Raw genomic sequence first — 57,671 nt, forward strand, 5'->3', positions numbered from 1 at the left:
GCAGGACATTGCTCGCGCTCTGGACACGGCCAAGGTCGACTCGATCGAAGTCGCCCACGGTGACGGTTTGCAAGGGTCGAGTTTCAACTATGGCTTTGCGGCGCACACCGATCTGGAATGGATCGAAGCGGCGGCCGATGTCATCAGCCACGCCAAAATCACAACGCTGTTGTTGCCTGGCATCGGCACGGTGCATGACCTCAAAGCCGCCTACAACGCCGGAGCGCGAGTGGTGCGCATCGCCACTCACTGCACCGAAGCGGACGTGTCGAAACAGCACATCGAGTACGCCCGTGAACTGGGCATGGACACCGTCGGTTTTCTGATGATGAGCCACATGATCCCGGCCGAGGAGCTGGCCGCTCAGGCCAAGCTGATGGAGAGCTACGGCGCGACGTGCGTGTACATGGCCGACTCGGGTGGCGCGATGAACATGCAGGATGTGCGCGAGCGCTTTCGTGCGTTCAAGGCGGTGCTCAAACCGGAAACCGAAACCGGCATGCACGCTCACCATAACCTGAGCCTGGGGGTGGCTAACTCGATCACCGCGGTCGAGGAAGGTTGCGACCGAATCGACGCCAGCCTCGCCGGCATGGGCGCTGGGGCTGGTAACGCGCCGCTGGAAGTGTTCATCGCCGCCGCTGAACGTCTGGGCTGGAACCACGGCACCGACCTTTACACGCTGATGGACGCGGCGGACGACATCGTGCGCCCACTGCAGGACCGGCCGGTGCGGGTCGATCGAGAGACCTTGGCATTGGGTTACGCCGGCGTCTATTCGAGCTTCCTGCTCCACGCTGAAATCGCCGCCGCCAAGTATGGCCTCAAGACCCTCGACATCCTCGTCGAACTGGGCAGGCGCCGGATGGTCGGCGGTCAGGAAGACATGATCGTCGACGTCGCGCTGGATCTGCTCAAACGCTGACCGAGCACCACACCGGCTGACCGCCCACGCAGCGGTCGGTCGTCCCTGTTTTGCCCATACAACAATAAAACGGGTACTGCCCATGACTGCGCTTAAACTGACAACACCGTTGCACATGACGCGGACCATCGGTCTGTGTTTCCTCGTGGCCCTGATGGAGGGCCTTGATCTGCAGGCCTCCGGGATCGCTGCCCAAGGCATGGCGGCCGCTTTCGAGCTGGATAAATTACACATGGGCTGGGTCTTCAGTGCCGGAATTTTCGGCCTGCTGCCCGGTGCTTTCCTGGGCGGCCTGCTGGCTGACCGCATCGGCCGCAAACGTGTACTGATGGCGTCGGTGGCCCTGTTCGGGCTGTTCTCGCTGGTCACGGCCATGGCCTGGGATTACAACAGCTTGCTGGTTGCCCGTTGCCTCACGGGCGTGGGTTTGGGCGCCGCCTTGCCCAACCTGATCGCACTGACCAGTGAAGTGGCTGGTCCGCGTCTGCGTGGCATGGCCGTGAGCCTGATGTATTGCGGCGTGCCGCTGGGTGCTGCGGTGGCGGCCAGCATTGGCATCGCTCAATTGGCCGGTGGCTGGCAGGTGGTGTTCTACGTCGGAGGCCTGGTACCGCTGTTGATCGTGCCTCTGCTGGGGCTTTATCTACCGGAGTCGGCGCAGTTTCGAAGCGTCCAGGACGCCGCGCCCATCGGCGTGGTCCGGGGCCTGTTCCGCGAGGGCGCGGCCCTGCCGACCGCAATGATCTGGGTGAGTTATTTCTTTACGCTCATGGTTGTGTACATCTTGATCAACTGGCTGCCCAGCTTGTTGGTCGGCCAGGGTTTCAGCGGCCGCCAGGCCAGTTGGGTTATGTTTGCTCTACAGCTTGGCGCTGCGGTCGGTACGTTGCTGCTGGGCTGGGTGATGGACCGCCTGCCAGCCTGGGCCCTGTCCGCACTGATCTATATCGGCATTCTCGCTTCGCTGACCGCTCTGGGTATGGCCAGCCACCTGGAGAGCATGCTGGCAGCCGGTTTCGTTGCGGGCTTTTTCGCCACCGGCGGGCAATGCGTGCTGTACGCCTTGGCACCGCATTTCTATCGCTCATCTGTGCGCGCCACGGGCGTGGGCAGCGCGGTGGCCATCGGCAGACTCGGCGCAATGAGCGGCCCGCTGGTGGCCGGCAAGATGCTCGCCTTGGGCACCGGCACGGCCGGGGTGATGCTGGCTTCGGCGCCGGGAATCGTCATCGCCGCAGTGGCAATGTTTTACCTGTCAGTGCGCCGCAACGGCGCTCGGCCTGACTGACAACTCCCGCGTAACACCCCGTGCCGGAAACGGTGCGGGTTTACCCCCAACAACAATAAAAGTGAACACCGGCATGCTCAAGATTTTTCTTCGGGCGTTCAGCGCCTGCACCTGCGTTCTATCGTTTGGCCAGGCTTGCGCCAGCGGTTTTGTCGATGACAGCCACGCCGACCTGACGATGCGCAACTATTACTTCGATCGTAACTATGTGAACGCCACACCCCAGGCCGCCGCCCGCGAGTGGGCCCAAGGCTTCATTCTCAACATGCGTTCAGGTTATACAGAAGGGCCAGTGGGCTTCGGCCTCGACGCCCAAGGCTTGCTTGGGTTGCGCCTGGACTCTTCACGCGCTCACACCGGTACAGGCCTGCTGCCGTACAGTGCCACCACGCGTGAGCCGGCCGATGAATATTCGGAGCTGGGTCTGACGGCCAAGGTCAGGGCATCGAAAAGCGAGCTGCAATTGGGCACCATCAGCACGTTTCTGCCGATCGCTTTTGCCAGCCCTACCCGTCTGCTGCCGCAGACCTTTCGCGGCGCGTACCTCAAGTCCAAGGAAATCGACAATCTGAGCCTGCACGTTGGCTGGCTGGATCGCATCAACCTGCGCGACTCCACTGATTACCAGAAAATGTCGGTCGGTTCACCCAACGGACGCTTCAATGGCGCCGCCGAGTCGGATCGTTTTTCTTTCGTCGGCGGCGACTATGCCTGGTCGCCGCAACTGACGCTGAAGTATTACCACGCAGAACTCGCTGACTTGTACCGCAAGGACTTCTACGGCTTTGTCGATAATCGCCCGATCGGCCCCGGCAGCCTGAAAAGCGACTTTCGTCTGTTCGTTACCGGTGAAGACGGCGCAGCCAAGGCCGGCGCAGTGGACAACCGCAATGCGGCACTGATGCTGACGTACGCCTTGGGGGCTCACAAATTCGGAGCCGGCTACATGCAACTAACCGGCAAGACCGCCATGCCCTACCTGTTCGGCACCGAACCACTCGTCATCACCGAAGGCACGCTGAGCTCCGAGTTTCTCAACCCCAAGGAGCGCAGTTGGCAGGTACGGTATGACTACAATTTCGTGGCCATGGGCTTGCCAGGGCTCAACGGCATGCTGCGCTACGTGAGCGGCGACAATATCGAACTGGCCAAGCTGGGAGGCTCCGACCTGAAAGAAAGCGAAAAGGATATCGAACTGTCCTACGTGCTGCAGGGCACTCTGTTGAAAGGCCTGGCCTTGCGCGTGCGCAACGCCTGGTACCGCAATGACTTCACCGCCCAGGCCAGCCACAGGGACGACAATGAGCTACGGCTGAATATCGATTACACCTGGAAGCTATGGTGAGTTTCAAATAAAACAATGGAAGTCCGCCTGACAAAAGATTCCGCCCAGAGCCAGTCATTTTGTAGGGGTAAAAACGACCAAACATAAAAAAGGGTCGCGAGATAAAATCTCGCAACCCTTTGAATTATATGGTCGGGACGGAGTGATTCGAACACTCGACCCCTAGCACCACATCTCCTTTTTCATACTTCTTGAAAGACTCCAAAATTTTACTCTGGATTTTTTAAGCTAGTATTTACTTGAGCTCCAGCGGTGTTCTGCTCTACGAGAGTCCAGTAACGTCCATCAAGAGCCGACTTTTTTGTGGGGGGAAAAGTAGGGGGAGTCTATTTTATGGCCAAAATCACCATCAAAGAACTCGAGTCGCTGACCGCCAATGATGCCGGCCGGATTCTCCGGGAGGATGGCAATCTCGCCGGTCGAATTTCCGTGCGTAAAGACGGCGTGTCGGTCAGCTTTTTCTATCGCTATCGCTGGGGCGACCAGAACAAAGAGTACGCCTGCGGAACCTGGCCGCGCAAATCCCTGACGGACATCCGCAAGGCGCGCAACCAGGCGAGAGCGCTCATCGATGAGCAGATCAATCCCAACGAACAAAAGAAAACGGCCAAGGCACTGGCATACGCCGCGGCTAACATAGAGGCCGAACAAGTAAAAACGACGAAGGTGCAAACGCTGACCGTCCAGGATCTGGTCAAGGCCTGGCTGCTGGATGGCGTCGCGCGTAAAGACGGCAATGCCGAGTTGCAACGACGCTTTAATAAGGACCTTTTGCCAGCACTCGGCAAGACCGCAGTGAGCAGCGTCTCCGAACACGATGTTCGGGCGCTGATCCGCAACGTGGTTAACCGCGGCGCTCACCGGCAAGCCATCAGTTTCTTCGCCGACCTCACTCAGATGTTCAGCTGGGCCAGAAAACGTCAGCCCTGGCGGGCCTTACTGGTTGAGGGCAATCCGACGGACCTGGTCGACATCACCCCACTGATCCCTGCCGACTACGAAGCCGAAAGAAGCCGCATCCTATCACCGGCTGAGCTGCTGGAACTGCACAACCGCTTCCAGCAAATGACCGCCGATTACAACGCCCTCCCCGCCGGCCAAAAATACGACGGTATTCGACCGCTAAAGAAGGAAACGCAGCTCGCGCTCTGGATCAGCTTGGGCACGCTATGCCGGATTGGTGAACTGCTGCAGGCCGAATGGAAGAATGTCGATCTGGACCGGCAGACCTGGTTCCTCCCCAGTGAAAACGTCAAAGGCACTCGCGGCAAGAAACAAGACCACCATGTCTTCCTCTCCCCCTTCGCCCTGCATTTCTTTCAGGACCTCAAGACCCTGACGGGAGACTCCCAGTGGTGCTTTCCGAACAAGCAGGATGATGGGCATGTGGACGTGAAAGTGGTGAGTAAACAGGTCGGCGATCGCCAGGCTCGGTTCAAAAACCGCAAGGCCCTCTCCAGACGGCGTCATGACGATACCCTGGTGCTGGCCGACGGCGAGAACGGCGACTGGACGCCGCATGACCTGCGCCGCACGGGCGCGACCATGATGCAGGCATTGGGGGTCAGTCTGGACGTCATTGATCGTTGCCAAAATCATGTGCTGGCCGGCTCGCGGGTAAGACGCCATTACCTGCATCACGACTATGCCGAAGAGAAGAAGCGCGCTTGGGACCTGTTGGGCGATCGACTCAGCGCCGTATTGTCGTCCACCTACGAGCATCCTCCGGTCGAGTCGATGCTGTCTTTTCCTGCGAATACCGCGACTGGCTCCTTACCGCCTTCTTAAGTCGGCGTCTTTAGTGGTGAGCAGAGGCTTCCGGGCTCAGATTTTGCGTAGCAACGCACAAAAAAGGCGTTTTCAGCGGTTAGTATGTCGGCAGTCTGGAAGAACCGATTTTTGCAACAGAATCGGCCGAATTCGATCACTCGTGGCTGGCAGGAACCCACAGCGGAGTACCTCGACTCTCGATTATCCCTCATGATCTCTAAGCCAATCGAAAATCAGGATCTTGAGCCGTTCACCTGAGAAACTCGGGAAGTGCCCTCCGTGTACTGTGCGCACTGGCAGCCTATGTAGGCGCTCAAGGCTTTGACGATATTGGTTCAAGTTCGAGTGGTATGCATCTACTATGAGTGGTCCGTCATAGATCACATCACCGCTGAAAAGAGTCTGGGTGGAGTGCTCCCACAAGCTGATTCCGCCTGGGGAGTGCCCGGGGGTATGTATCACTTCGAGCACCCGGTCCCCGAGGTCTATGACATCCCCGTCTTCAACGATTCGACTCGCCGGTGCAGACTTCACTCGATACTCGGCATAGCAAATCTCGCAGTCTGGGTGGGCGTCAAACATCTCGTCTGAGACGAACATCGTGGCCAATGTATTATCCCCATCGGGGTGGGCCAGGATATGTGCTTCGTCGGAATGAACCACACGCTCGCTAAACTCATAGTGACCCGCCATGTGATCGAAATGAGTGTGACTGGCTATTGCACAGACAGGTTTTTCCGTGAGCAAGGGAATCTGCTCACGCAGACTGACAAGGCCCGAGCCTGTATCGATCAACGCCCCCTTGTCGCGTCCATGAACGTACCAAAGGTTGCAGCGATAAAAGGGCCGTATGTAGGGCTCATGGATCAGGCTGATATTGTCAGCTTGATGCTGGACATCAAACCATTTGTCTTTGGTCACAATCTTCATGGTGATTCCAGATGTTCTTTTCCTATGAAATTGTACTTCTACTTGTACAGCTCTACTGCAACCCTAGCTCCAGACCCATCTCTCGCCCGCGTTCGGCAGCAGCATGAAGTGCGCGTATGAAAGCCGCTTGCACTCTGTCGGTGTCCATTGAGTTGATAGCTGCATGCGTCGTACCGCCCTTCGAAGTCACCCGTTCGCGCAGTGTGGCAAGAGACTCTGATGAATGGGCGACCAGCGCCGTTGCGCCGCGAAAGGTTTCCAGAGCTAGCGTTCGACCCTGCTCCGCGTTCAAGCCAAGCTCCAGGGCTGCGTACTCCATTGCCTCCATGAAATAAAAAATGTAGGCCGGGCCGCTGCCTGACAATGCCGTGACAGCGTCAATTTGGTCATCGCTCTCAACCCAAATGCACCGCCCCACAGCCTCCATCACGGCCGTTGCAATGTTTCGGTCCTGTTCACAGATCTCGGGGGTTGCTGCCATCCCCGTCATTCCCGATCGAACGAGTGCTGGCGTATTGGGCATGGCACGTACCAGAAGCATTTGCCCTAGCCAGCGTTGCAAGTCATGCAGACGCGCTCCTGCCACTATGCTGATGACCAGACTCTCAAGACCAGCACTGTTCAGAAAAGGTTTCAGCGAGGCGATTGCGTCGCGAAGCTGTTGGGGTTTAACGGCCAATACAATGACATCGCAGTTGGCAAATGTTGCGTCCGGAGTTTCGGTCGTATGTACACCCAGACGTGTTGCCAGGCGATTACGTGAGTTTTCAGACGGTACCGCGACACAAATAGATGTTGCCGGCACACCGCGTGAGATCAGGCCTTCCATCAAGGCGGAAGCCATGTTGCCTCCCCCAAGGAATCCAAAGGTAAGCGAGTCAAGAATGTTCTCGTTGTACGCCATCTACGTGAAACCTCTTTCGTGAACTTGATGCAGAAAGTCGAAGCGTTAGCGCTCAGGAGGAATCGGTTGCGCGCCTGATCTCATAGTTCCAATGCCGACCCATCGACAGACGAAGTCGTTCCACCACGTCGTTTCGCGATCAGCGTGTCCAACCAATCGCTGCGCATTTGCGGTACGGATTCGAGTAATTTTGAGGTGTATGGATGGCGCGTATTTGAGTCGAAAACCTCAGCGATAGGTCCACTGTCAACAGCTTTGCCTTTCTGCATCACGACAACCCTGTCACCCAATCGGCGGGCGGCATCAATATCGTGGGTAATAAATAGAATGGCGATCCCGGTTTCCCGTTGTACCTCACGCAGAAGCTCCAGCGTATGGGCCGCGACTATAGGATCTAGTGCAGCCGTCACCTCGTCGCAAATCAAAAGGTCAGGCTGGGCTGCAAGCGCGCGGGCAATGCAAACACGCTGTTTTTGCCCCCCCGACAATTGTGCTGGGAGTCGGTCTGCGCAATCGGCTGGCAAATACACGCGCTCCAGAAGCTGCATTACTTGCAGGCATGCTTGCTGATGAGAAACACCAAAATAGAAGCTCAGTGGCCGAGCAAGAATATCGCGTATTTTTTGCTGCGGATTGAGAGCCGTATCGGGAATCTGATGCACCATCTGGATGCGACGCAATTCATCACGGCTGCGCCGCAAGGCAAAGGGTGCAAGCGGTTCGTTACACAGATGGATAGAGCCCGCTGTCGGTGCCAGTTGGCCAACAATTGACTTGGCCAGTGTACTTTTACCACTGCCAGACTCGCCCACGACCACCAGGGTTTCTCCCGGCGCGATCGATAGGCTGACGTTATCCAACACTCGCATACGACCGTAGCTCACACTCAGATCGTTCACCACCAGCGTCACGTCATCCGCTCTGGGCGTACCGATAGTCGTCATGTGAGGTCTCATCTGTACGCTGACCAATTCGCGTGTGTACGGTGCCTGCGGTGCATGGAGGATTTTTTCCGCTGCTCCCGTCTCTTCTACGCGCCCCTTTCTCATGACCATGATGCGATCTGCGGTCTGCGCGACCACGGGCAAGTCATGAGTAATGTGAAGCGCCGCAGTACCACGCTCACGGATCAACTTGCGCAACGTTTCCAGAACTTCTACCTGAGTAGTAACGTCCAGTGCCGTTGTCGGTTCGTCCAGAACCAGGATATCCGGCTCTCCTGCCATCGTCATCGCTGCCATTGCTCGTTGAAGTTGGCCGCCAGACACCTCATGGGGATATCGGTCGCCGAATGTGTTCGGAGAAGGAAGATCAATGGTCCGGAACAGCTCAATGGCTCGGCGCCGTGCCTCTTGGCGGGAACATAGCCCGTGCCGAACCGGTACATCGCACACTTGATCCATGATTGGCCGTGATGGATTGAAAGCGGCCGTCGCACTCTGCGCGTAATAGGCAATCCGACGACCACGCAACTTCTGTCTTTGCTCGAGCGACAAGGCAAACAGATCCATGCCGTCGAAAAAAACATGTCCGCCAGCGATGTGACATCCGGGGCGCACGTAGCCCAAAGCGGTCAAGCCGAGCGTCGACTTACCAGCTCCGGACTCGCCAATAAGTCCGAGAACCTCACCAGGTCGTAGTTCCAGATTAATACCGTCGAGCAGCGTTACCTCTTCACCGCTATCTCGACGGGCAACGATGGACAGCTGTTCTATCCGCAGGATCGCGGGCTCTGAAAAACGGGAGCTCATTGTTCTTCTCCTACGGCAGGGCTGTTGCGAGAGATCAGCCAATCAGCAATCAAGTTGACGCCAATCGTCAGAAGCGCGATGGCAATTGCGGGAATTAACGGAGCTATCACGCCATAGGTAATGGCCTGCGCATTGTCACGCACCATACTGCCCCAATCCGCATTGGGTGGACGGATACCCAGCCCCAGGAAGCTCAATGCCGCGATGAACTGAAAGGCAAAACAAAAGCGCAGACCGAACTCCGCGATAATCGGCGGTAAAGAGTTGACCAACACTTCGCGCCGGATAATCCACCAAAGTCCCTCGCCTCGCAGCCTCGCTACCTGAACGAAATCCAGCGCGGCTACACCCATCGCGACAGAGCGTGTGATGCGAAACACGCGGGTTGATTCAAGAATGGCGATAGTGCCAATCAAAACCGGTATCGATGTGCCGAGCGCCGTCAGAATAATCAATGCGAGAACGAGTTGCGGCAACGACATGAGCAGATCAACCAAACGCGACAGAACCGCGTCGAGCCAGCCACCGGCAACGGCTGCCGCGATGCCAGAGGAAACACCAATCAGAAAGGAAATTGCAGTGATGGCAAGCGCTAATCCGATGGTTGTCCGTCCGCCATCGAGAAGGCGGGCCAACATATCTCGCCCAAGGTTATCGAGTCCGAGTGGATAAAACAGGCTGGGCGCATCCCACGTATCACCAACGATCTCATTGGGGCCATGACTCATGAACACTGGACCGAATGCGACGGCAAGGATGATGAATAGGGTGATGCCCATTCCCGCGAACGCGCGCGTTGGCACATATTGATTGGCAATGATCATTTGAGCGCTCCGCGCAAACGAGGGTTAGTGATAATGACAAGTAGGTCGGCTAACAAATTGATGAGCACGTAGGTCGCGCCGAAGATAAGCCCGCAGGCCTGGACGGTGGGGATGTCGCGCTTGCCGACTGCATCCACCATGTACTGGCCGATACCCGGATAGACGAAGATGGTTTCTACAACGATCACCCCTACGATCAGATAAGCCAGGTTAAGCGCCACAACGCTGATGAGCGGCGCCATCGCGTTGGGTAGTGCCTGTCGCAGCACAATGCTGCTGCGCGGTTCGCCCTTGAGAATGGCCATTTCTATATAGGGTTGCGACATGACGGACAGCACGGCGGTGCGGGTCATGCGCATCGTATAAGCCCAGACCATGGGTGCGAGCGTGAACGCCGGCAAGATGACGACCGACAACCGCTGCGTCAGATCCATGTCGGGCAAAACCATGGATATTGCGGAAAACCATCCCAGTTGCGTCGAGAAGACCAGAATCAGCAGATAACCGAACAGGAACTCTGGAATAGAGATCGCCGCAAGAGCGCCGATGTTGAGGAATGATCCGACACGCCCCTGGCTTTTTATCGCCGAAACGATGCCCAGAACAACCGCTAGGGGGATGGAAATAATCGCCGCCACCGCCGCCAATAGCAGTGTGTTCTCTAACCGGAAACGGATCTGGTCAATGATTGGCGCGCCGTTGGCCAGTGACAGGCCAAAGTCCCCATGCAACGCGTTGGACAGCCAGCTGAAATAGCGCAGTAACGCAGGTTGGTCGAGCCCTAATGTTTGCCGAAAGGCTCTGAGCGCCTCTTCGGTTGCGTCACGGCCCAACACTGCCGAGGCAACATCGCCGGGCAGGATCTGCGTGCTGGCAAAAACGACGGCCGAAAGAGCCAGCAGCGTGAGCAGACCGAGGCAGAACCTGCGTCCCAGCAAAGAGAGAAGCTGCGAATGAGCTCTTGGCTGTTTACTGTTCACTGAAAGCTTTTTCGTGCTGTGACACGCAGGCGGCAACGGGGCTTCGTCGGATCTTGTTTTTTTCACACCCGTGTTCCTCATTTGAAGATATTATTGGACTTGAAAACTTTAACGATATAAACATTGTTTCATTGCTCACGCAAGAACCTGATCGACCCAAGAACATCGGCCCATATGAAATCCAAGAACAAGAGGAACTGACGATGAACGACAAACGGCGCGTGGATGAGTATTTGGAAGGGATGACCCGGCGAGGCGTACTAAAAGGCGCCGCAGTGCTTGGCCTGGGCCTTGGCCTTAATCTCTCCCTGCCATTCGCCCGGGCTGCGGAGCCGAAAAAGGGCGGGACCTTCCGGCTAGGCATGATTGAAGGTGAAACCACCGATACCCTCGACCCGCGGCTGACAGGCACGACCTATGCTGCCCATGTGAGCCTGCAGCTTCGCAACTGTCTGGTGGAAATTGGGCCCGATATGACACTGGTGCCCGAGTTGGCCGAGAGTTTCGAGCCGCAGGACAAGGGCGCAAAATGGGCCTTCAAGCTGCGCAGTGGCGTGACGTTCCACAATGGCAAGGCGATGTCGCCTGTAGATGTTATCTATTCGATGAACCTGCACCGGGGGGAGACCTCAACGTCGGGTGCGAAATCGCTGTTAGCGCAAGTCAAAGAAATCGCCTCCGATGGCGATACCGTGACCTTCACATTGTTCGAGCCCAACGCCGATTTCCCATTCGTGCTGGCCGACTATCACCTCGTGATCGTTCCCGACAGTACGACCAACTTCAAGGACGGCATGGGTACCGGCGGCTATGTTCTGGAATCGTTCCAGCCCGGTGTGTTGACCCGCGTACGGCGCAATCCCGATTACTGGAAACCCAACCGGGCGCATTTCGAATTTGTGGAAACGATCTCTATTCCCGATTCGGTCGGTCGCAACAATGCCCTTCTGGGCGGAGCCGTGGATGCCATCATCCAGACCGATCCCAAGACGGCCAATCTGCTGGCCAGCCGACGCGGCTACCAACTCATCGAAACCAAAGGCACCCAGCATGTCACGCTGGCCATGCGAACGGATCTGGCGCCCTTTGACAATGTTGACCTACGTCTGGCACTCAAACACGGCATTGACCGCGAACAACTGGTCAAGACCCTGCTCAAGGGGCACGGTGTGGTTGGCAATGATCATCCGATAGCCTCAGTCAATCGCTACCATGCCGATCATCTGACCCAACGTAGCTACGACCCAGACAAGGCAAAGTTTCATCTCAAGCGCTCAGGCCTAAGCGATCTGAAACTGACACTCGACGCCTCCGATGCAATTTTGGCTTTTGGAGTCGACATGGCGGCCATCTTCCAGCAAAGCGCGGCAAAAGCGGGTATCAATTTCGACATCCACCGCAACCCCACCGATGGCTACTGGGACAGCGTCTGGCTCGCCAAACCTTGGTTCGAAGGCTTCTGGGCCGGGCGACCAACTGCTGACTGGATGTTCACGCAAGGCTACGCCGCCGATGCGCGCTGGAACGAAGCGAAATGGAAAAATCCACGCTTCAACCAATTGCTTGTGGCCGCACGTGGAGAACTGGATGAAGGCACGCGCGCGCAAATGTACGGGGAAATGCAGGCGCTCTGTTCCGATGACGGAGGTTCGATCATCCCATTTTTTACCAACACCCTTGATGCTGCCACCGACAAGGTGCAGTTCGGGCAATTGTCATCAAACCTCGCTGGCGACGGCGCTCGTTGCGCCGAACGCTGGTGGTTTGCCTGAAGAAACACTTGGCTCGCGCCAATGGCTGGAAAAAATAACAACAGTGAGGACGTAAAAAAATGACACACGCAACTCCGTTAGGGACTGCCATGCTGATCGATCTTGAACAATATCCGATCACTGACCTGAAAAGCCCTGCGGCCCAGGCGCTGATCGCTCGCTGTCGCGAAAGCCTGGCCGCCCGTGGTGCCGTTCGCCTGGACGGATTCGTTCGTGCGGAGGCGATTCAGGTAATGGCCGAAGAGGCCCGAAATTTAGCCGCGAACGCTCATCAGCAGAACGATGATTTCACAGCCTACATCGGCCAAACTCTTCCCGACAGTTTGCCGCCCCATCACCCCTGCCGTAATTTGCAGCGTACAGCTCAGGCTGCCGTTGCCTATGATTTGATCGGCGACAGCACCGCCGTTCGCAGCTTTTATGAATCAGAAGATCTCACGGCCTTCATCGGTGCAGTGCTGAGCAAGGAACGTTTTTATCGCAGCGCAGATCCCCTGGCGGCCTGCAATCTGGCTTACATCGGCGAAGGGCAGGAGCTTGGATGGCATTTCGATAGTTCTGAGTCTTCCGTAACACTGCAGATCCAGGCACCTCGTGAAGGCGGCGTATTCGAGTTCGTTCCGAATATTCGCACCGACACACAGGAGAATTTCGATGAGGTCGGTGCTGTTCTCATCGGCGGCGACAAGAATGTCGTGCGCTCTCCTTGCCAAGCTGGCACGCTTTCAATTTTTCGTGGGCATCACGCATTGCATCGTGTCACACCGGTTTTTGGAGAAACCCCAAGGGTTACCGCCGTTCTCACCTATGCAGAAGTACCGGATTTTCGGGTGAGTGACTATTCGCGAAAACTTTTCTACGGTCGTCTTGCTTGACCGAGAAGTGCCGAGCAATTATTTCCAGCAACAGTAAGGGCACCGCTTTGACTGAAAACCCGAGATCTCCCCCAACGTTGAACGATGTAGCGGCCCTGGCGGGGGTTTCCGCTCAGACAGTTTCCAATTATCTGACTGGACGTAACAAGCCGCGTAGCGCAAATCTTCAGCGCTTGGAGGCTGCGATCAAGGAGTTGGGTTACCGACCAAGCGCGGCTGCCCGTGCTTTGCGCCTCAAGCGATCCAATACGATCGCGTTGCTTTTGGAGGACGGCGCCGACAGCGCCGTCGAAAAGGCTCGGCAAAACTGGGAGCCTCTGCACGCCATGTTCCTTTACGGCGCGACGATGAAGGCCCGCGAGTTGGGCTATCGCATCACCATTGTTCTGACAGAGCAAGGGACGACCGAAGCCGAGGCGCAGCGATTGGTGCGTGAAGGCATGACAGATGCCTTGATATGCAGTACCGAGGCCATGCCGGATGCACAACTGCGTCGACTGCAGAAGCTTGCCAGGACCGAAAACGTTCCCATCGCCATGCTGCAGGAATACCGTGTACATCCCGATATCTGTACCGTGGCTGCGGAAGATGAACATGGTGCGACGATGGTAGCAGAGCATTTTGCCGCCCTCGGTCACAAACGTGTTGCAGTCATGATCGTGCTCCCACTCTGGCCTGGCCCGATCCGGCGCCGCGACGGGTTCGAAATCGCAGCTCGCCGTCTAGGGCTTGAAGTGCAGGTATGGGAGTGTGAGCGCTACGATGCCGAGACGATCCGCACGTACGCGGCTAACCGCCTACAGCGTGAAGACAGCCCCACCGCGGTATTTGCAGTCAACGACATCATTGCGATCAACGTGATGAAGCAAGCAATCGATATGGGGCTAGAGGTCGGTCGGGATATCTCTGTTGTGGGCTTTAACGATCTTGATATCGCCTCGCAGGTCACGCCGCCTCTAACAACAATACGCACCCCGGCAGCCACAATGGGAGCGCGCGCTGTAGAGGTGCTGACCAATGCTCTTGGCGGACAACCACTTCCTCAAAGCACTACCTTGCCTGTCGAGTTCATCATTCGTGGTAGCTCCGGTCCCCCAATTAGACTTCAAGATTAAAAGCCGCTCCCCATCCCCGGAGGGGCATACCCTAGCCGCTGACTTCAAAAAATTAGGCTTCTGAGCGTGGGCTACGGCATTCGCTCAGAGTGGGCCGTTGGTGGTTGCGCCTAAATTCAGGCGAGTTGAAAACCCGACTTTTTCAACAGAATCGGCCGTTAACTGCCTCTCGCGAAAGACGACTTTGGCTCGTTTTCTTGACTATTGGGCTGGCAGCAGCGTCAGCGTGCCTTTGGTATTGGCCGCAACTTCCGACTCTTCGAAGTGCTGCGGCAGGTAGCCACCCTGGATATAGGTTTGCGCCTGATCTGCATAATGTCGATCGAACAGTACACCGCTCTGACCGACCGGATTGATGCCGAGGCTATGCGCCGGGTCGGCAAAGTCGATCAGGCGGCGGGTCGACGGGCCATAGACTACTTGCCAGGGTGCCGGGCCTACACGGGCTGAGAGGTTGTTCGGCGTCTCGTGACCACCAGGGGCGGCGAAGGGGCCAACGTTGAACAGCTTACCCAGCAGCTTTTGCTGGCCGAGCGGGTGACCATGGGTGAGAGTATGGGCCTTACCCCAACTCCAACTGGCCGGGTCATTACCCAGAGTTTGTTTGAGATGTGCGATGCTGGCCTGCCAGGCCTCTTTGACGATATCGGCGCGGCTTTCTATTGTCGGCGTGCTGAGGTTATCCCACCAGAGCGAGTCTGCCTCTGCTGCCAACCGTGGCAAGGCGACGTCAAGCACGCGGGTCGACAGCAGGTTGTCGAAGAAGGCATCACCGAGTTCGTCGTGCATGGCGCAAAAGGTCAGTTGGTACACTAGTTGGTTGAACAACGTGGCGCTGGTCGAGTCGAGTGAGTGGTCGCCTTTCCAGGCCGCCAACTGTTCGAGCAGCGCGCGCTCTTCCGGTGCCGTCACTACCTCACGCAACAACGTCAGCAGCGGCGCGAGCAAGCGTGGACCGTAGCCAGTGGCGGTGTCGAGTTGCAGCGCCTGACTGTTGTCCAGATTCCACTTCACCGAGTTGTCGGCCAACTGTTGGTCGAGACGCTGGCCTCGGTCCGGCAAATTGTAGTAGCCGGGAATTTCCATAGCCGTCGGCGAAACTGGCTGGAAATTGGCGGAGACAATATAGCCACGTGCCGGGTTCTCTTCCTGCGGGTTGTCACTGAATGGATAGAAGCCGTTCTTGTTCGCCTCGGCGGTGCTGCCGTCGAGAATGAAATTCGGGTTCGCCCCGGCCGGGCGTTTGGGCAGTTGCGCGGCCGCCCACCAGCCGATATCCCCTTTGGCATTCGCCCAGACTAAGTTGAGGCCAGGGGCCTGGATTTTCGCTGCGGCGCTGCGCATCTTCGCCAGACTATCGGCGCGATTGATTTGGTAAAAACCGTCGAGCAGCGGGTTCTGGGTTTCGAGGAAGGCCCACCACATAGCAATCGGGGTATTGCCGCCGCTGACGCCAAGCGCGTCGTTGATGATCGGACCGTGGGGCGACTGGCGTAGGGTTAGTTTGACTGGGGCCTCGCCTTTAACGCGGATTTCCTGCTCGGTGGTTTTCAGGTCGACCCACTGGCCATTAAACCAGACCTGATTGGCGTTGGCGGGGTTGACTTTCTCGGCGATCAGATCGAGGTCATCGTTCTGGAACATAGTCATGCTCCAGCCGAAATCCAGGTTATGCCCGAGCGAGGCAAAGGGATTGAGCGCCTGATGGTGACCGTACAGCTCGAAGCCCGGCGCAGACAACTGCGCCTCGTACCAAACCGCTGGGACGGCGAAACGAATATGCGGGTCGCCAGCCAGCAGAGGCTTGCCGCTTTGGCTGCGATTTCCGGCGATGACCCAGGCATTGCTGCCCTCGAACTGCGGGAGGCCAGCCTCGACCAACGCCTGCTGGCTGATCCGGGCGATAGCGTTGAGGTCCTTCCAGTCGCTGGTCGCCAGGTTGACTTGACCGACGACGCCTTGTGGGTGCCAGTCGAGATCAAACACTTTCAGATAGTTGGCGCCCAGTTTATCGCGCACATAGGTCAATACCGGTTCGGTGCGAAAAGCCGCGGCAAAGCTGTAGGCCATGTAACCCACTACGCTGACGCTGTCTTCCGCGGTGAAGGGACGCGACTCAATCCCCAACAGGTCAAACTCTACAGGTTTGGCGTGACTGGCCTGGTATTGGTTGATGCCATCCAGATAGGCCTCCAGGGCTCGCCAGGAAGATGACTGCTTGTCGATCCCGGTTACGTATGCGTCGGCATGCTCGCGGATGCGCAAAGTGCGGAACAGCCGATCAGTCTCGAGCAACTTGGGCCCGAGCACTTCCGCCAGTTCGCCACGCGCCAGACGGCGGAGCATTTCCATCTGGAACAGGCGATCTTGAGCATGTACATAGCCCTGCGCACGGTACATATCGGTTTCGTTCTGAGCCTTGATATGTGGTACGCCGCGTTCGTCGTAACGCACGTTGACCGCCTTCTGAAGATTCGCGATCTGCGCTTGACCGTCTCGGACCGGCTGCTTGCTGTGGACATACCAGGTCCCGCCGGCAGCCACAGCAGTAATCACCACTGCGAGTACAGTTAGGGTGCGTTTCATCGAGTTTTCCTTATTCTTATTGAGCGTGGGCATGCGCAGCAATTGAAAGCGCCCTGCATTCTGCGCAGCCTGGCGCACTGCAACATTGACCGGACACTCGAATCTTGGAAGTATTCGGTCAATAACGGAGTAATCAATGAACTTAGAACAGGCCAGTCACAGCCCTGCGGCGCTGACCCACTCCCCGACCTTGCGACGCTTGTTGTACGAGGCACTGGCCAGCTTGCAACTGGACCCCACCGTCACCTACCGCCGCGCTTACCAAGGTGTGCCGCTGCCTCCTCTCTTGTTAAGCGAGCGGCAGGAGCACGACAACGCGCCATTGTTCTGGCAGGCACTGGCCGGACTGACGGGGGATGTGGACATTGGCCTGCACTTGGGCGAAGTGATGAAGCCACGGCCGCTGGATGTAGTGGGCTACCTTCTGCTCGCCAGTCGAGACATGCGTGAGGCGGTACTGTGCTTTGTGCGCTATCAGCACATTCTCTCTGGCGGTTTTGCTGCGCGCCTGGAGGACGATGGCGAATCTGTACGCCTAGTGCTGGACCTGAACTATCGCGGATATGGCTCGCTACGCCAGCAGATGGAATGCCTGGCGCTGGTACTGATCAAGATGCTCGGCAGCGTCAGCGACGGTGAGTTTGCGCTGCTGGGCATCGACTTCCGCCATCCGGTGCCCAGACGGCTCAGTGAGCATCAGCGCTTGTTCGGTCTGACTCCACGCTTCGGGCAAGCACATGACGCGTTGATCTTCCCGCGCGTGCTGCTCGCGCGGCCGTCGCGTAGTGCCAATCCTCGAATGTTTACCTTGCTCAGTCAGCAGGCGGAACTGGAGTTGGCGGAGTTATCGGAGAACCAACTGTTCAACCGGGTACGCTATTGGCTGACAGGTAATCTTGGGCAACAGGGCTGTAATTTGAAAGCCTGCGCCGTGGCGCTGGATTTGAGCGGCAGCGCCTTGCAGCGTAGCTTGGCAACCCAGGGCAGCAGCTTCCGCGCCTTGCATGAGGAAGTGCGTCGACTGCGCGCGCTGGAACTACTGGATACGGGCCAGGCGATCCGCGAAGTGGCTCGCGCCTGCGGCTTTGCCGAGCTGTCACCGTTCTATCGGGCATTCCGTCGTTGGTTTGGTTGTACCCCACAGGCCTATCGGGTCCGTTGCACAATAGTTGAAGGCTGAAGAACCAAGTTGATGCTGGGCTTGACCGCTAGTGTAAGTGTACGGGGAAGGTTCTTATCTGTAATTGTTCATGAGTAGCGCCAACTTTAGTCGGCACCACCCAATGCTCTTCCTGGCGCTGATGAGGCGATGAACTCTTCCATACTCATAAGAACAATATCCATGCTCTCAACCCGCCTCCGCCCATGCCTGCTGTGCTTAATACTGAAATTTTTGTCGCCTCGTGTGCTGATCCCCTTCAGTTGGACCTCCCACCGGTGCTGTCCTGCTTGAATACCAAACTGATGGAGGCTGCGAATTTTCGACCGCATCCGAACTGTTTGCCATCGCATATTTCGACAGCTAGCAGGCCGGCGGTGATCTGGCTGACGCCGGGCATACTCAGAGGATGACTGCCCATATCATCGTCAACCAGTTGGCCAGCCATCTCTTTAGCCAACTGCGTGATTTACTTATCCAGATAAGCAAACAGCCAGGTGCTCATGCTTGTAAACGAGCGACAGTTCAGCGCCTGGAAATCCCGAATGTATTGAATCGGGAGTTCGTTGTCCCAGCGTCGACACGTTGGCCAGTTGCATGCGCATGTTTGGCACCAGACTGATTTGCTCCTGACCGACGCCAATCGTGACCTGCAAGCCGTCAAATATGTCTTGCTTGGCAGCGATGGCAATGGCCATCAGGCCCGACGCGCACTGGCGGTTGATCGTCTGCCCGCTTACCGACGTGGGCAAGCCTGACGCCAAGGCCGACAGACGCGCCGGGTTGATTGCCGCAGTGCCGCTCTGCATGGCCGTACCCAGCACCAGATCTTCGATCTAGACCCGGCTCAATGCCAGCACGCTCGACTGCTGCTCGACTGCTGCTCGAATAGCAATGGCCGCCATACTGGGCGTCTTGAGGTCATTGAATGCGCCACGCATTGCCATGGCGATCGGCGTGCGCGCGGTGGAAACAATCACAGCGTCTTTCACGGTTCAAGTTCCTTGTTTTTAGAAGGCAAGCACTCGCTGACCAGCTCACTCAGTGCCAGGCGCAGACGTTCGGGAATCGGCGCCGGGCGACGTTGAAGACGGTCAACAAACACATGCACGAAACGCCCGGTCGCACAGGCCAATGCCTGGCCTTCACGGAATACCGCGAGCTGATAATGCACTGAGCTGTTACCCAATCTGCTCACCGCCAGCGCCACCTCGATGAGCTCCGGGAACGCGATCGGCATGTGGTAATCGCAACCGGAGCTCACCACCAGGCCGATAACCGGACCATCATGAATATCCAGTCCGCCGTGCTCGATCAGCACGCGGTTCACGGCGCTGTCGAAGAAACCGTAAAAGACCACATTGTTGACGTGTCCATACACGTCGTTGTCGTGCCAACGGGTGGTGATTGTAGTGAAGTGCCGATAGCTGACGCGCTGCCTGAGGTCGGTCATCAGTAAGCCGCTTCATAGATGGCCAACGCGTCGGCCTCAGTGAGTGCGCGCGGGTTGTTTACGAGCAGGCGCTGCTGTTGCATCGCGTCGCTGGCCAATTGAGCAAGGCTTTCCCCGGGAACCTCGACATCACGCAGCCTTGTCGGCAAGTCGCAACGAGATCCCAATTGCGCCAACTCATGGACGAACTGTTCGGCGTGACTCTGCTGATCACCTGCCTGCAACCTTTCTCCCAGCAACGGCTGCGCGAGTTCGGCGTAGTCCGCCATCGCTACCGGCAGGTTGAAGCGCAGCACATGAGGCAGCACCAGCGAATTCGCCAGCCCATGAGGAATGTGAAAATGCCCGCCCAGCGGGTACGCCAGCGCATGCACCGCCGCCACCGGTGCGTTGGCAAATGCCTGGCCGGCCAGGCAGGCACCCAGCAACATCGCCTGGCGCGCGGCCAGGTTACTGCCGTTGTACACGGCCTGGTCGAGGTTGGCGGCCAAAAGCCGTAACGCCTCTCGCGCCAAGAGGCTGGACAGCGGATTGCGCTTGAGCTTGCTGGTGTAGGCCTCGATCGCGTGCACTATGGCATCAATACCCGTCGCCGCCGTCACGGCTGGCGGCAGGCCTAACGTACAGACGGCGTCGAGTACGGCGAGATCCGGCAGCAACAACGACGAGACGACGCCCATCTTGGTGGTGTCACCGGTGGTGACGATCGCGATCGGTGTCACCTCCGAGCCGGTCCCGGCAGTCGTCGGCACCTGAATCAGCGGCAAGCGCTGGCCCTTTGCTTTGTCGACGCCATACAACTCGGTGATCGGTTGGTCGCACTGCGGATGCGCCAGCAGCGCGACCAGTTTGGCCACGTCCATCGAACTGCCACCACCGAAGCCGACGATCAGGTCGGCACCGATATGCCGTGCCCGTTCCACGGCGGCGAGCACGCAGGCCTCGCTCGGATCCACCGTCACGTCACTGAAGATCGCCACGGCAACTTTTGCGAGGGTGAAACCAGGCAACACATCGTCGAGCATGCCCAGGCGAGCAATACCCGGGTCGGTGACTATCAATACACGGCGCGCACCGCGTTCACTGCACAGATTGGCAAGGCGCGGCGCGGCGCCGGTTTCGCAGAGAATCTGCGCGGTAGTGGCAAAGCTGAAAGACTGCATGTCAGCGACTCCTGATTTTTGTAATACGTCTGCAATCAGCAACTGAAGTCGCTCGCGGGCATCGCCATCAAACAGTTCGCGCCACCCAACAATGCTTCCCGGTGTGCGCTTGCACGGGGTAATACGCGCCGCCAGTAGAAGTCAGCGGTCTGCAGCTTGGCTTGATAGAAAGCGCTTTCACCGGTGCCGTTAGTCAGGGTTTCACCCGCTCGAACCGCTGCCTGCAGCCAGAGCCCGGCCAGCAGGACATAAGCCGAATACGCGAGGAACTCCACAGAGACCGCGCCGATTTCCTGCGGGTCCCGCTGGCAGGCCTCGATGATGGTCTTACCCAATGCGCGCCATTCCTCGAGGCGCTGACTGACTGCACCCGCCATTACCTGCAGCCGGGGTTGATGGCCAGCAGCTTCGACGTGCTGAGCCAGCTCATCGACCAACGCGTGCAATTCGGCACCGCCATCGCCCATCAGCTTGCGCCGGACCAAGTCCAGCGCCTGGATACCGTTGGTACCTTCATAGAGCTGGGTGATGCGACTGTCACGCATCAACTGTTCCATACCCCAATCGCGGATGTAGCCATGCCCGCCATAGAGTTGCACGCCCAGGCTGGCGACCTCCTGGCCGACATCGGTGAAGAACCCTTTGACGATCGGGATCAGTAACGCAGCGCGGCGCATGGCTGTGCGACGGTCCTCGGGATCTGGAGCACCGTGCTCGAGATCGAGTTGCCGTGCGATGTAGGTGCCCAGCATCCGGCAGCCTTCGGTGAGGGATTTCTGCGTCAGCAGCATGCGGCGCACATCCGGATGGACAATGATGGGGTCGGCGACTTTTTCCGGCGCCACGGCACCGGCCAGCGAGCGTGACTGCAGGCGTTCACGGGCGTACGCCAGGCCGCCCTGGAAAGCGGCTTCAGCGATCCCCAATCCCTGCAATCCGACCTGGAATCGCGCATCGTTCATCATGGTGAACATGCAGGACAGGCCCTGGTTTGGCTCACCGACCAGCCAGCCCTGGGCACCGTCGAAATTCATGACGCAGGTCGATGCGCCCTTGATGCCCATCTTGTGTTCCAGCGCGCTACAGCTGAGCTCGTTGCGTCGGCCATCGCTGAGGATTTTGGGCACCAGGAACAGGCTGATGCCTTTCACGCCGGCCGGGGCATCGGGCAAGCGTGCCAGCACCAGATGAATGATGTTGTCGGTCAGGTCGTGCTCGCCGCCGCTGATGAAAATCTTGCTGCCGGTGATGAGATAGCTGCCGTCGGCGTGAGGCTGCGCGCGGGTGCGCAGCAACGCCAGGTCGGTGCCGGCCTGAGGCTCGGTAAGGCACATGGTGCCGGTCCATTCGCCACTGACCATCTTGCCCAGCCAGGTTTGCCTGAGCGCTTCGCTGCCATGGCGGTGCACCGCCAGGACCGCGCCTTCGGTCAGCCCTGAATAGATTCGAAACGACAATGACGCCGCCATCAACATCTCGTGGACACAGGCCGACGCCATTTGCGGCAACCCTTGCCCCCCGTAGGCCATCGGCCCGGTCATGCTCGCCCAACCGTTGTCGAGGTATTGACGATAGGCCTGGCGAAAGCCATCCGGCGTGCTGACTTCAGTGCCGAGCAATTGGCAGCCTTGCTCGTCGCTGTTGCGGTTGAGCGGGGCTATCACCTCTGCGGTGAAGCGCCCCGCCTCTTCCAGGATGCCGTCAAGGGTGTCGCGGTCCAGGTCCAGACCCAGGTGTTGGCAGTGCCCGGCGACATCGAACATTTCATGCAATACGAAGCGCATATCGCGCAGCGGTGCCTGGTAGTTCATACGCGGCCCTCCACGACATCGGCAAAACGTTTGCCGCTGGCCATCAATCGGGGGATCAGTCGGGCGGGATGCCAATGCTCGCCGAAAAGACCTTGCAGACGTTCCAGTCGAGTTAGCAGGGAGTACATGCCCTGCTCATCCGCCCAGCGCATCGGTCCTCCGCTTTCAACCGGAAAGCCATAACCGTTGAGCCAAACCTGATCGATGTCATGGCTGTTGGCCGCAATGCCTTCTTCGAGGATTTTCGCGCCCTCATTGACCAGTGCCAAAAGGCAGCGATCCAGGATTTCCAATGGGTCGATCTCGCGGCGGCGGTAGCCCAGTCCCTGAGACACCTTGAGCACCAATTCGTCCACCAGTGGGTCATGCTCGGCCTGCCGACTGCCGGGAGCATAGCGGTAGTATCCCGCACCGGTTTTCTGACCCAAGCGCCCGAGCTCGCACAAGGCGTTGTCGACTTGCACCAAGGGGGCGTCCATGCCCTCCCCGGCCAGTTGACGCGCGCGCCACTCCAGATCGATGCCGACCACGTCATACATGCGGAACGGGCCCATGGCGAAACCAAATTGCTGCAGCACCTCGTCCACCTGTTGGGGCAATGCGCCCTCCAGGAGTAATTTTCGCGCCTCGGCCACATAGCTGCGCAGCATGCGATTGCCGATGAAACCGGGGCAGTTGCCCGCCACCACCGCTACTTTGCCGGTTCGCCGGGCGAGGCTGCGAGCCACTTCGAGCACTTGGCTGTCGGTGTCCTTGCCACGAACGATCTCCAACAGCTTCATGATGTGGGCAGGGCTGAAGTAATGCAGACCCAACACCTGTCGTGGACGCCCGGTGACTGTCGCAATGGCGTCGATATCCAGCGCCGAGGTGTTGCTGGCCAGAATCGCCGTTGGCTTGAGGTGCATGTCCAGCGCGCGGAAGATTTCCTGCTTGAGCTCCAGGCTTTCGTACACCGCTTCGATCACCAGGTCCGCCTCGGCCAGCGCCGCGTAACTTTGCACCGGGCGTACTCGCTGGAGATTGGCGTCCGCCTCCAACTGAATGATGCGGTGTTTACCCACCTGCTGCGACCAGGTTTGCTCAATCATGGCCAGGCCCGCGTTTTGTGTCTGGGTATTGCTCTCCAGCCACAGCACTGGCAACCCGGCGCTCGCCAGACTGATGACGATGCCCCGGCCCATGGTACCTGCGCCGATCACGGCGACCTGCTGGATATCGAAAGGGGTGCTCACGCGCGGTACTCCTGCATTGGGAAAAATGAACAGCCGTCACCCTAAGCAGGCTTCAAGTATTTTTGAAATTTCATTTTCATATGCCATATATTCTGATCATGAATATTTCAAACTTTGATCTGAACCTGCTGCGCGTGTTCGACATGTTGCTGCGTGAGCAGAATGTCTCGCGCGCGGCGCAACGCCTGGCGTTGACCCAACCCACGGTGAGCAACGCCTTGGCGCGCTTGCGCGATACGTTGGACGACCCCCTGCTTGTGCGCGTCGGTCGGCGCATGTGTCCGACCCCTCGAGCCCTAGCGCTGGAAGGGCCTATTCGCGCTGCCTTGCAACAAATCGAGCAAACACTGTCCACCGATGACGCGTTCGACCCACAGCGCAGCCGTCGTCAATTGAAGATTGCCCTGACCGACTTCGTTGAACAATTGTGCATGCCGTCCTTGCTGGCGAGCCTGAAAACTCAAGCGCCGCACCTACGCATTGATGTTGCTCACCTGACTCCCAACCTGCCCACCGAGGCGCTGGATAGGGGCGAACTGGACATGGTGCTGGGCCGTTTCGATCACGTACCGGCACGTTTCACCCGCCAGCTCTGGCGCAGTGAAACACTGCGAGTCGCAGTCTGTCAGGACCATCCGCGACTGAATGACGGCCTGGACCTGCAGCGCTTCCTGCAATTGCGCCACGTCTGGGTCCATGGTGGCCAGACCCGAGGCATGGTCGACCAATGGCTGGCGGAGCAGAACCTCGTGCGAGAGATCGTCTACACCACGCCCAATTATCTGCAAGCCGCGCATCTGGTGGCTGCGACCGAACTCTGTGTCGTGTTGCCGACGCAACTGGCACTGCAGTTCGCCAGGCTGCTGCCCCTGAAGCTGTATGAACTGCCGTTCGCGCTGCCGCCCTTTGATCTGGAGCTGGTACGCCTGACGCATCGCCAGCACGACCCGGCGCTGACCTGGCTTGAGGCGCAGGTCCTGGCGATTCAACCGGGCTGAGCCACCCAATGCGGTGGCTGGCATTCCGCTATGGTATTGACTACGGACCGAAGTGCTCCCTGCAGTGGATCGCCCAAACAATAACAAGGACTGCCCGGCAGCCATGTAGATCAAACAGGTACGTGCCAAGCTCCTTTTCCAACAATCGAATTTTCCGGCTAAAGGAAGGGCTTTTTCAGTCCACTCTCGCCCTTAGTTCAAGCCGGGCCTCTTGGCCTGGTGCCAGCACTAGACTGTCCTCCAAACATCTCGCAGCCTCGACGCAAAGGAATTCCCTTCCTTCGACCCTACTTACATCACTGAGCGGCATGCTCCCCGGATGCCAAACTACAGTATTCATATTGCTGGCCCCATCAATACGCAAGCGACGTTGCCAAACCGGGTCGCTGAGGTGCATCACTGCGCCTTGTCGGTAAGCTCGATGATGCTCATTCACTATTCTGATGGTTCCCTTCTGGGTAAACGCGTCCTGTGTGAACAGGTCATGCACCTGAGCACCATCAAGGCCATCCAGGGTGACTTCCAGAACATCCGCTACACGCCAGTACGCATGCAAGGCATGGCTCAGAAGACAGGGCTCCGAGTCACGGTGGCTAGTGATGAGTTGCAGATGGAGTTCATCACCCAATACTGCCTTCAGTTCCACTCGCCAATCGTGCAGTTCCAGACACCAATGCAGCTGGACCCCCTGACTGTCTGCTTGTTTTTTGATTAATTGCCAGTCGGTGAGCCGGGCCCAACCATGATGGGGCAAACCACGCTCTACAGGGTGGCGACCAAACCAAGGCCAACAGACTGGTACGCCCCCCCGAATTGCCCCAACTTTAGGCCATCGTGTGGCACACCATAGCAGCGACCGTTCTCCACGCGGACGGAAATGCAAAAGCTGCCCACCCGTTCGGCTGAACACTGCTTCGCAACGCGGATGCTGAATCAGAAGAAGCTCGCGCCCCTGGTGCTCTGTCCAGCGAAAAAGTTGATGGTTGTTTGATCGCAGTAGTCGGATCAAAGCGTTTTCCCAATCGCACTCAAGCGATGGACCTGTAGGATGAGCGAGACTCACGATAAACTTCCCGCCACATTCACAATGGATACAACCCGCTCATTAAGCACGACTTTTCCCCGTAATTTCTTGCCAAAGCAGCCGCCAAACCTGCATTACTGGATATGACGTGTTGGCGCTGATCGACAATACGCCCATACATTTAAGTAGCTCGATAACACTGCTGAATCACGCCTTTTAAACGACAACCGCACGCTTGCCATGCTTCTTTGAGACAAAAAGACGCTGATTGAACAAAACCACATAGACTTGCAAATCATTTTTCTTAATCAGTAACGGCGCGCAGCTCCACGTCAGTTTCGATAGTTTCGGATGATTGAGCGCATCGCCAGACAGATCAGGATCTACCTTTTGAAGCCCCAAAATGGGCACCGTAGGCTACACGCTTGGAATCAGCGAATACCGCTGCTTCGCAGTGCACTGGGCGTGAACTGCTTGCGGTTGAAATCAAGATCAAACTGGTAGGCGTTCTTCTGTTCATTGTAGAGAGCGTTTACCGCATAACGTCCGGACTGCACGTCGTAATGGGTCTCAGCATTAAACAATGGCATCTGCTGGTCATAGAAGAAGCTGGTATGACCCTCGGAAACGCGCCACAGATTGCCACGACTGTCATACGCATCCGCTTCAGCGGCCTGCCAGCTGTCCTCATCGATGTACAGATCGCGCCGCGAGTAGACATGTCGCTGCCCCGGCTTGAGCGTGGCGGTTACATGCCAGACGCGGTGCAACTCGTAACGGGTGTGTTCGGGGTTCAAGTGACCCGGCTTAATGATGTCGTCATAGCGCAGCTTGGGTGAGCCCAACTGATAGGCATTGTATGGAATGTACAATTCCTTTTTACCCACCAGCTTCCAGTCGAAGCGATCAGGGGCGCCGTTGAACATGTCGAAATCATCCGTGGTCCGCATACCTTCGGCACCCGGGCTGTCGTAGGCAACCTGAGGGGCACGCCGTACGCGACGTTGATCAGCGTAATACTGCCAGGCCATTCGCGGTTCCTCGACCTGGTTGATCGTCTCATGCACCAATCCTACATTGCCGGCCAAACGCACCGGGGACAGGACCTCCTGACGAAAGAAGTAGAGAATGTTTGCCATCTCACCCGGACTGTAATCGGACAACCCTTGCGGATAGGCCAGTTGCTGCTCGATCAGGCTCGGCGTAAAGCTACCGTCGACCTGCGGCGAGGCTTGCACCACCAGACGCTGGAAGGACTGCCCACGGTAGCGACCAATATGGTTCCAGACAACCTCCAGACCGTTCTGCGGAATAACGAAGGGCAATCCGCTGCTGCGATAATTCTGCAGGGCATCGCCATTGTTCTCCAAGTGGGTATCGGCTGCGTTCAGGCGGGTGCTGTCCAGGTACTTCTGCGGCAGGCTGACCGAACGGCGGCTTGGGTAAACCGGGATGCGATAGCTGTTTGGGTAGCGCTTGAACAACGCCAACTGCCCAGGAGTCAGCCTGTCTTTATACTGCTCGACGTTCTGCGCTGTGATGGTGAACAGTGGCTTGTCGGCGGCATAGGGATCCGGAAGAAAACCATTGGCGTCGCGCCGACTGACATCCTTGGGTAAACCGCCGGTCCAGGACGGAATAGTGCCATCGGCATTACCGGTACGCTCGGCGCCGATGGGCGTAAGGTCCTTGTCGAGTCGGCTGATCTGATCGGCCGGCACCGCTGCCAGCGCCTGGGTGACGAGCAGGCTCAAGCCCAGGCCAATGGCCTGAGTCAGTTGGGTACAACTAATCATCAGGGGCTCCTTATCAGGTGTTTAGACGCTGGCACCACGGTTTGAGATTTGATTCACAACATTGAGATACAGTTCGAACTTCCGGAGCCGTTGCTAAATGTGCACCTGGCGCATCGGTATACTGATGAGAACAGAGTTCAAAGCACTAAACGAACACAGCAACCAGGGGACTAAATTGCATCTATTAGCCCCCTCCATTATCTCTAATGGTAAACCACACTATTGAATACTAATTGCTACGCTCCAACCGAATTCAACTGCATCAACAACAGCTGAATTCGGTAGGATCCTCACTTGCTATCGCTGCGAGCGTGTGTCATCTGCATCTGGAAAATAAATCCGCCCCTCTTGCTCCGCCTTTAGCTTGGCCGGGGTATCTGCGAGCTGGTCGTTGAATCGGTCCAAGCGGTTAGGTTCAACCAGCCACTGATCGGGAAACGGTGCCGCACCCGGGCCTTCACGATGACGCCGCACCGCACCTCTTGAGTATCTCTCAGTGAACGGCACTACGTGCTTGCCATCGGCATTGGCCATTTGTTCGAACAATGCCTTGCGCAGAGCAGTCTTGGTTTCCAGATAACGTGGTTCATCGATCAGATTGTGCATCTCACGCGGATCACTTTCCAAATCGTAGAGTTCCTCGATATCCCATACACCCTGGTACTGGATGTACTTCATTTGATCGCGCTGGATCGCAAAAGTGGTTGGTGTCATCGGATAAGTCCATTCCCAGTAGTACTCGTAGACAAAATCCGGGACTTTCCAATCCCCAACCGGCAGCCGTCCACTCGCCACCTCCAGTACGCTTTTTCCTTCAAATTGAGGCGGCGCCTTAACACCAGCGACATCCAGGAGTGTCGGGGCAATATCCAGGTTACGCACTCTGACGGGATTGGTAACTCCCGCAGGAATCAGCCCCGGCGCATACACCACCAGTGGTACCTTTATCGAACCCTCATAAGCATTACGTTTGTCAATCAAACCATGATCACCGATCAAATAACCGTTATCACTATAGAACACCACCATAGTGTTATTGTCGAGGTTATTCTTCCTTAAGTACTCCATAATCCGACCCACACTATCATCCACGGGGGATAACGTGGCATAGTAATCTTTCAAGTAATCCGTCATCTTCACATTCGAGTGATAGAAAAAATCTAGGCCGTGCCAACTGTTACGCTGGTTCTGCACCCACATCGGTTTACCGATCTTATTCTCCGGCGTATCGGCGGCGCTCTCCGGAAGTTTAAAAGCGACATCTTTATATTGCCCCTTATAACGCTCCGGAGGCCTCGGGAAATTATGCACTGCTTTATGGCTAAGATAGAGAAAGAACGGCTTTGACGTATCGCGCTCTTTCTCCAGCCAATGCATCGCATAGTCAGTAAGTTCGTCGGTGATATAACCTTTTTGAGGTACCACCTTGCCATCGACATTAAACGTATGTACAACCCCAGCCTTCATCGCTGCAGGTGACAAGAAGTCAGTCGGAAAATAGTTCCCCTGCCCCTTGAAGCTCACCCACTTGTCGAAACCAGGACGCGGCTCATCGGTTTCAGCCCCCATGTGCCACTTACCGATTAAGGCCGTCTGATATCCCGCTTGTTGTAAGTAACGTGGAAAGAAGGTCAGACCTTTCTCTGATGAATTGTTGTTATCGATAACTCCATGAGTCCGCGCCGTTTGCCCTGTCAAAATCGTCGCGCGGCTCGGAGAGCAAAGCGCCGAAGTGACGACGGCATTGGGGAAATAAGCCCCTCCCTTGGCTAATTGATCGATGTTGGGAGTCTGCAACCCTGGCTGCAAGAAACCCATACCGTCAAAACGCAAATCGTCGACCAGAATAAAGACCATATTGCGTGGTGGTGTTTTTTTATCTGTTTCCTTTGCCAAGGTCATTGGGCTGACACTTAGCATCGTCGCGAAAGCAGCGATAGCTACTCCCAGCAAATGTTTCCGCGGTTTCATATTGTTTCCTTCTTCCGCCGTAACAACGTATTAGCAATCGAATGGGTTGCGATGCTGACCCAGATAACTACTTGTATTCGTGTCTCCAGTCGACTCGCCGTGAGCCCGCGGAGGGATCAATCGACGAAACGCTGTTCGACCAGGTCTGTCGTTGCCGTCAAAAGTAGCGCCTGCGCAGATTCGCCCAGCGCCACACGATATTCACCCGCATTAACGTGCCACTGATTAGACGCTGTATCGAAACGTGCTAGCAAACGTGGATCTGCCTTGACCGACACCCGACGAGCCTCACCTGGCTCTAGCTCCAATCGCTCGAAACCTAATAGACGAACTCGTTTGTCACCTGCCGCGTCGGTGAGGTAGAGCTGTGGAACATCGATACCCTTACGCTTGCCGGTATTCGTCACGGTGAAACTCGCCGTGATCGTCTCTCCCCCACTGACTTTAAGATCATCGAAAGCGAAACTGGTGTAGCTCAGACCATGACCAAAAGCGAACAGGGGTTTCTCATCCTTCTTTGCAAACCATCGATAGCCCACTTCGGCCCCTTCGGAATAGTTGACCGTCAGCGGGGTGCCGAACGGCGTACCGAAGCCTGGAAGTTCAGGTCGTGGTGTTTGTCCGATATCTGCTGGAAACGTCATCGGGAGATGGCCGGATGGATTGACCTGGCCGGTTAGAACTTCGGCGATCGCCTGCCCTCCCGCCTGCCCTGGGTACCAAGCCTCGACAATTGCCTTAACTTTGGTGTGCCATGGCATGGCCACCGGATTGCCGGTCTGCAGAACAACTATGGTATTGGGATTGGCGCTGGCAACGGCGTCAATCAACGCATCCTGACCAAAAGGCAGGGACAAATCAGGACTATCGAACCCTTCAGCCTCGTGGCGCGTTGCGAACAAGACGACTACATCCGACTGCTTGGCGAGTATGGCGGCTTCCACGGGAAAAGCGCCTGAATCATAGGTAATGCTAGCCTTCGGCATAAGCTTCTGCAGCTCCGATTTAGGCGCCGAGGGGAGGAAACTCTGTTTCCGTTGGTTCGCCATCAACCCTTGTCCACCCACAGGTATGACCGTGGCAAAGCCGCCCCGCGGGATTACTTGACTCGAACCAGCGCCGGACAGAACGCCGGTGTCCGCCAAGCCACCGATTACCGCGATACGCATCGGCTTTTCGCTTTGAAGAGGCAATACTGCTTCGTTCTTCAGCAAAACGATCCCCTGTCTCGCCACCTCAAGTGCAATCTGGTTATGCTGATCCAGATCGATAGGAGTTTCTTTGACCGGCTTGTCGACCCCCACTGCGTAAATCGAGCGAAGGATCCTTTGCACCATATCCGAGAGACGCTTATCCGGTAGCTTGCCTTCGGCATGGGCGGCTTGAAGCGGTTCGTTGAACCACTCCTGACCCCAGGCAAGCTTGTCCAACTGGGCCCCGGATTCCTGATCAAGCCCCTTAAGTGCATAGGTCCAGTCCTGAACGGCCCCCCAGTCGGACATGACCCAGCCCTTATACGCCCAGCTCTTTTTCAACACATCATTCAACAGATGTTCATTACCACAGGAATACTCGCCGTTTACCTTGTTGTAGGCACACATGATCGATCCGGGCTGGGCCAGTTCTATCGCCATTTGGAAAGCCAAAAGATCAGACTCTCGATGTTCAGCCGCATCGATCACGGCATTGAGCCAATGCCTGTTGGTTTCGTTGCCATTCAGTGAGAGATGCTTGACCATAGAGATCACCCCTTCACTCTGGGTACCATTGATCGCACCGGCGGCAATACGTGCACTGAGCAGAGGATCCTCCGAGATGTATTCGAAGTTTCGTCCATTGCGCGGATCGCGTGCCAAATTCATGCCTCCACCGAGCAGTACATTAAAACCTTTGGAACGAGCCTCTCTCCCCAGCATCGCCCCTGCCACTTTAGCGAGCTCCGGATTGAAGGTCGCCCCTAAAGCGAGTCCCGCCGGCAATGCCGTCGCTGAGTCACCTGTTCTGAAGTTGTGGGGGTTGGTAACTCCCAAGCTGGCATCAGTCATGGATAACGCAGGGACACCCAAGCGCGGCACACCTGGTACATAGCCCGCACCGACCGGCACCTGTTCTGAAACCCGCTTATCCCTCCCTCCGAACACAAGATGGACAGGCATAAGGCTATAGAGGAGCGAATATCGCTCTGCATTGGTCATTTTCTGCTCGGTTTTACGGGCTCGCTCATCCGCTGACGAATCTTGTTGGGCTGAAGCGGCAAGCCCAGCCTGGGTGAACGACAGCAATAGGCTTGCACTGACTGCAAGGCCGGTCTTCTTATTATTTTTCTTCAACATGAACGCTCCCATACTTGATGTATCGATGCGATGAACGCTTTCGATAAGCGAACACCCGACCGTCACCCCCATCCAGGGATGTTCGACCATTTATGAAATGGCCACGCAGCGACCATCCCTTTTTCTCTTCTATTGCTTCAGGCTATGACGGCGCACGCCAGACACAGCGAAAACCAACATGACAAGTTGAAGTGTCATCGGCTTGCGGAATACGCGCGGCGGGGCGATATCGCTGGCAATAGTTCGGTGCGCAAAGATGCGATCCGCCTTTGACCACCTTGCGACCTATGCGTAGGTTGGGAGTATCGGGGTCGTAGCTGTCCTCTTCCCGACCACCACGCGGATTGCTTGGTACGCAACAATGCGCAGTCGGCGGCAATCCTGCCGAGGGCGATGCAAACCAGTCGGCTGTCCACTCCCATACGTTACCGATCATGTCGAACAGACCGTAGCCGTTGGCCGGGAAGGTCCCTACCGGCGAGGTCCTTTCCCAACCATCTAACAGTTGGTTCTCAACGGGGAAGCGGCCTTGCCAATAGTTTGCAAGCATCCGTCCATCCGGGGCGAGACAGTCACCCCAGGCGAAGTCAAATCCATCGTTGCCACCGCGAGCCGCATATTCCCATTCGGCTTCGGTCGGCAACGCTTTACCAGCCCAGGCAGCGTAAGCTTCAGCATCCACATAGACGATATGTACGACCGGATGGTCTTCCAGTCCTTCAATCGAGCTTCCCGGACCCAGTGGTTCTCGCCACCAGGCGCCGAAACGGAAGATCCACCATTGCGCCGGGCTCACCAGGTTCACGGAAGGCTTCGGCGGCACAAAAACCAGCGAACCAGCTTTAGCCATCTCCAGTGGCATACCGGGATAATCCTCAGGATCCGGCGCGCGCTCGGCGAAGGTCTTGTATCCAGTGGCCTCCACGAAGATGGAGAACTGTCGATTGGTGACCGGTGTAGCATCGATCCAGAATTCATCGACATGCACTTTGTGGACAGGTCGCTCTTCAGGATAGAAGCGATCAGAACCCATTCTGAAAATGCCACCGGACAGAAAAACCATGCCTTCCGGGGGACTGGTGTGCATTACCATGTACTGCCTCTCCTATCTTCATTACGCAATGTCAGGTCCCATTTTTTCAGCGGTTCTTTGCGCTGAGCGAACTCAATGAACTCGTCCGTTTAGATACAGACCTGATGAGCACGTGTCGATGGCTTCGCCAGAGCCTGGCGCATGCCCTGGTCGCTCAGCGAACACCATCTTGGCGCAGCTTCCCAGGCGAGAAATCCGCCGGAGACAAAGATGCATTGAAGTCAAACGGCACCTCCTCGTTAGCCAAGCCGCCGATATTGTAACGCCCGGAAATCAGGTCATACGTCGCCCCGCCCGTCACCCATACCAAAGGCTGATCGTAGTAATTGATGGTGTTAGCTTCAGCGACCCGCCAAATTTCGCCGCGATTGTCGTAGTGGTCGGCTACTACGATCTGGTATGTATCTTCGTCAAGGAACAGATCGCGTTGTTTGTAAATGTGCCGCTGGCCTTCCTTCAGCACACCACGCACATGCCATACCCGGTGTAACTCGTAGCGCAAGAGCTCTGGATTTACATGACCAGGTTTAATGATGTCGCTGTACTTACTCGTCTTGGAAGCAAGGCGGAAACTGTTGTACGGAACATACATTTCCTTTTTGCCAATCAGTTGCCAGTCATAGCGATCAGGCGCCCCGCTGAACATGTCGTTATTATCGATAGTCGTCAGTCCGTCATTCGACGGGTTGTCATACGCAATCTGCGGTGCGCGCCGAACTCGGCGCTGACCTACTGCATAGTTCCATGCCAGGCGTGGCGTATTCACTTGGTTGACGGTGTCATGCACCAGTGTTATTTCACCAGCCTGACGTGCCGGCGCAAGAGTCGACTGCAACGTGTACACCAGAATGTTGCCGTTACTCTTGCTGTTGTCGGTGACATCCTGATTGAACAGAATAATGTCCGACAGTTTTTTCATAACATAGTCGCCGTTGATCTGTGGTTGTGCGCTGGCGAAGTTGCGCTTAATACCCACACCCCGGTAGCGCATCAGATGATTCCAGAGCACCTCCAACCCCGAATGCGGGATAGGAAACGGTACGACATTCTTGGCATCGGCAACACCATTGCCGTCCTCCACAAGTCTGGCGTTGAGTGCATTGAGTTTGACCGCTTCGTACACACTCTCTGGATAGGAAGCCGAACGACGCGTCGGATACACCAACAATTTCCAGGTTTTCGGATAGCGTTTTAGCATTGCCATCTGACCGGGACTGAGCTTGTCGGCGTACCTGTCGGCATTGGCTGCGCTGATCGTAAGCAACGGCTTGTCGGCGACAAAAGGATCCTTGTAGCCCACCACAGAATCGTACGCGTCGACACGCTTGGCCAGACCACCGTCCCATGCAGGGATAGTTCCTTCAGTATTGCCCGCCCTCTCTCCCCCTATCGGGGTGAGATCCTTGCCGAGTCGAGCAGCCTGAACTGCATCTACTTGGGCATATGCCATCGAAGATGCCAGCAAAGCGGAAATCAACACGCCGGTAGACAGAAATTCCAATCTGAACATGATAGGCCCTCAAAAACTATATTTAACATTGAAGGAAAGGTAATCACGATCACCAGTAGCACCGCCGGTGTAGTCGACATACCGAACACCGAAAGAGAGCGCGTCCAGGTAACTCGCGTCGACCGCTACCGAAGTACTCCACGCTCGCTCGCTGAGACCGTTGGTTAAGGTGGGCGCAACACCATTGAATGCTCGAGCATTGCTCAACGACGGAATGACGTTGATCCCCCTGAACACGTCGTTGTAAGTCATTGAGGCACTGACGGTCGCTCCATAAGCGCTGCTTGTAACATCCCCGTAGGCCAAATCGGTTTCGATTCCCATCACCCGGTTAGCCACCAGTTCGGCGATGTAAGTCGTCGAGTTGGAACCCAGCACTCCACGTCCGGTTCGGATAGTCCCAAGCGAAGCCTGATACATATCCTTCTTTCGGTAGTTCTCTACCCTGGTCCCGAAGGGGGGACCTGCCGGATCAAGCAGCGCCGCCGCTAAAATAGTGCCGGTTGTCAGGCTGATGGGTGCATCGGGCTGATAGCTCACCTCGCCAAAAAGCGATTGCCCACTGAAAATGTTTTCGCCCCCAATGGTGGTATTGAAACTGAGGCCATACAGCTCGCGATTTTCCAGATACTCGGCATAGTAGGTCCCAGTACTAGGAACAGGCTGGCCGCCTAACCTGCGGGAAACGGTCGCGCCAAGCCGCGGTAATTGATCGCTGAAACGCAGGTAATACAGTCCAAACTCAGTGTCATTAAGCTCTGGTGCAAACCATCGCAAGGCGACACCAAACTGCGCAGCCGAGTCCGCTTTAATATCCGGCGCTCGCGGGACGAACAAAAAGGGAGAAGCGCCGGGAACAGAGGGGTTATCGAATGCGCCAACCGCTAGATAATCACAGCCTTCGTCGAAAACATCTGTTGTCGAAAAATAGGAGCCACAGGGGTCAAGCTTGGTTTTATCGTTAGCCCAAGCTGGCTGATAGTAACTTTCAAAGGTGAGACTTTCGCTTAACTGATAAGAGGTATAGATCTTGAAGGTCGGCATCAACGACTCTTTTACCTCCGACCCTGGAGCGCGCAGCGCATTGAGGTCGAGGGGATTGCTCGCATTAATACCGTTGCGATAATACAGCCCCTCGCCCCAGTTAATGACTTGACGCCCAACTCGAGCATTGAGACTACGTTCACCGAACATCCAGCTACCGTACACAAACGCATCTAATAACTCTACGTTGGATCCGGCTTCATCTAATCCACCCGCTGTTATTTGCCGATGCCGACGATTGTCGTCCATCAATTCGAAATCGTAGAAAGCACGTCCACGCAAAAAGAGTCCGTACTGATCCTGCCACTTCAATCCTAGCTCTGAGACGACCTTTGCCACTTCAGAAAATAACTCTCCCTTCTTGAAGTTTAAGTCGCCATCATCGGAATTGATTCGCTTAGCGTTCGTTCCAGTGCCGCCGTTAGCGGCAGCAATCAACTTCTTGTCCTGTCCCTCGGCGCGGTAGTTGACGCCATAAGAAATGGTTGTATCGAGAGATCCCCCCCAGTCCCCAGAACTGAATTGATAAGCGTGTACAACTGAGAGCGGCAGCGCGACAAGTATCGCCACAACAGCTGTGGCCCAATTTTGGCAATTACCGCTTCGCCGATTTGGAATCGCTCGTATGGAGCCAGAGGACGGCCTGCATCCAATTGCATTCATATTCAAACCTTTTTTCTTGTTGTTGTAATTCCGGCGATTCAGGCACGAACCTGACCCGGTGGCCTCTTGATTGCTCTGCTAGTCCTCGAAGGGACTAAATCAATTACTTGGACGCTTTTAGAATCCGATCGAAACCTGGCTCTGCCTTGGCGACCGACTGCTCGAAATCCGAGGCACTACGCAGGAGACGTTCGACGATGGCTGGCTCATTGGCCGCCTGATCATATTTTTCACCTGGGTCGCGACCCAAGTGGTAAAGGGTCGGTTGGGGAAGCTTTCCATTTCGTCCACCGAAATGTGCACTCGCCTCATAGATATTGAGTTTCCAATCACCGTCTCGCCAGGCCATCAGCTTGCCGCCCAAGTAATAAGGCATCGTGTGGCGCGGACTATCCTTCCCGCCTTTGAGAGTCACGGAGAGATCAACACCGTCGAGTTCGGCGACGGGTAACTTGGCGCCGGCCATCGCCACGAATGTGGGGAGCAGATCGTAGGTAGAACCAATGCCATGCACTACAGAAGGCTTGATAGTACCCGGCTGCCAGAACAAAGCCGGTACCCGTACGCCCCCTTCATAAGTGGACTTCTTGCCCTCACGCAGAACACCTGCCGAGCCAGACAGTGCCTCGAACCATAACCAAGGGCCGTTGTCGCTCACGAACACGACCAGCGTATCCTTGTCGTTTCCACCACTTCGCAATGCCTCGAGTACTCGACCGACACTGTAATCAAGTTCCGCGATGGCATCCCCAATACGTCCGCCCTTGCTCTTGCCCTCGAACTCGGGCCCGGCGAAGTGCGGTAAATGCGGCTTTTCGTATCCGACCCAGACGAAAAAGGGCTGATCGTGTTTCTTGCCCACGTAATCGACGACTTGATCTGTCAATCGACGGTTGTAGGTTTTCTGGTCGATGGGACGCTCCAGTTCCTGGTCTTCGTAGCGAGCGTCAGTACCCGTCCCTACCCGCTTGCTGCTGATGAGCGGGGTATTCCACAACTCACTCTTAGGCTGGCTGAAACTCGCAGTTGCCTGGGCAAGGTATTCGCCAAAGATTTTCTTGAGCGGCTCACCGCTCATTGCTCGCTTCCGTAGTTGTTCATTAGTCACGCCGCCAACGAAATAAGCATCGTTGGACATAGGCGTTCCCCACCATTCATCGAATCCAACCCTGGTCGGATAGGCCGCTGCGGCATCTCCCAGATGCCACTTTCCAAACAAGGCAGTGCTATAGCCATTACCCTTCAGCACTTGGGCGATCGTGGCCTCCTTGTCCAGGAAGCTGTTCGGGTCACTCTCGACCACCACCGAATTGCTCACACCATAAAGCCCTGTTCTGGTTTCGACCCGCCCCGTGAGCATGGCACCACGGCTCGGCGAGCAGATCGGCGAACTCACATAGAAGTCGGTCCAGCGCTGGCCCTCTTGCGCCATGCGATCGATATTCGGAGTTTCGAACACTGGGTTGCCGTAGCTGGAGAGATCACCCCAGCCCATGTCGTCGGCAATCAACAGGACAATGTTTTGTCGCGCGGAGCTCGGCGCAGCCGGGGAAGCCTGGGCTTGCATCACCGCACTCAGGGCGCAGAAACCCAATGTTGCGACCACGCAACACCTTTTGCGAAATGGCAGAAGCTCACCTGAGACAGGACGCGAGGGAAATGTGATGTCTTTCATCGCTGGAACCTTTTAATTATGGCGCTAAGCCGCTCAACTGATGCATCACCTGATTGCTCCCTGCAGCAGCGTTCAAGCTCTGAAGCAATCGGAACAGAACACGCCTTTTTTGTTGTTATGGTCACTTTCCAGGTCTGCCCTGGCCGTCTACCACGTGCTCCGCTAAGGAACCATGGCTGTCTTGCAAGAATAATTTATCCGACTGGATAAATATGTCGATTGTCGTGTACATTGTCAACATCTGGAATGGCGAGTAAAAACGCTTAGCCAAGGTGAACGACCATCAGAAGGAAAGTCGCAATGCACGTGCCTCGGGTTACAAAACAGGACCGAAGCGAGCAGACTCGCGCACACATCCTGGAAATAGCGCTCGAAGAGTTCTCCTCCCATGGCTTTGAAGCGGTCAGCCTCAGGGACATTGCTGACCAGGCGGGAGTAAATCACGCGATGATTCGCTACTACTTCGGCAGCAAGGATGCGCTCTGGAAGGAAAGCGCTACTTACCTGTTCCAACGTCTTCGTGAAGAGTTGCCTCCGCTCGATCTATCCTCCGGGGATAAAAATCTCGACGACCTCAAGGAATACGTGCGCAACTATGTTCGATACTGCGCACGCCATCCCGAGCACGCGCGGCTGATGGTCCAGGAATCCATCACTGGATCCGAGCGTTTGAAGTGGGTCGCGCAAACCTTCATCCGACCAGCCCATGAAAGCACGCTGCAAATGATTACCGATGCCCAGCAAGGGAACGGTATTGGCAATATCGATCCCTTGATGCTTCTGTACATGATCGTCTCGGTTGTGCAGATGCCTTATCTGCTGACGGCAGAATTGAAGTACACCCACGGTCGCGATGCACTGGCACCAGAAGCCATCGAAGCCCACGCCGATGCTGTGATATGGCTCTTTTTTCGGACCTGAACAGACTCCAAAGTGCCGCTCCGTTTGTAACCATGCCGTGACGTTTCCAAGGCAATTTTTTACAAGCCGAAAGGTAAGCTGTGATTACAGTCAGTGCGACGCTAGAGCTCGTTTTTTAGTGTCGACAGAGCAAGCGCGCCAATCTACAGGCTGCTGCAGGCCACCGAATGTTAGCAGCAGAGTTTTTCAATAGTGGTAGTAACTACCACTTCAACTGTGTTTCAACAATCAGACAATCATAAGAGGGAAGGATCATGAGTATTTCCAAAATTACCGGTGCGGTGTTGCTTGTTATGGGACTTTCGCTTCAGTCGATGGCATTCGCCGAAAACGCTCCCACGTACAGCACAACGACAACGCCAATAAGCGAACTGCTGGATAATCCCAAGACACGTGTGGTGATGGACCGCTATTTCCCCTCTCTGGCAGATCATCCGCAAGCGAGTATGTTTCGTGGAATGACTTTAAAGGATATTCAGCCATTTTCCGACGGACGCATCCAGGATAAGCAACTCGAAGCGGTTGATCACGACTTGGCAAAATTGAAGTAATGGGTGAGTTTATCCTCATTGTTCCGTCAACTTTGACGCACATGTAAACATTCTAATTTCGATGATATCCCCCGATTATATCGATGCGCCACATAATCGGGGGACGGCACTGGCCTAGACGTCAACATTGATGCACATGCGACGGCAACGGAGCGCTGCGCCTTTATACAAATCAAAGTCGCCGCGCTCAGCTTCTGACTAGTGCGAGCCTTGACCACTAGCAGTCACCATCCATCTCTCTCCTTCACCGCCACCTCTTTAAAACGCACTCACGCAGACTTCAACGCAGACCGCGAAATCGGGCGGCTCAGACCATAGTGCTCGCGTAGCGTAGTGCTGGCATATTCACTGCGGAACAGGCCACGCTTGTGCCAAAATCTCGATAAATGGAAGCTCAAGCAACTTGCTAGAGGAACTTGACGGTATAATTCCGGTTGCCAACGAAGAATATCCAATGGTTCTGTGTGAGTGTCAGTTTTTGAATTGGTCGACCCTGTCCATGATCGCGTCGACCGTACCCGCGGCGATAGGCAGACCGGGATTAACGAACGCTTTTCGCCTGACATTTTCTGCGTTTGGAACCGAGATGTCGCGGGACGGTCATGAGCTGAACGCGCCCTCAGATTTGCAACTTGCTCGAGCACTTGGACGACCCGCTTCTCGGATCACCGAGCTAAAGTGATCTCTTCGTGCAACCACGCCGCGTTTATTGGAGTATTTGGTCCGCCCGTCCGCCCATGCCATGGGCATACCGACCTGGCTGCAATATTGATCGAGCGGACCGACGAATCTAGAGATGATTCCGACGTGACGGTGGTTATTTCTGGTTACGGTATACCCTCCGACCAAGCCGAAAGAATCGCCAGCGCCTGCCGAGACGCCGACACACTCAGCGGCCTACTGCATGAGCTAGGCCTTGAGTTCAAAGTACTAAACGCGAGCATCGTTGTACCGGGACGGTTGTTGAAAGCTGCGTAGCGCTGGTACGCCGGTTAATTTGCTTCGTGCGCTCTGGCCCATTTTCGGGTGGAGTTTCTCGACAGCCGTACGATTGGCTATCTGATGCAGCGACAGCTTGTCGCGGAAATAATCCGCCGAATTTTTCCCATCATTTCCATGCTGATCACCGGGTGTTCTCCTGCTCGGAAGAAGCAGTTGAACACTTGGGTCAGTTTTCTGTAAGCGGCAACAATTGCTCACCGTAGATGCCGAAAACACCCTTCAAGGGCCGAAGGAGCATTTCGCGGCGCTTCCCACCGATTCCCCTGGATACATTCAGGCGTATCTAAAAACGACACATCCCAGAATCCCTATTGCCAATGAGGGGAGAAGCACTCTACTATTTTTTGCAATTACTTTAATTGCATTGAGATTACTGGAGTCAGCGAATGTCATTGGTCGACGAGCTCATCGCTCTGCTTGGTGCAAACAACCTGATTACCGACGCCGGCGAAATGGCCGCTTCCCTTGAGGACTGGCGTGGGCGCTACCGTGGCGCGGCGCTGTGTGTCGCCCGTCCGGCCAGCACCGCAGAAGTGGCAGCGGTAGTGGCCTGCTGTCACCGGCACCGCGTGCCCGTGCTACCTCAAGGTGGCAACACCGGCCTGGTCGGTGGTTCGGTGCCGCCTTCCAGCGGGCCGGCTCCGGTGATCATCAATCTGCAGCGCATGCGCCGCATCGGCCTCGTCGACCCCGTCAACAACTCCATCGAAGTGCAGGCCGGCTGCGTCCTGGCTAACGTGCAGCAAGCGGCGCGGGACGCCGGACGCCTGTACCCGGTCAGCCTGGGGGCCGAAGGTTCCTGCCAGATCGGCGGCACCATCGCCACCAACGCCGGGGGCATCTCCGTGCTGCGTTATGGCAACACCCGCGACAACGTCCTGGGCATTGAAGTGGTACTGGCCGATGGCACCATCTGCTCGGAACTGCGGGCCCTGCGCAAAGACAATACCGGCTACGACCTCAAGCATCTGTTTATCGGCTCCGAAGGCACCCTGGGGATCATCACCGCCGCCGTGCTCAAGCTGCATCCCCTGCCCACGCGCTGCGCAGTGGCCTGGGTCGGCGTCAGCAGCCCGGCCCAAGCGATCGAGCTGCTGGTGCTCACTCGCCAGCTGTCGGGCTCATCGCTGTCGGCCTTCGAGCTGATGAACCAGTTGCAACTGGACCTGGTAGTGGAGCACGTGCCGCAGCGCCGCTCGCCACTGGATACCCGGCATCCCTGGCACGTGCTGATCGAGCTGGCGGATACCGCGGGCAGCGCCGAACCCGAGGCGGCCCTTACGGCCATCCTCGAGCAGGCGTTCGACCAGGCCATCGTCGACAACGCCAGCATCGCTTCCAGTCAAGGCCAGCAGGCCGCCATGTGGGAACTGCGCCATAGCGTGTCGGAAGCCAACAAGAAAGGCGGCATCGGCCTGACCACCGATTGCGCCGTGCCGGTGTCCACCATCGCGACCTTCATCGAGCGGGCCAACGCCGCGATGGCGAAGCTTGCCCCGCAAGCGCAGATCGTGATTGTCGGGCACATGGGTGACGGCAACATTCACTACATTCCGTTCTTCCCGTTCGCGGTCTGGGACGGACTCGAGCAAACCGAAGCCCTCGCCCGTGAACTGCGTCGTGCGGTCAATGACGTGGCCGCCGAACTGGCCGGCACCTTCAGCGCCGAACATGGCGTCGGGCAAACCTCGCTCGATGAAATGCATAACTATAAATCCGCGGCTTCGCTCGCCCTGATGCGGGCGATCAAACACGCCGTCGACCCCCTTGGCCTGTTCAACCCGGGCCGACTTATACCGCCTGAAAAATAAAACCCACAACAAACATCCCTAGTGACGATAGCGACTATCGACAATATCGCGAAGAGAGGTCAGGAGTATGGGCAACAACATTAATAACTGGTCACGCCGCAGCGTGCTCAAGGCCAGTGTGGTCGGGGCCGTCGCACTGTCGACGAGCAGCATGTGGTCGTCCTTGCGGGCGCAAACCAAACGCATCGTGGTGCGCGATGATGGCGGCGTCTACACCAAGGCCTACACCGAGGTGTTCTATCGGCCGTTCCAGGAGGCGACGGGAATCGAGGTGATTGGCGTACAGGCCAACGCCGAACCGACCGCGCAGATCCTGTCGATGGTCGATGCCGGTTCCTACACCTGGGACATGGCCAAGATCAGCCAGCCGGCAATCAAGATGCTCACCCAGGGCCAGAAGAAATACCTCGAGGCCCACGGCCTGGGCAACGACCCCATCGTGGCGCAGATGCCCGAGCACTTCATGTCCGAGTACGGAGTCGGCACCAACGTCTACACCACCGTGTTGGCCTATCGCAAGGACGCCTTCGAAGGGCGCCAGGCACCTACCTCCTGGAAAGACTTCTACGATGTGCAGGGTTTCCCCGGTCGCCGCGCCCTGCGCCGTCACCCCTTCGACACCATCGAGCAGGCACTGCTGGCCGACGGGGTTGCCGTGGCCAACGTCTACCCGTGCGACCTGGAGCGGGCGTTCTCGGCACTCGACAGAATCAAGAATGACGTCTCGGTGTTCTGGACCAGTGGCGCGCAAGTCGAACAATTGCTGGTGTCCGGCGAAGTCGACATGGTGCCGGTCTGGGTCTCGCGTGCGCAATCGGCCCGCAGCTCCAATGCCCCGGTCGGCATCGTCTGGGACCAGAACATCTGGGGCCTGGACAGCTGGGCCATCCTGGCGGGCACGCCCAACGCCGCAGCCTGCCGCGAGTTCATCAAGTTCACCTGCGACCCCGAGCGCCAGGCTGCACTGACCAAGTATTTCCCCGCCGGTGTGACCCATCCCCGGGCCTTTGACTTCATCGACCCGGCCGTGGCCGCCGATTGCCCCTCCTACCCCGACCACATCGCCAAGGGGCTACCGATCGACGCCCAGTATTGGACAGAAAAACAGGGCACGGCGCTGGAACGCTATAACGCATGGCTCCTGAGCTGACCCCGCTGACGGGTCCGCCACGCGGCGGGCCCGATATTTCCTGCCCCTTGTCTTCAGGTCTTCGCCATGTCCTCTTCCAGCCTAACCGTAAAGAAGCTCGCTAAAAATTATGGCCAGTTCGTGGCCCTCGCCCAAACCGACCTGACCGTCGCCGATGGGGAGTTCCTGACCCTGCTCGGTCCTTCCGGCTCCGGCAAAACCACCTTGCTCAGCCTGGTGGCCGGCCTCACCCATCCCGATGGCGGCGAGGTGTCCATCGGCGACAACGATGTGACGTACCTGGCGCCCCATCATCGCGACATTGGTGTGGTGTTCCAGAACTACGCGCTATTTCCCCACATGACGATCCTGGAGAACATTGCCTTCCCGCTGAAGATGCGCAAGGTCCCGGCGACTGAAGCCCGTGAGCGGGCCATGGCCGCCCTGGACATGATCAAGCTGCCGCACATCGCCCAGCGTTATCCCAAGGAGCTGTCCGGCGGCCAGCAACAACGGGTCGCGCTCGCGCGCTGCATGGTCTATCGCCCCTCGATCATCCTGATGGACGAACCCCTGGGCGCGCTCGACAAGAAGCTGCGCGAACACATGCAGCTGGAGATCAAGCGCATTCACCGGGAGCTGGGAACCACCATCATTTATGTGACCCACGACCAGGAAGAGGCGATGACCATGTCGGATCGCATCTGCCTGATGAATGCCGGGAAGATCGAGCAACTGGGCACCCCCGATGACCTGTACTTCCGCCCACGCACGCTGTTCGTTGCCGACTTCCTCGGTGAGTCGAACCTGCTGCCGGCGCAGATCGTCGCCTCCCAGGACGGGGTGCTCGATGTGCTGGTCGGCAGCCGTGGGATCAAGGCCAGCGCCACGCCAAACGGCGAGAACCTGCCGGGCGCGCACATCCACATCATGGTCCGCCCACAGAACATGCTGATTGCCAAAGCCACGGCCGGCGACGTGCGCCATCTGCAGGCGAGCGTCAGCGATGTGATGGTCACCGGCAGCCTGACCAAGGTCTACATGAGCACCGAGGAGGAAGGCATTCCCGCGCTGGTCTCGGCCTTCCCGACGCGGGTCAATGGCGAGAGCTTCCAGCGCGGCGACAAGGTCTCCCTGTCCTGGCACGCCTCGGACGCCGTTGCCATCACCGAACAACCCAAGGCGGCGTTCCCATGAGCCTGTTTACTTCACGCGCAGCCTCTGCGCCGATGCCCGCCTGGGCCAAGAACAGCCTGATGATCGCGCCGTTGCTGGTGCTGCTGGCAGTGTTCCTGGCCTATCCGGTAGGCCGCCTGCTGTCGTTGAGTATCCTCGGGCCGGAGGGCTTTTCCCTCGACGCCTACCGGCACCTGTTCGCCTCGAGCCTGTACCTCAACGTGCTGTGGATCACCTTCAAGATCTCCCTGGCCACCACCGTGCTGTCGGTGGTGCTGGGCTATCCGGTGGCCTACCTGATCTCCACGGCGCCAGCCAAGCTCAAGAGCCGCCTGGTGTTCCTGGTGCTCCTGTCGTTCTGGACCAGCTTCCTGGTCCGGGCATTCGCCTGGGTGGTGATCCTGGGACGCAACGGGGTGGCCAACAACTTCCTGATGTCCCTGGGCCTGATCGACCGACCGATCAACCTGCTCTACGGCACCGGCGCGACCCTCACCGGCATGGTTCACGCGATGCTGCCGCTCGCCGTCATGACCATGCTCGCGGTGATGGAGAACATCGACCGCAGCCTGCCCCGCGCCGCTTCGACCCTGGGCGCGCGTCCGGGCACGGCCTTCTGGACGATCTACTTCCCGCTGTCGATGCCCGGCGTGGCCGCCGCCACCATCATGGTGTTCGTCACTGCCATCGGCTTCTTCATCGTTCCGGCACTGTTGGGTGGACGCAAGGAAACCATGATCACCCAACTGATCATCGATCAGGTGCAACAGACCCTGAACTGGGAACTGGCCGGGTCGATTTCCGTGCTGTTGCTGGTGGTGGTGCTGGTGGTCTTCGTGATCTATGACCGGATCTTCGGCTTCGCCACCCTCACCGGCGAAGACCCGTCCGCCCAAGCCCGCCGCGACACCCTGGCGCGACGTGCAGGCAGTGCGGTGCTGGCGGGCATTGGTGCGGTCAGCGACTGGCTGATCGCGCGCCTGTCGTTCAAGCGCCGGCGCAAGAGCGCTGAAGGCACGCCGCTGGTGCTCAGTGTCTTCGTCTGGACCGTGCTGGTGCTGATCAGCCTGCCGGCGCTGCTGATGATCCCGATCTCCTTCAGCAGTGCCGGCCTGCAGTGGCCACCTTCGGGCATGACGCTGCAGTGGTACGAGCAAATGCTCAATACCCCGGTCTGGACCCAGGCCCTGGTGCGCTCCCTGACGGTGGCGACCGGCGCGGGCATTCTGTCGATGCTGATCGGCGTTCCCGCAGCGTTTCTCCTGGCCCGCGGCAGGATCCGTGGCAAGGCGATCCTGCTGGCGTTCCTGCTGTCGCCGATCATCGCGCCACGAGTGATCATCGCCCTCGGCCTGTTCTACATGTTCGCCGAGCTGAAGCTGGTCGGTACGTCCATCGGCCTGATCATTGGCCACACCGTGGTGTGTGTGCCCTACGTGGTGATGACCATGATCGCGGTGCTGCGCAACTATGACCAGCGCCTGGACCTGGCCGCACAGAGCCTGGGGGCCAGCCCCCTGAGAACCCTGCGCCACGTGACCTTCCCCCTGCTGGGCGCCGGGATGTTTTCCGCGTTCCTGTTTGCCTTCGCCACCTCGTTCGACGAACTGACGATTGCGCTGTTTTCGTCGGGCGGCCTCAACGCCACCTTGCCCAAGCAGTTCTGGGACGAGGTGACCTTGCAGGTTTCACCGGTGATTGCCGCCGTCTCTACCTGCTTGCTGATTTTCATCACCCTGCTGATTTTCGGCGCCGATCGCCTGCGTCAGCGCAGCCTGGCGCGCTGAGCGCGTAACCCATGATCAAAGGAGAAACATCCATGCTCAGTTCTGAACACCTCAAAGGTATTTTCCCGGCTATTACCACGCCGGTGCAGAGTGATGACACGATTGATGTAACCGCCACCGAAGCGCTGTTCAGTTGGTTGACCGGGCAAGGCGTGGACGGCGTGGTGCCGTTGGGCGGCACCGGCGAGTACGGTGCCCTGTCCAGGCATGAGCGGGTGCGCTTCGTCGAACTCTGCGCCAAGCTCGCCGACCAGCGCATGCCAGTGATCTGCGGGGTGCTGGACACCGGCTATCACGACGCGATGACCGCGGCGCAGGACTTTGCCAAGGCCGGCGCCGATGGCCTGCTGGTGATCACGCCCTACTACACCAACCCGACCCAACTGGGCATCCGCGACTACTTCCTGCGCTACGCCGATGAGTCGCCGCTGCCGATCCTGATCTACGAGATTCCTTATCGCACGCGGATCTCGATCGATCCCGGGGTGCTGCACGAACTGTCCCGGCATGAACGCATCATCGGCATGAAGGCCTGCAACACCGACATGTACCACTTCCTGCGGGTGATCGCCGGCGTCGATCCTGAGTTCGCCGTACTCAGCGGCGAAGACACGTTGTTCCCGCTGCAAGTGGCGGCGGGTGCAACAGGCGGGATCGTGGTCACGGCGAACCTGCTGCCGAAAACCTGGCGCCGGGTGTTCGACCTCGCCAGCGCCGGCAAAACCGCCGAGGCGCTGGCGCTGCACCGGCAATTGATTCCGCTGATGAACCTGGCGTTTTCCGAAACCAACCCCGGGCCGATGAAGTCGGTGATGGACCTGATCGGGGTCAACGCCCCTGCCCTGCTCGCGCCCCTGCGTGAGCCGAAGGAAGATCTGCGTAATGCACTGAGAGTCGAATACAGCAAACTTCTGGACATGTTCGAGAAGGCCCCAACCGCGGCCCGCTAGTTCAAAACAACGGCTGCCACGCCAGTGCCCCTGCGCTATGCAAGGGCACAGGTGAATGCCACAATCCAATGTCATGACATTTATGGACCGCTCAACAAATGCCGAATTCTCGCCCAACCAAAACCACAAAAAAAACTGCAAAAGAAGCAGTTGGCGATCCTCGTAATTCGTCATTGTATGTCGGCTCTACTGAAAAGACCTTTCAGATACTGCATGCCTTCGACCATCCGAAACGACAAATGCCGCTCTCGGAAATAGCCACCTTGTCGGGGCTTGATCGCAGTGCCGCACAACGCCTGGTATTTACCCTGGAAGCCCTGGGATATCTACGCCGCGTACACAACACTCGGGATTACGCACTGACTTCCAAAGTGCTGCAGTTTTCCTACAACTTTCTGTGCGCCCATGAGTTGCTGCACAAGGCCGCGCCGTACCTGGTGGACCTGAGCAGTACCCTGGGCGAAACCACTAACCTGCAAGAGCTCGATGGCCACGAAGTGGTCTACGTGGGGCGCTATCCGGGCCGGCACTTGATCAACGTCGACATCATGGTCGGCAGCCGCCTGCCCGCGATATTCACCGCTTCGGGCACCGCCATCCTGTCCCACTGCAGCGCTGAAGAGCGGGAAGCGGCGATCGAGGCCACCCAACTGCGGGCACTGACCCCGCATACCGTCACCGACAAGGGTTTGTTACTCGAACGCATGCAGCGCGCGGCTGAAACCGGCTACGCGATCATCGCCAATGAAACCGTACTGGGAGATATTGCCGTGGCCTCGGCCATATTGGATGAACATGGCCATGCAATCGCGGCCATTACTATCGCGGTACCGACCACTCGCTGGACTAAAGAACGCGCCGAAGAAGAACTCGCCCAACATGTTCAAGTGGTGGCGACTTCCATTTCCGCGAAGAAGTTTTTCTCCTGAAACCCGCATCAATTTCATAACTTAGCGCGTACATCGGCAATCAATAACAACCGGGCTTTATAAGTCTCGGTTGCGTTTGCCTGCATGTCTGGACGAGGGCTTATGTCATCCTTATTGAACTTTATTGATTACCGGGCCCGGGCCAGGCAACGGTTGCCAAAGGCACTGTTTGAATATATCGATCGCGGCAGTGAGGATGAGCAGGCACTGCTACGCATCCGTTCCAGCCTGGACCAGATCACGTTGACGCCTTCCCTGCTCAATGGCGTCGATCAACCGGAGCTGCGCACCCCGTTGTTGGGGCAAGCGCTGGCCATGCCGCTGGTCATCGCGCCCACGGCATTGGCGGGACTGGTGTCGTTCCAAGGGGAAATAAAACTGGCGCGCACCGCGCGTGACCTGGGCATTCCCTTCTGCGTTTCCACCCAGTCGGTGACCACGGTGGAAGAGATCCGCAAGCAGGTGCCGGATGCCAATCTGTGGTTCCAGTTGTACGTGTGGAAAGACCGCAACCTCACTCGCCAGTTGCTCGAACGCGTCCAGGCGGCCGGGGTCGATACCCTGGTGATCACCGCCGACACACCGGTCAGTCCGAAACGCGAATACAACGTCAGGAACGGCTTCTCTATTCCCTTGAAACCCAGCCTCGCGCTGCTGCTGGATGTGCTGGGACATCCCTCTTGGCTGGTGTCGGTCTGGTTGCGCCAATGGCTGGCGAGCGGGATGCCTTCCTATGGGCATTACCCGGCGCAGTTTCGCGGTGCGGTCACCCAACAGACAGTCCATGAGGCGGTACGCCTGGAAAACCGCCTGACCTGGAACGACATCCGGCAGATCCGCAGTGGCTGGCACGGGCGTTTGGTCATCAAGGGCGTGTTGAGCCCCCAGGATGCGTTGCTTGCCCGGGACGAAGGTGCGGATGCCATCGTCGTCTCGGCCCATGGCGGACGTAATCTCGACATCGCGCCCGCGCCTATCCAAGTCCTGCCGGCCATCGCCGAGGCCGTCGGCGGCGACCTGCAGATCATTGCCGACAGCGGCGTGACCCGCGGCAGCGACGCGCTCAAGTACCTGGCGCTGGGAGCGGATGCGGTGATGGTCGGGCGTTTGCCGCTGTGGGGCCTGGCAGCTGCCGGCCAGCAAGGCGCCAACGACAGCCTGCGGATGCTGCGCAACGAAATGGAACTGGCCATGACCCTGCTGGGTGCGCACTCCGTGCGCGACTGCAGGAAGGCCAATGTGCTCGGGCGGCAACGCGCCCTGTTTGTCAAACCAAGCCCTGGGGCTTATCCGGAGATCACCGCATGAACGTACTTTTTATCGGTTACGGACGCATGGGCAGCGCCATGGGCGAAGCCTGGCTGGCCAACGGTCTGGTTGACGCAGTTAGCGCCGTCGATCCGCATCCACAGGCGGGCCTGCGGGCAACCCTGTACCCGGATCTACAGGCCATTGCACCGCAAGCCTTCGACCTGATTGTGCTCGCGGTCAAGCCCGACAAAGTGTGCAGCGTCGCGGCGTCCCTGCCGGACCTGATTTGCCAGGACGCGGTAGTCATCTGCGTCGCCGCCGGCATCTCCTGCGACGCCCTCGATCAGGCGCTGGACCGTCGCTGCCCGGTGATCCGGGCGATGCCCAACACCCCGGTGCTGGTGAATGCCGGCTGCACCGGGCTGTACGCCGACGCCCGGCTGGATGCGACACGGCGCGCCCAGGTCGGCCAACTGTTCGACAACGTCGGACGTAGCTACTGGCTTGAACAGGAAAGCCTGCTGGATGCCGTCACCGCGATCTCCGGCAGCGGCCCGGCCTACTACCACCTGTTCAGCGAAGCCCTGGCCCAGGCCGGCGTCCTGCTCGGCCTGCCACCGCAACTGGCACTCAACCTGGCCCGCCAGACCGCCCTGGGCGCCGCACGCCAGCAGACCCAGGAAAACGCAGACCTGGTCGAACTGCGCACCGCCGTCACCTCCCCCAACGGCACCACGGCAGCGGCCATCAGCGTGTTCGAACAGAACCAGGCCCTGCGCCAACTGATTAAAACCGCAACCCAGGCAGCCCATGCCCGTTCCCAGGCGTTATCGGCGGTGTAGGAGCGAGCGCCCGCTTGCGGCTTGCTCGCGATGAGGCCAGCACAGTCAACATCGATGCTGCCTGACACACCGCCATCGCGGGCAAGCCCGCTCCCACAGATTTCGATGGGTGTATGCAAAATCTGCGGGCACCACAAAACCACTGTAGGAGCGAGCCTGCTCGCGATGGGGCCAGCACAATCAATATCGATGGTGCCTGACACACCGCCATCGCGGGCAAGCCCGCTCCCACAGATTTCGATGGGTGTACGCAAAATCTGCGAACAGCCAAAATCACTGTAGGAGCGAGCTTGCTCGCGATGGTCGTCAACGATGACGTTCCAAGCCTGATTCACCGCGGCGCTCATGCGTCCTTCGCGAGCAAGCTCGCTCCTACAGGGCTAGCGGGGGTATGCAAAACCGGTGGCTGGGACTCAGCTTTTGCGTTTCGCGGAGATCGAGGAGGCGGTGGAGATCAGTAGGTCGGCGTAGCGGCGCATGTCCCGTTCGGCGACCCAGCGTGAACGTGACACTGCCACGTTGACCGCGCCAATCCCGCGCCCGGAACCGTCGAGAATGGCTGCCGCGGTGGACACGTCGCCGTAGAAAAACTGGTCCTCGACGTGGGCAAACCGCTGCTGGCGCACCTGCTCCACGTTGGCCCAGATCTGCCCACGGTCAGTGATGGTGGCCGGGGTGTGCTGGACGAACTGGCTGCGGTCGAAGATGTCGTTGACCTCGTCATCCGGGTAGGTCGCCAGCAACGCCAGGCCCGGTGCGGTGCACCAGGCTGGCAAGCGGGTGCCGACAATTACGTTGGCGTTGAACACATGACGGCTGACGATCCGCTGGACAAACACAATGTCGGTGTCGTCCATCACCGTGAGGTTGGTCGCCTCCTCGGTTTCCGCGCTCAACTGCTGCAAGTACGGCGCGGCTCGGTTCACCAGCTCACTGGAGCTGAGGTAATGAAAGGTGAAATCAAGCAGCTTGGGGGACAACTCATACTTCTTGCCCTGGTCCTTGTTCAGGTAGCCCAGGGTGGCCAGGGTATGGGTGAAGCGCTGCGCCGCGCTGAGGTCCATGCCCGTCAGCCCGGCAATTTCCGACAGCGACAGTTGCCGCTGGCTGCCATCGAAGGCCATGAGCACTTTCATGGCCTTCTCCACGGATTGCACGTACAGCGAGGAAGCGGTGGGATCAGTTGCCGGTTTTTTCGGCGGGCGGGGGTTGGCCATGGGTGCTTTACATCGCGTCGTGAAATGAAAGAATGCGGTTTGCTGGACACAGTCTATCGCTATTCACTGACAGCCTGTCACCTGGCACGAATTCTTAGTGAAATTCCCCGCCTGAACCTGCCTCTACGCCCGCTGCCCCTGCCCGTCCCACGCACCGTCGAGGGTGCGCGCCAGCAGGTGTTTCTTGATCCGCTCGCTGGGGGTCATCTCGAAGCTGGCGATTGCCCGGTAGTACCGCGGCTGCTGGTACGACGCCAGGCGCTGGCTCGCCCACTCCACGATGGCGGGCCAGTCGACCTGCGCATGTTCCTCGAACTGCACATAGAGGAGGATTTCCTGCTCGCCAATGCTCGATTGCACCCCCACCGCCGCACAGGCCCGCACCGCCGGATGACTGCTGAACACCCGCTCCACTTCCCAGGCCGACACGTTCTCGCCGCGTACCCGCATGCTGTCGGTCCGGCGCCCGACGAAGAACAGGTCGCCATCGGCATCCAGGCGCGCCATGTCACCGGTGTACAAACGTCCGTTGCGCAACGCCTGGGCAGTCGCCGTAGGGTTATCCAGGTAGCCAGGCAGGAACACGCCCTCCACGCTGCTCGACAGCACGATCTCGCCCAACTGCCCAATACCGACCGGCTGGTTTTCGGCGTCCAGCAATTCCAGGGTCAACCAGGGTAGCGGCTGGCCCACAGAGCCCGGCTTGTTGTTGCGATTGAGGGTGGCGAAGCTGGCGCATTCGGTCATGCCGTAGCACTCGCGCAACTGGCAGCCGAAACGCTGTTCGATGGCCGCCCAGTTGTTCAGGGACACCCCCGCCCCCCACAAGGTGCGCAGGCTATGCGCGGTCGGCCAGGTGGCGGCATCCTGTTGCATGAGGATGTCCAGCACCCCGCCCAGGTAATGCAACTGCGTGGCCCCGACCGCCGCGCACTGGCCCCAGAAACGACTCGCGGAAAAACGCTGCACCACGTTCAACTGGACGTCGTCCAGGAATGGCAGCAACAACATTTGCGCGCCACCGATATGGCACAGGGGCTCCCACAACAGCAGGCGATCGCCCGCCTGCACATCGGCCACCAGCAACACTGCCTCGCCGGCGATGCGCATCATCCGATGGGTAAAGATCACTCCCTTGGGGGCACCGGTGGTACCCGAGGTGTAAATCAGGCACAGCGGCGCATCGCTGGCGCTGTCCAGCCATTGCAACGGCGCATCCGGATACTCCTCGGCGGCACGCTGCAAGGCGGTGATCGACTGGTACGGTAAAGCAGCGGCCGCACCCTGGCGCAGCAGCGGCTCGAACTCGGCGTCCGCCACCACCAGTTCGGGCCGGGCGTGTTCGAACGGATAATCCAGCCCCGGGCCGCGCAGCCGGGTATTGATTGGAATCCACACCAGCCCGGACAGGATCAACGCGTAGATCAACACGATCTGCTCGTCGCTGTTGCCCAGCATCACCGCCACCCGTTGCCCGGGGCGCAGCCCTTGCGCGGCCAGCACCGCCTGCAGGGCCGCGACCCGGGCCCGCAGTTCGGCGGTTTGCAGCGAGCGCCCCTCGAAGGTGATACGCACCCGGCTGTCATCGTTCATCAGGCCGGCATGAATCAGCGGCGCGGCCGTCAATGGGTCGTCGGTGATGCGCTGGGGGAAAAATTCGCTAGGAAAGTTTTGCATCGTTCAAGAGCCTTGGCGTTTGGAAAGAGAGCGTCGCGCGACCCATTGGGCGACCACCACGAACAGCACGATGAAGCCCAGCAGCGTGGTGGATACCGCCGCCAGCGTCGGCGTGAGCGCCAACTGGATGCTGTCCCACATTTGCTTGGGCAAGGTGGTGTTGATCCCGCCGCTGACGAAGATCGCGACAGTCAGGTCGTCGAACGAGGTAATGAACGCCAGCAGGAATGCCGACATCAGGCTGCCCGCCATCAACGGCAGGGTCACCGTGCGCAACCTGGTGAAGGTCCCGGCACCGAGGATCCGGGCCGCATCGTCCAGGCGCATGTCGTATTGGCGAAAGGCCGCCGCCAGGGTCACCACCACGTAGGGCAACGCCAGCACCGTATGCCCGAGCACCAGGCCCAGGTCCTTGCCGGCCAGGCCCAGGCGGGAGAACAGGTACAGCAACCCGAGGGCGATGACGATGCGCGGCACGATCAGCGGCGCGATGAACAAGGCGAACAGGCCCTTGCGCCAGCGCGCCGACATGCGGGTCATGGCCATGGTCGCGCCAAACCCCAGCACCAGCGCCAGCAACGCCGTCGCCACCCCCACGCCAAAGGAGCGCAGCAATGCCGCCTGCCATACCGGCGAGGTAAAGAACTCGATGAACCACTTGAAGCTGTAGAGCTTGGGCGGGAACGCAATGAATGGACTGCTGGTAAAGGCCAGCGGAATCACCACCAGCACCGGCAGGATCAGCAGCAACACCAACAGCACGCTGTAGCCCGGCAGCATCACCCCATCACCACCGCGCGGGCGCCCGGAGCTGAAGCGTGAACAGAAATGCCCGATGGCGAACAACAGCCGCAGGCCCAGGCCGGACTGCCGGCCCTTGGGTGCTTCGCCGCCGAGGGAAGACAACCCCGCGACCCGGTCGTAGATCACGAACACCAACAACGAGCAGATCAGCAGCACCACCGACAGCGCGCCGGCAAAGTGCATGTCGAACAGGTCGAGTACCGAGGAGATGACCAATTGGGCGACCATCATTTCCCGCGGCGAACCCAGCAGCGCCGGCACGATGAAAAAGCCCAGGCTGGTAATGAACACCAGCAGCGCAGCGGCGGCGATACCCGGCGCCGACAGGGGCAGGAAGATACTGAAGAAACTCATCGGGCCACTGGCGCCGAGGGTTTGCGCGGCGGGTGCCAGGCGCTGGTCGATACTGCGCATGATCGGCAGCAAGGTGATGACCGCCAGCGGCAGCATCGAGTGGACCATGCCGATCAGCACGCCGGACAAGGCCGGGACCATCCCGGACGGATTGTCGATGAACTGCGCCACCAGGCTGGTGACCAGGCCCTTGCGCGACAACAACAGCATCCAGGCGTACGTCTTGACCAGGTAACTGGTCCAGAACGGCAGCATGATCCACAGCATCCAGCGCTCGCGGCCCTGGGGCGACAAGCGCGTCAGCAGGTAGGTCACCGGGTAGGCCAGCAGTACCGAGAGGATCGCAGTCAACGCCGAAATCCAGAAGGTGATACCCAGCACCCGGCCATAGACCGGCGTCGAGGCGATGCGTTCGAAGTTGCTCAGGCTCAGGTCGCCGGCGCTGTCCTGGAAGCTGCCCATGAGCATTTCGGCGACCGGCAACAGAAAGAACACCGCGAGGAACAATAGGGCCGGGATCGCCGGCAACAGCCGTCTAGGCAGGCTCATGGCTGCGCCTGCGCAGGCAACAAGGTGGCACGGTGGGCGTCCCAGGTGATGCCGACGGCGTCGCCAACCCGCGGGTTGATGTGGCGCGCGCAACGCACGCTGAACCGGGCGCCCGAAGGCAGGCGAATCAGCGCTCGCGTATCGCTGCCGAGGAACACGCATTCGTCGACACTGCCCACCAGCAGGCCGGCACTCGGCTCGGTCAGGCGCGCCGCTTCCGGGCGCACCAGGACGAAGTGGTCCGCGCTGTCGACCTTGGCCGACACCTCGTGGCCTATGCAGCCGCTGAGTTCCAGCAGGCGTCCTTCGACGTGCAGTTGGCTGGCACTGGTGCGCTTGCCCTGCAGCACGTTGGAGTGGCCGATGAACTCGGCGGCGAACAGGCTGGCCGGGCGGTCGTAGAGCTCCTCGGGAGTCGCCAGTTGCTCAATGCGTGCCTTGTTCATCAGGCAGATGCGGTCCGACAGGGTCAGCGCTTCTTCCTGGTCGTGGGTCACGTAGATGAAGGTCGCGCCCAGCTCCTTGTGCATGCGGCGGATTTCCAGCTGCATGTGCTCGCGCAGATTCTTGTCCAGCGCCCCCAGTGGTTCGTCCAGCAGGATCACCGAGGGCCGATAGGCGAAGCAGCGCGCCAGGGCAATACGCTGTTGTTGGCCACCGGAAAGTTCACTGGGATAACGATGGGCGAACTCGTGCATGCGCACCATTTCCAGCGCCGCATCGACCGCGGTTTCCAGTTCGCGCTTGGGGTACTTGCGCATGCGCAAACCGTAGGCGACGTTGTCGCGCACGCTCATGTGGGGAAACAGCGCATAGCTCTGGAACACCAGGCCGATTCCGCGTTTGCCGGGAGCGATGTGGGTGGCCTCCTGGCCGTCGATCAGCAACTGCCCACTGCTGGGTGGCACCAGCCCGGAGATCATTTGCAACAGGGTCGACTTGCCTGAGCCCGAAGGCCCCAGGAGCGTCAGGAACTCCCCTTCGCGCACCTGGATATCGGTGGGCTGCAGCGCGACGAACTGGCCATAGGTTTTGCCCAGGCCACGTGTTTCGAGTTTTACGCTCATGCAACGACTCCCTTACGACAAGATCCAGGCGTTAAACCGTTCAGTCACCTGAGTGCGGTTGGCTTCCCACCATTGCGGGCTGGGCAGGCGCATGTTCTTCAGGTTCTGCGGCGCGGTGGGCAGCAGCGCGGCCCGTTCGGCGGGGATCTGCTCGAAGGATTTGCGGTTGGTCGGACCGTAGGCCAGGTCATTGGTGAAGGCGGCCTGGCGTTTGGCGTCGGCGCAAAACCGCACGAATTGCTTGGCCATCTCGGCGCGCGGGGTGCCTTTGGGAATGGCCCAGCCTTCGATGGAGTACAGGCCCTGGTTCCACTCGATCTGCACCGGTGCACCGTTCTCCAGCGCGGCCTGGGCGCGACCGTTCCAGATCGAGATCAGGTCCACTTCGCCGCTCTGGATCGCTTGCATGGCCTGGGCTCCGGAGGTCCACCACAGGTCGATGTGCGGTTTGATCCGGTCCAGGCTCTTGAAGGCCCGGTCGACGTCCAGCGGATACAGCGCGTCCAGCTCGACGCCGTCGGCCAGCAGGGCCTGTTCCAGGGTGTCCAGCGGACTGCGGCGCAGGCAGCGGCGACCGGGAAATTTCTCGACGTTCCAGAAATCCGCCCAGGACTGCGGGGCGTTGTTGGCAAAGGTGTCGGTGCGATAGGCCAATACCGTGGAGTACACATCGACGCCGAGGAAGTTCGGGGTAATGGCCTCCGGCAGCAGGTCCGGAAACTCTTCGCTGCTCAAGCCGATCGGCTCGAGGAAGCCCTGGCTCTCCAGGTAGGGGATGTCGGCCGAGATCGTCAGGGTGGTGACATCCCAGACGAAGTTGCGGGTCTTGACCATGGCCGCGAGCTGCGCGACCGGCTGTGCTTCGCGGGCGACGCTGATCACCTTGATCCCGGTGGCTTGCTCGAAGGGGTCGTAGAACGCGATGCGATAGGCCTTGGTGTAGGGGCCTCCGGGGTCGGAAACAATAATTTGCCGCGCACTGGCGCGGACCACGCTCGGCAGGCTGCAGGCCAGTGCGAGGGTCATGCCGGCCTTGAGCAGATTTCGACGGTCAGGGCTTTCTGGATTATTCATGAAGGACTCCTGCGAAAAACGAAAGCATCGATAAAAGGCGAAGACATCGGCAGTTCACAAGGTCGTGGGGGTTGCCGGTGAGGGTACGTTGCCGCCGCCGTGCGCATTGTTGTAGCCACCGACCCACTAGGCCGGCGGCGAGTACCAGGGGTGAATCAGGCCTGTTTGGCCCGTTGCTGGAAGAACGCTTCCATCATGCGCGCCGGCTCACCGGAGTCGTACGCCTCTTTCTGCAGGCGCTGGCCGGCTTCGATGGCGCTCTTGAAATCGGGGTCGCTCATTTCGCGGAAACGCTGCTTGTCCAGGCGCATGGCCACCGGCGGTTTGTTGGCCAACTCGTTGGCCACCTGCAGGGCTTTGGCGAACACTTGTTCGGCCGGCACCATGTAGTGGATCAGGCCGATGCGGTGGCACTCCTCGGCGTCCATCAGACGCCCGGTCAGGGTCAGCTCGATGGTGCGCGACATGCCCAGCATGCTGTTCATGATCCACGGCCCGGTGGTGCTTGGAATGCCCGAGTTGATCTCCGGCTGGCCCATGCGCACGCCCGGATGACCGACCCGGATATCCCCCAGCAGCGCAACCTG

At 58.4% G+C, this 57,671-nt stretch carries 43 protein-coding genes and 3 pseudogenes (2 of these 46 only partly in view); 20 read left to right on the plus strand and 26 right to left on the minus strand.

What is annotated here, in order from left to right; all coding sequences use genetic code 11:
* The 4 genes from dmpG to ACZYR5_RS11490 form a co-directional block, all read left to right on the plus strand.
* On the plus strand, positions 1 to 925 hold the 3' portion of the coding sequence (gene dmpG, locus ACZYR5_RS11475) for a 4-hydroxy-2-oxovalerate aldolase (RefSeq protein WP_320334184.1). The gene continues 95 nt to the left of window position 1, outside the view; only the last 925 of its 1,020 coding nucleotides appear in the window; its start codon lies beyond the left edge, outside the window; its stop codon occupies positions 923 to 925.
* A gap of 82 nt (positions 926 to 1,007) precedes the next feature.
* Positions 1,008 to 2,213 (plus strand): 3-(3-hydroxy-phenyl)propionate transporter MhpT, encoded by a 1,206-nt coding sequence (mhpT, locus tag ACZYR5_RS11480; RefSeq protein WP_489089779.1) that lies wholly within the window; start codon positions 1,008 to 1,010, stop codon positions 2,211 to 2,213.
* A 73-nt stretch (positions 2,214 to 2,286) separates the two neighbouring features.
* A complete protein-coding gene (locus tag ACZYR5_RS11485; protein WP_489089778.1) occupies positions 2,287 to 3,558 on the plus strand; it encodes an OprD family porin in 1,272 nt (423 codons plus the stop codon).
* Between the two features lie 333 nt (positions 3,559 to 3,891).
* Entirely contained in the window at positions 3,892 to 5,346 is a 1,455-nt protein-coding gene (locus ACZYR5_RS11490) for a tyrosine-type recombinase/integrase (RefSeq protein ID WP_489089777.1), read from the plus strand.
* 183 nt (positions 5,347 to 5,529) lie between these two features.
* Here ACZYR5_RS11490 and ACZYR5_RS11495 read toward each other — a convergent pair whose 3' ends face one another.
* From ACZYR5_RS11495 to ACZYR5_RS11515, 5 genes are all read right to left on the minus strand, one after another.
* Positions 5,530 to 6,258 (minus strand): MBL fold metallo-hydrolase, encoded by a 729-nt coding sequence (locus ACZYR5_RS11495; RefSeq protein ID WP_347907532.1) that lies wholly within the window; start codon positions 6,256 to 6,258, stop codon positions 5,530 to 5,532.
* Between the two features lie 52 nt (positions 6,259 to 6,310).
* A complete protein-coding gene (gene proC, locus ACZYR5_RS11500) occupies positions 6,311 to 7,162 on the minus strand; it encodes a pyrroline-5-carboxylate reductase (protein ID WP_489089776.1) in 852 nt (283 codons plus the stop codon).
* A gap of 80 nt (positions 7,163 to 7,242) precedes the next feature.
* Positions 7,243 to 8,913 carry an ABC transporter ATP-binding protein gene (locus tag ACZYR5_RS11505; RefSeq protein ID WP_489089775.1) on the minus strand — a complete coding sequence of 557 codons (1,671 nt, stop codon included), beginning with the start codon at positions 8,911 to 8,913 and terminating at the stop codon, positions 7,243 to 7,245.
* On the minus strand, positions 8,910 to 9,737 hold the full coding sequence (locus tag ACZYR5_RS11510; protein ID WP_347907536.1) for an ABC transporter permease: 828 nt from the start codon (positions 9,735 to 9,737) through the stop codon (positions 8,910 to 8,912). The genes ACZYR5_RS11505 and ACZYR5_RS11510 overlap by 4 nt, the downstream gene beginning before the upstream one ends.
* The gene (locus ACZYR5_RS11515; RefSeq protein WP_489089774.1) at positions 9,734 to 10,783 is read right to left on the minus strand and encodes an ABC transporter permease; all 1,050 of its coding nucleotides are present in this window, start codon (positions 10,781 to 10,783) and stop codon (positions 9,734 to 9,736) included. The genes ACZYR5_RS11510 and ACZYR5_RS11515 overlap by 4 nt, the downstream gene beginning before the upstream one ends.
* A gap of 137 nt (positions 10,784 to 10,920) precedes the next feature.
* On the opposite strand from ACZYR5_RS11515, the gene ACZYR5_RS11520 reads away from it, so the two are divergent.
* The 3 genes from ACZYR5_RS11520 (at position 10,921) to ACZYR5_RS11530 (ending at position 14,479) form a co-directional block, all read left to right on the plus strand.
* Positions 10,921 to 12,489, plus strand: coding sequence for an ABC transporter substrate-binding protein (locus tag ACZYR5_RS11520; protein ID WP_489089773.1), 1,569 nt, complete (start codon positions 10,921 to 10,923; stop codon positions 12,487 to 12,489).
* Positions 12,490 to 12,578: 89 nt separating this feature from the next.
* Positions 12,579 to 13,364, plus strand: a complete 786-nt coding sequence (locus tag ACZYR5_RS11525) for a HalD/BesD family halogenase (RefSeq protein WP_489089772.1) — start codon at positions 12,579 to 12,581, stop codon at positions 13,362 to 13,364.
* Positions 13,361 to 14,479: a LacI family DNA-binding transcriptional regulator gene (locus tag ACZYR5_RS11530; protein ID WP_347907540.1), complete on the plus strand. Its 1,119-nt coding sequence runs from the start codon at positions 13,361 to 13,363 to the stop codon at positions 14,477 to 14,479. Before ACZYR5_RS11525 ends, ACZYR5_RS11530 begins: the two co-directional genes overlap by 4 nt.
* Before the next feature lie 201 nt (positions 14,480 to 14,680).
* On the opposite strand, the gene ACZYR5_RS11535 is transcribed toward ACZYR5_RS11530, so the two are convergent.
* Complete coding sequence (locus ACZYR5_RS11535) at positions 14,681 to 17,065, minus strand: penicillin acylase family protein (protein ID WP_347907541.1); 2,385 nt, start codon at positions 17,063 to 17,065, stop codon at positions 14,681 to 14,683.
* Positions 17,066 to 17,201: 136 nt separating this feature from the next.
* On the opposite strand from ACZYR5_RS11535, the gene ACZYR5_RS11540 reads away from it, so the two are divergent.
* Complete coding sequence (locus tag ACZYR5_RS11540; protein ID WP_489089771.1) at positions 17,202 to 18,245, plus strand: AraC family transcriptional regulator; 1,044 nt, start codon at positions 17,202 to 17,204, stop codon at positions 18,243 to 18,245.
* Positions 18,246 to 18,454: 209 nt separating this feature from the next.
* Here the strand turns inward: ACZYR5_RS11540 and ACZYR5_RS11545 are convergent.
* Positions 18,455 to 18,624, minus strand: a pseudogene (locus ACZYR5_RS11545) (transposase); the annotation flags it as partial.
* A 54-nt stretch (positions 18,625 to 18,678) separates the two neighbouring features.
* Here ACZYR5_RS11545 and ACZYR5_RS11550 point away from each other — a divergent pair.
* Positions 18,679 to 18,801, plus strand: a pseudogene (locus ACZYR5_RS11550) (IS3 family transposase); the annotation flags it as partial.
* 7 nt (positions 18,802 to 18,808) lie between these two features.
* Here the strand turns inward: ACZYR5_RS11550 and ACZYR5_RS11555 are convergent.
* The 5 genes and pseudogenes from ACZYR5_RS11555 to ACZYR5_RS11575 form a co-directional block, all read right to left on the minus strand.
* Positions 18,809 to 19,216 (minus strand): annotated as a pseudogene (locus ACZYR5_RS11555) (thiolase family protein); the annotation flags it as partial.
* Positions 19,213 to 19,677, minus strand: coding sequence for an acyl-CoA thioesterase (locus ACZYR5_RS11560; protein WP_489089770.1), 465 nt, complete (start codon positions 19,675 to 19,677; stop codon positions 19,213 to 19,215). The gene ACZYR5_RS11560 and the pseudogene ACZYR5_RS11555, both read right to left, overlap by 4 nt.
* On the minus strand, positions 19,677 to 20,840 hold the full coding sequence (locus tag ACZYR5_RS11565) for an iron-containing alcohol dehydrogenase (protein ID WP_489089769.1): 1,164 nt from the start codon (positions 20,838 to 20,840) through the stop codon (positions 19,677 to 19,679). The genes ACZYR5_RS11560 and ACZYR5_RS11565 overlap by 1 nt, the downstream gene beginning before the upstream one ends.
* A 35-nt stretch (positions 20,841 to 20,875) precedes the next feature.
* Positions 20,876 to 22,651 (minus strand): acyl-CoA dehydrogenase C-terminal domain-containing protein, encoded by a 1,776-nt coding sequence (locus ACZYR5_RS11570; protein WP_489089768.1) that lies wholly within the window; start codon positions 22,649 to 22,651, stop codon positions 20,876 to 20,878.
* Positions 22,648 to 23,886, minus strand: coding sequence for a 3-hydroxyacyl-CoA dehydrogenase (locus ACZYR5_RS11575; RefSeq protein WP_489089767.1), 1,239 nt, complete (start codon positions 23,884 to 23,886; stop codon positions 22,648 to 22,650). The genes ACZYR5_RS11570 and ACZYR5_RS11575 overlap by 4 nt, the downstream gene beginning before the upstream one ends.
* An 80-nt stretch (positions 23,887 to 23,966) precedes the next feature.
* On the opposite strand from ACZYR5_RS11575, the gene ACZYR5_RS11580 reads away from it, so the two are divergent.
* On the plus strand, positions 23,967 to 24,884 hold the full coding sequence (locus tag ACZYR5_RS11580; protein ID WP_347907548.1) for a LysR family transcriptional regulator: 918 nt from the start codon (positions 23,967 to 23,969) through the stop codon (positions 24,882 to 24,884).
* Between the two features lie 175 nt (positions 24,885 to 25,059).
* On the opposite strand, the gene ACZYR5_RS11585 is transcribed toward ACZYR5_RS11580, so the two are convergent.
* The 8 genes from ACZYR5_RS11585 to ACZYR5_RS11620 all read right to left on the minus strand — a co-directional run bounded on the left by ACZYR5_RS11585 (position 25,060) and on the right by ACZYR5_RS11620 (position 37,993).
* The gene (locus ACZYR5_RS11585; protein WP_437128398.1) at positions 25,060 to 25,950 is read right to left on the minus strand and encodes a D-hexose-6-phosphate mutarotase; all 891 of its coding nucleotides are present in this window, start codon (positions 25,948 to 25,950) and stop codon (positions 25,060 to 25,062) included.
* Positions 25,951 to 26,339: 389 nt separating this feature from the next.
* Entirely contained in the window at positions 26,340 to 27,704 is a 1,365-nt protein-coding gene (locus tag ACZYR5_RS11590) for a DUF1329 domain-containing protein (RefSeq protein ID WP_489089766.1), read from the minus strand.
* A 297-nt stretch (positions 27,705 to 28,001) separates the two neighbouring features.
* A complete protein-coding gene (locus ACZYR5_RS11595; RefSeq protein ID WP_489089765.1) occupies positions 28,002 to 29,675 on the minus strand; it encodes a sulfatase family protein in 1,674 nt (557 codons plus the stop codon).
* 116 nt (positions 29,676 to 29,791) lie between these two features.
* Positions 29,792 to 32,008, minus strand: a complete 2,217-nt coding sequence (locus ACZYR5_RS11600) for a beta-glucosidase (protein WP_489089764.1) — start codon at positions 32,006 to 32,008, stop codon at positions 29,792 to 29,794.
* Positions 32,009 to 32,150: 142 nt separating this feature from the next.
* The gene (locus tag ACZYR5_RS11605) at positions 32,151 to 33,101 is read right to left on the minus strand and encodes a formylglycine-generating enzyme family protein (protein WP_489089763.1); all 951 of its coding nucleotides are present in this window, start codon (positions 33,099 to 33,101) and stop codon (positions 32,151 to 32,153) included.
* Between the two features lie 154 nt (positions 33,102 to 33,255).
* Positions 33,256 to 34,611 carry a DUF1329 domain-containing protein gene (locus ACZYR5_RS11610; RefSeq protein ID WP_347907557.1) on the minus strand — a complete coding sequence of 452 codons (1,356 nt, stop codon included), beginning with the start codon at positions 34,609 to 34,611 and terminating at the stop codon, positions 33,256 to 33,258.
* A gap of 9 nt (positions 34,612 to 34,620) precedes the next feature.
* Positions 34,621 to 36,318 carry a DUF1302 domain-containing protein gene (locus ACZYR5_RS11615; RefSeq protein ID WP_489089762.1) on the minus strand — a complete coding sequence of 566 codons (1,698 nt, stop codon included), beginning with the start codon at positions 36,316 to 36,318 and terminating at the stop codon, positions 34,621 to 34,623.
* Positions 36,319 to 36,421: 103 nt separating this feature from the next.
* Positions 36,422 to 37,993 carry a sulfatase-like hydrolase/transferase gene (locus ACZYR5_RS11620; protein ID WP_489089761.1) on the minus strand — a complete coding sequence of 524 codons (1,572 nt, stop codon included), beginning with the start codon at positions 37,991 to 37,993 and terminating at the stop codon, positions 36,422 to 36,424.
* A gap of 300 nt (positions 37,994 to 38,293) precedes the next feature.
* On the opposite strand from ACZYR5_RS11620, the gene ACZYR5_RS11625 reads away from it, so the two are divergent.
* From ACZYR5_RS11625 to proC (ACZYR5_RS11670), 10 genes are all read left to right on the plus strand, one after another.
* A complete protein-coding gene (locus ACZYR5_RS11625; protein ID WP_320402485.1) occupies positions 38,294 to 38,914 on the plus strand; it encodes a TetR/AcrR family transcriptional regulator in 621 nt (206 codons plus the stop codon).
* 254 nt (positions 38,915 to 39,168) lie between these two features.
* Positions 39,169 to 39,465 (plus strand): hypothetical protein, encoded by a 297-nt coding sequence (locus tag ACZYR5_RS11630; RefSeq protein ID WP_489089760.1) that lies wholly within the window; start codon positions 39,169 to 39,171, stop codon positions 39,463 to 39,465.
* A 1,388-nt stretch (positions 39,466 to 40,853) separates the two neighbouring features.
* Entirely contained in the window at positions 40,854 to 42,278 is a 1,425-nt protein-coding gene (locus ACZYR5_RS11635; RefSeq protein WP_489089759.1) for an FAD-binding oxidoreductase, read from the plus strand.
* A 67-nt stretch (positions 42,279 to 42,345) separates the two neighbouring features.
* A complete protein-coding gene (locus ACZYR5_RS11640; protein WP_095170782.1) occupies positions 42,346 to 43,428 on the plus strand; it encodes an ABC transporter substrate-binding protein in 1,083 nt (360 codons plus the stop codon).
* A gap of 120 nt (positions 43,429 to 43,548) precedes the next feature.
* The gene (locus ACZYR5_RS11645) at positions 43,549 to 44,604 is read left to right on the plus strand and encodes an ABC transporter ATP-binding protein (protein ID WP_489089758.1); all 1,056 of its coding nucleotides are present in this window, start codon (positions 43,549 to 43,551) and stop codon (positions 44,602 to 44,604) included.
* Entirely contained in the window at positions 44,601 to 46,370 is a 1,770-nt protein-coding gene (locus ACZYR5_RS11650; RefSeq protein WP_320332519.1) for an ABC transporter permease subunit, read from the plus strand. The genes ACZYR5_RS11645 and ACZYR5_RS11650 overlap by 4 nt, the downstream gene beginning before the upstream one ends.
* Positions 46,371 to 46,402: 32 nt before the next feature.
* Positions 46,403 to 47,320 carry a 4-hydroxy-tetrahydrodipicolinate synthase gene (dapA, locus tag ACZYR5_RS11655; protein ID WP_489089757.1) on the plus strand — a complete coding sequence of 306 codons (918 nt, stop codon included), beginning with the start codon at positions 46,403 to 46,405 and terminating at the stop codon, positions 47,318 to 47,320.
* A 98-nt stretch (positions 47,321 to 47,418) separates the two neighbouring features.
* Positions 47,419 to 48,249, plus strand: coding sequence for an IclR family transcriptional regulator (locus ACZYR5_RS11660; RefSeq protein WP_489089756.1), 831 nt, complete (start codon positions 47,419 to 47,421; stop codon positions 48,247 to 48,249).
* Between the two features lie 102 nt (positions 48,250 to 48,351).
* Positions 48,352 to 49,557, plus strand: a complete 1,206-nt coding sequence (locus ACZYR5_RS11665; RefSeq protein ID WP_489089755.1) for an alpha-hydroxy acid oxidase — start codon at positions 48,352 to 48,354, stop codon at positions 49,555 to 49,557.
* A complete protein-coding gene (gene proC, locus ACZYR5_RS11670; RefSeq protein ID WP_489089754.1) occupies positions 49,554 to 50,342 on the plus strand; it encodes a pyrroline-5-carboxylate reductase in 789 nt (262 codons plus the stop codon). Before ACZYR5_RS11665 ends, proC (ACZYR5_RS11670) begins: the two co-directional genes overlap by 4 nt.
* Before the next feature lie 413 nt (positions 50,343 to 50,755).
* On the opposite strand, the gene ACZYR5_RS11675 is transcribed toward proC (ACZYR5_RS11670), so the two are convergent.
* From ACZYR5_RS11675 to ACZYR5_RS11700, 6 genes are all read right to left on the minus strand, one after another.
* A complete protein-coding gene (locus ACZYR5_RS11675) occupies positions 50,756 to 51,559 on the minus strand; it encodes an IclR family transcriptional regulator (RefSeq protein WP_256585534.1) in 804 nt (267 codons plus the stop codon).
* A 123-nt stretch (positions 51,560 to 51,682) separates the two neighbouring features.
* Positions 51,683 to 53,236 carry an AMP-binding protein gene (locus ACZYR5_RS11680; protein ID WP_489089753.1) on the minus strand — a complete coding sequence of 518 codons (1,554 nt, stop codon included), beginning with the start codon at positions 53,234 to 53,236 and terminating at the stop codon, positions 51,683 to 51,685.
* 3 nt (positions 53,237 to 53,239) lie between these two features.
* Positions 53,240 to 54,943 carry an ABC transporter permease subunit gene (locus tag ACZYR5_RS11685; RefSeq protein WP_401126830.1) on the minus strand — a complete coding sequence of 568 codons (1,704 nt, stop codon included), beginning with the start codon at positions 54,941 to 54,943 and terminating at the stop codon, positions 53,240 to 53,242.
* On the minus strand, positions 54,940 to 56,010 hold the full coding sequence (locus tag ACZYR5_RS11690; RefSeq protein ID WP_489089752.1) for an ABC transporter ATP-binding protein: 1,071 nt from the start codon (positions 56,008 to 56,010) through the stop codon (positions 54,940 to 54,942). Before ACZYR5_RS11690 ends, ACZYR5_RS11685 begins: the two co-directional genes overlap by 4 nt.
* 12 nt (positions 56,011 to 56,022) lie before the next feature.
* Positions 56,023 to 57,084, minus strand: a complete 1,062-nt coding sequence (locus tag ACZYR5_RS11695; RefSeq protein WP_095170803.1) for an ABC transporter substrate-binding protein — start codon at positions 57,082 to 57,084, stop codon at positions 56,023 to 56,025.
* 155 nt (positions 57,085 to 57,239) lie between these two features.
* Positions 57,240 to 57,671, minus strand: partial view of an enoyl-CoA hydratase/isomerase family protein gene (locus ACZYR5_RS11700; RefSeq protein WP_401126827.1) — the 3' portion only. It continues 333 nt past the right edge of the window; 432 of the gene's 765 nt are visible here — the last part of the coding sequence; the start codon falls outside the window, past its right edge — the gene reads right to left on this strand; its stop codon occupies positions 57,240 to 57,242.

Source organism: Pseudomonas sp. F007 (assembly GCF_057814275.1).

What these genes read in the sequence shown, in the direction of transcription:
- mhpT (WP_489089779.1), top strand. Translation starts at nt 1,008, where the DNA reads ATGACTGCGCTTAAACTGACAACACCGTTGCACATGACGCGGACCATC.
- ACZYR5_RS11485 (WP_489089778.1), top strand. Translation starts at nt 2,287, where the DNA reads ATGCTCAAGATTTTTCTTCGGGCGTTCAGCGCCTGCACCTGCGTTCTA.
- ACZYR5_RS11490 (WP_489089777.1), top strand. Translation starts at nt 3,892, where the DNA reads ATGGCCAAAATCACCATCAAAGAACTCGAGTCGCTGACCGCCAATGAT.
- ACZYR5_RS11495 (WP_347907532.1), bottom strand. Translation starts at nt 6,258, where the DNA reads ATGAAGATTGTGACCAAAGACAAATGGTTTGATGTCCAGCATCAAGCT.
- proC (WP_489089776.1), bottom strand. Translation starts at nt 7,162, where the DNA reads ATGGCGTACAACGAGAACATTCTTGACTCGCTTACCTTTGGATTCCTT.
- ACZYR5_RS11505 (WP_489089775.1), bottom strand. Translation starts at nt 8,913, where the DNA reads ATGAGCTCCCGTTTTTCAGAGCCCGCGATCCTGCGGATAGAACAGCTG.
- ACZYR5_RS11510 (WP_347907536.1), bottom strand. Translation starts at nt 9,737, where the DNA reads ATGATCATTGCCAATCAATATGTGCCAACGCGCGCGTTCGCGGGAATG.
- ACZYR5_RS11520 (WP_489089773.1), top strand. Translation starts at nt 10,921, where the DNA reads ATGAACGACAAACGGCGCGTGGATGAGTATTTGGAAGGGATGACCCGG.
- ACZYR5_RS11525 (WP_489089772.1), top strand. Translation starts at nt 12,579, where the DNA reads ATGCTGATCGATCTTGAACAATATCCGATCACTGACCTGAAAAGCCCT.
- ACZYR5_RS11535 (WP_347907541.1), bottom strand. Translation starts at nt 17,065, where the DNA reads ATGAAACGCACCCTAACTGTACTCGCAGTGGTGATTACTGCTGTGGCT.
- ACZYR5_RS11540 (WP_489089771.1), top strand. Translation starts at nt 17,202, where the DNA reads ATGAACTTAGAACAGGCCAGTCACAGCCCTGCGGCGCTGACCCACTCC.
- ACZYR5_RS11560 (WP_489089770.1), bottom strand. Translation starts at nt 19,677, where the DNA reads ATGACCGACCTCAGGCAGCGCGTCAGCTATCGGCACTTCACTACAATC.
- ACZYR5_RS11565 (WP_489089769.1), bottom strand. Translation starts at nt 20,840, where the DNA reads ATGCAGTCTTTCAGCTTTGCCACTACCGCGCAGATTCTCTGCGAAACC.
- ACZYR5_RS11570 (WP_489089768.1), bottom strand. Translation starts at nt 22,651, where the DNA reads ATGAACTACCAGGCACCGCTGCGCGATATGCGCTTCGTATTGCATGAA.
- ACZYR5_RS11580 (WP_347907548.1), top strand. Translation starts at nt 23,967, where the DNA reads ATGCCATATATTCTGATCATGAATATTTCAAACTTTGATCTGAACCTG.
- ACZYR5_RS11590 (WP_489089766.1), bottom strand. Translation starts at nt 27,704, where the DNA reads ATGATTAGTTGTACCCAACTGACTCAGGCCATTGGCCTGGGCTTGAGC.
- ACZYR5_RS11595 (WP_489089765.1), bottom strand. Translation starts at nt 29,675, where the DNA reads ATGAAACCGCGGAAACATTTGCTGGGAGTAGCTATCGCTGCTTTCGCG.
- ACZYR5_RS11600 (WP_489089764.1), bottom strand. Translation starts at nt 32,008, where the DNA reads ATGTTGAAGAAAAATAATAAGAAGACCGGCCTTGCAGTCAGTGCAAGC.
- ACZYR5_RS11605 (WP_489089763.1), bottom strand. Translation starts at nt 33,101, where the DNA reads ATGGTAATGCACACCAGTCCCCCGGAAGGCATGGTTTTTCTGTCCGGT.
- ACZYR5_RS11610 (WP_347907557.1), bottom strand. Translation starts at nt 34,611, where the DNA reads ATGTTCAGATTGGAATTTCTGTCTACCGGCGTGTTGATTTCCGCTTTG.
- ACZYR5_RS11615 (WP_489089762.1), bottom strand. Translation starts at nt 36,318, where the DNA reads ATGAATGCAATTGGATGCAGGCCGTCCTCTGGCTCCATACGAGCGATT.
- ACZYR5_RS11620 (WP_489089761.1), bottom strand. Translation starts at nt 37,993, where the DNA reads ATGAAAGACATCACATTTCCCTCGCGTCCTGTCTCAGGTGAGCTTCTG.
- ACZYR5_RS11625 (WP_320402485.1), top strand. Translation starts at nt 38,294, where the DNA reads ATGCACGTGCCTCGGGTTACAAAACAGGACCGAAGCGAGCAGACTCGC.
- ACZYR5_RS11630 (WP_489089760.1), top strand. Translation starts at nt 39,169, where the DNA reads ATGAGTATTTCCAAAATTACCGGTGCGGTGTTGCTTGTTATGGGACTT.
- ACZYR5_RS11635 (WP_489089759.1), top strand. Translation starts at nt 40,854, where the DNA reads ATGTCATTGGTCGACGAGCTCATCGCTCTGCTTGGTGCAAACAACCTG.
- ACZYR5_RS11640 (WP_095170782.1), top strand. Translation starts at nt 42,346, where the DNA reads ATGGGCAACAACATTAATAACTGGTCACGCCGCAGCGTGCTCAAGGCC.
- ACZYR5_RS11650 (WP_320332519.1), top strand. Translation starts at nt 44,601, where the DNA reads ATGAGCCTGTTTACTTCACGCGCAGCCTCTGCGCCGATGCCCGCCTGG.
- dapA (WP_489089757.1), top strand. Translation starts at nt 46,403, where the DNA reads ATGCTCAGTTCTGAACACCTCAAAGGTATTTTCCCGGCTATTACCACG.
- ACZYR5_RS11660 (WP_489089756.1), top strand. Translation starts at nt 47,419, where the DNA reads ATGCCGAATTCTCGCCCAACCAAAACCACAAAAAAAACTGCAAAAGAA.
- ACZYR5_RS11665 (WP_489089755.1), top strand. Translation starts at nt 48,352, where the DNA reads ATGTCATCCTTATTGAACTTTATTGATTACCGGGCCCGGGCCAGGCAA.
- proC (WP_489089754.1), top strand. Translation starts at nt 49,554, where the DNA reads ATGAACGTACTTTTTATCGGTTACGGACGCATGGGCAGCGCCATGGGC.
- ACZYR5_RS11675 (WP_256585534.1), bottom strand. Translation starts at nt 51,559, where the DNA reads ATGGCCAACCCCCGCCCGCCGAAAAAACCGGCAACTGATCCCACCGCT.
- ACZYR5_RS11680 (WP_489089753.1), bottom strand. Translation starts at nt 53,236, where the DNA reads ATGCAAAACTTTCCTAGCGAATTTTTCCCCCAGCGCATCACCGACGAC.
- ACZYR5_RS11685 (WP_401126830.1), bottom strand. Translation starts at nt 54,943, where the DNA reads ATGAGCCTGCCTAGACGGCTGTTGCCGGCGATCCCGGCCCTATTGTTC.
- ACZYR5_RS11690 (WP_489089752.1), bottom strand. Translation starts at nt 56,010, where the DNA reads ATGAGCGTAAAACTCGAAACACGTGGCCTGGGCAAAACCTATGGCCAG.
- ACZYR5_RS11695 (WP_095170803.1), bottom strand. Translation starts at nt 57,084, where the DNA reads ATGAATAATCCAGAAAGCCCTGACCGTCGAAATCTGCTCAAGGCCGGC.